The sequence below is a fragment of the Paraburkholderia sp. TE9906 genome (genome assembly GCF_056279605.1).
In genome coordinates this window covers 345,158-402,550 of sequence record NZ_JBWCCT010000007.1, presented here as the reverse complement: position 1 = coordinate 402,550, position 57,393 = coordinate 345,158, and the positions used below count along the sequence as shown (strand labels likewise).

Annotated in this window: 48 protein-coding genes and 1 pseudogene (1 of these 49 running past the window's edge); 33 read left to right on the top strand and 16 right to left on the bottom strand. The window is 64.3% G+C overall.

Annotated features, from left to right (window positions below; genetic code table 11):
- The first annotated feature begins 161 nt into the window (after window positions 1–161).
- Window positions 162–1,277 carry an acyltransferase family protein gene (locus tag ACZ9H4_RS21400; RefSeq protein ID WP_476120708.1) on the top strand — a complete coding sequence of 372 codons (1,116 nt, stop codon included), beginning with the start codon at window positions 162–164 and terminating at the stop codon, window positions 1,275–1,277.
- 145 nt (window positions 1,278–1,422) lie between these two features.
- On the opposite strand, the gene folD is transcribed toward ACZ9H4_RS21400, so the two are convergent.
- From folD to fixL, 5 genes are all read right to left on the bottom strand, one after another.
- A complete protein-coding gene (gene folD / locus ACZ9H4_RS21395) occupies window positions 1,423–2,283 on the bottom strand; it encodes a bifunctional methylenetetrahydrofolate dehydrogenase/methenyltetrahydrofolate cyclohydrolase FolD (RefSeq protein ID WP_408324195.1) in 861 nt (286 codons plus the stop codon).
- 241 nt (window positions 2,284–2,524) lie between these two features.
- Window positions 2,525–3,454, bottom strand: a complete 930-nt coding sequence (locus tag ACZ9H4_RS21390; protein WP_408156325.1) for a DUF2950 domain-containing protein — start codon at window positions 3,452–3,454, stop codon at window positions 2,525–2,527.
- A 19-nt stretch (window positions 3,455–3,473) separates the two neighbouring features.
- The gene (locus tag ACZ9H4_RS21385; protein WP_408143984.1) at window positions 3,474–4,790 is read right to left on the bottom strand and encodes a DUF3300 domain-containing protein; all 1,317 of its coding nucleotides are present in this window, start codon (window positions 4,788–4,790) and stop codon (window positions 3,474–3,476) included.
- A gap of 573 nt (window positions 4,791–5,363) precedes the next feature.
- Window positions 5,364–6,008, bottom strand: coding sequence for an oxygen response regulator transcription factor FixJ (gene fixJ, locus ACZ9H4_RS21380; protein ID WP_408143986.1), 645 nt, complete (start codon window positions 6,006–6,008; stop codon window positions 5,364–5,366).
- Complete coding sequence (fixL, locus tag ACZ9H4_RS21375; RefSeq protein WP_476120705.1) at window positions 6,005–8,521, bottom strand: oxygen sensor histidine kinase FixL; 2,517 nt, start codon at window positions 8,519–8,521, stop codon at window positions 6,005–6,007. The genes fixJ and fixL overlap by 4 nt, the downstream gene beginning before the upstream one ends.
- 275 nt (window positions 8,522–8,796) lie before the next feature.
- On the opposite strand from fixL, the gene aceE reads away from it, so the two are divergent.
- The 3 genes from aceE (at window position 8,797) to lpdA (ending at window position 15,280) form a co-directional block, all read left to right on the top strand.
- Window positions 8,797–11,493 carry a pyruvate dehydrogenase (acetyl-transferring), homodimeric type gene (gene aceE, locus ACZ9H4_RS21370; RefSeq protein ID WP_476120704.1) on the top strand — a complete coding sequence of 899 codons (2,697 nt, stop codon included), beginning with the start codon at window positions 8,797–8,799 and terminating at the stop codon, window positions 11,491–11,493.
- Between the two features lie 86 nt (window positions 11,494–11,579).
- Complete coding sequence (gene aceF, locus ACZ9H4_RS21365) at window positions 11,580–13,226, top strand: dihydrolipoyllysine-residue acetyltransferase (RefSeq protein ID WP_476120702.1); 1,647 nt, start codon at window positions 11,580–11,582, stop codon at window positions 13,224–13,226.
- Window positions 13,227–13,510: 284 nt separating this feature from the next.
- On the top strand, window positions 13,511–15,280 hold the full coding sequence (lpdA, locus tag ACZ9H4_RS21360; RefSeq protein ID WP_408143994.1) for a dihydrolipoyl dehydrogenase: 1,770 nt from the start codon (window positions 13,511–13,513) through the stop codon (window positions 15,278–15,280).
- Window positions 15,281–15,626: 346 nt separating this feature from the next.
- On the opposite strand, the gene ACZ9H4_RS21355 is transcribed toward lpdA, so the two are convergent.
- Window positions 15,627–16,199 (bottom strand): phasin family protein, encoded by a 573-nt coding sequence (locus tag ACZ9H4_RS21355; protein ID WP_095418901.1) that lies wholly within the window; start codon window positions 16,197–16,199, stop codon window positions 15,627–15,629.
- A 772-nt stretch (window positions 16,200–16,971) separates the two neighbouring features.
- Here ACZ9H4_RS21355 and pbpG point away from each other — a divergent pair.
- Complete coding sequence (gene pbpG / locus ACZ9H4_RS21350) at window positions 16,972–18,159, top strand: D-alanyl-D-alanine endopeptidase (protein ID WP_408143996.1); 1,188 nt, start codon at window positions 16,972–16,974, stop codon at window positions 18,157–18,159.
- Window positions 18,160–18,268: 109 nt separating this feature from the next.
- Here pbpG and ACZ9H4_RS21345 read toward each other — a convergent pair whose 3' ends face one another.
- Window positions 18,269–19,075 (bottom strand): IclR family transcriptional regulator, encoded by an 807-nt coding sequence (locus ACZ9H4_RS21345; RefSeq protein WP_408143998.1) that lies wholly within the window; start codon window positions 19,073–19,075, stop codon window positions 18,269–18,271.
- Between the two features lie 178 nt (window positions 19,076–19,253).
- On the opposite strand from ACZ9H4_RS21345, the gene ACZ9H4_RS21340 reads away from it, so the two are divergent.
- Together ACZ9H4_RS21340 and ACZ9H4_RS21335 are read left to right on the top strand one after the other, a co-directional pair.
- On the top strand, window positions 19,254–19,976 hold the full coding sequence (locus tag ACZ9H4_RS21340; RefSeq protein ID WP_408156313.1) for a (Fe-S)-binding protein: 723 nt from the start codon (window positions 19,254–19,256) through the stop codon (window positions 19,974–19,976).
- A 120-nt stretch (window positions 19,977–20,096) separates the two neighbouring features.
- Window positions 20,097–21,512 (top strand): lactate utilization protein B, encoded by a 1,416-nt coding sequence (locus ACZ9H4_RS21335; protein ID WP_476120699.1) that lies wholly within the window; start codon window positions 20,097–20,099, stop codon window positions 21,510–21,512.
- A 222-nt stretch (window positions 21,513–21,734) separates the two neighbouring features.
- On the opposite strand, the gene ACZ9H4_RS21330 is transcribed toward ACZ9H4_RS21335, so the two are convergent.
- On the bottom strand, window positions 21,735–22,298 hold the full coding sequence (locus ACZ9H4_RS21330; protein ID WP_476120697.1) for a hypothetical protein: 564 nt from the start codon (window positions 22,296–22,298) through the stop codon (window positions 21,735–21,737).
- Window positions 22,299–22,561: 263 nt separating this feature from the next.
- Here ACZ9H4_RS21330 and ACZ9H4_RS21325 point away from each other — a divergent pair, with 263 nt between their 5' ends.
- From ACZ9H4_RS21325 to iscX, 10 genes are all read left to right on the top strand, one after another.
- Entirely contained in the window at window positions 22,562–22,801 is a 240-nt protein-coding gene (locus ACZ9H4_RS21325; protein ID WP_408156307.1) for a hypothetical protein, read from the top strand.
- Window positions 22,802–22,961: 160 nt separating this feature from the next.
- On the top strand, window positions 22,962–23,459 hold the full coding sequence (locus tag ACZ9H4_RS21320; RefSeq protein WP_408144008.1) for a low molecular weight protein-tyrosine-phosphatase: 498 nt from the start codon (window positions 22,962–22,964) through the stop codon (window positions 23,457–23,459).
- 131 nt (window positions 23,460–23,590) lie between these two features.
- Window positions 23,591–24,121, top strand: coding sequence for a Fe-S cluster assembly transcriptional regulator IscR (iscR, locus tag ACZ9H4_RS21315; protein ID WP_042322770.1), 531 nt, complete (start codon window positions 23,591–23,593; stop codon window positions 24,119–24,121).
- A gap of 76 nt (window positions 24,122–24,197) precedes the next feature.
- Window positions 24,198–25,421, top strand: coding sequence for an IscS subfamily cysteine desulfurase (locus tag ACZ9H4_RS21310; protein WP_408144011.1), 1,224 nt, complete (start codon window positions 24,198–24,200; stop codon window positions 25,419–25,421).
- Window positions 25,422–25,491: 70 nt separating this feature from the next.
- Entirely contained in the window at window positions 25,492–25,905 is a 414-nt protein-coding gene (iscU, locus tag ACZ9H4_RS21305) for a Fe-S cluster assembly scaffold IscU (RefSeq protein ID WP_327628466.1), read from the top strand.
- 172 nt (window positions 25,906–26,077) lie between these two features.
- Window positions 26,078–26,401: an iron-sulfur cluster assembly protein IscA gene (gene iscA, locus ACZ9H4_RS21300; protein ID WP_408144014.1), complete on the top strand. Its 324-nt coding sequence runs from the start codon at window positions 26,078–26,080 to the stop codon at window positions 26,399–26,401.
- A gap of 178 nt (window positions 26,402–26,579) precedes the next feature.
- Window positions 26,580–27,107 carry a Fe-S protein assembly co-chaperone HscB gene (gene hscB / locus ACZ9H4_RS21295; RefSeq protein WP_408144016.1) on the top strand — a complete coding sequence of 176 codons (528 nt, stop codon included), beginning with the start codon at window positions 26,580–26,582 and terminating at the stop codon, window positions 27,105–27,107.
- 159 nt (window positions 27,108–27,266) lie between these two features.
- The gene (gene hscA, locus ACZ9H4_RS21290; RefSeq protein WP_476120692.1) at window positions 27,267–29,138 is read left to right on the top strand and encodes a Fe-S protein assembly chaperone HscA; all 1,872 of its coding nucleotides are present in this window, start codon (window positions 27,267–27,269) and stop codon (window positions 29,136–29,138) included.
- Window positions 29,139–29,280: 142 nt separating this feature from the next.
- Window positions 29,281–29,622, top strand: coding sequence for an ISC system 2Fe-2S type ferredoxin (gene fdx / locus ACZ9H4_RS21285; RefSeq protein WP_175160925.1), 342 nt, complete (start codon window positions 29,281–29,283; stop codon window positions 29,620–29,622).
- 15 nt (window positions 29,623–29,637) lie between these two features.
- Window positions 29,638–29,835: a Fe-S cluster assembly protein IscX gene (gene iscX / locus ACZ9H4_RS21280; protein WP_408144020.1), complete on the top strand. Its 198-nt coding sequence runs from the start codon at window positions 29,638–29,640 to the stop codon at window positions 29,833–29,835.
- A 149-nt stretch (window positions 29,836–29,984) separates the two neighbouring features.
- On the opposite strand, the gene ACZ9H4_RS21275 is transcribed toward iscX, so the two are convergent.
- The 5 genes from ACZ9H4_RS21275 to ACZ9H4_RS21255 form a co-directional block, all read right to left on the bottom strand.
- A complete protein-coding gene (locus tag ACZ9H4_RS21275; protein ID WP_408144022.1) occupies window positions 29,985–30,698 on the bottom strand; it encodes a glycine zipper 2TM domain-containing protein in 714 nt (237 codons plus the stop codon).
- 313 nt (window positions 30,699–31,011) lie between these two features.
- On the bottom strand, window positions 31,012–32,553 hold the full coding sequence (gene lysS, locus ACZ9H4_RS21270) for a lysine--tRNA ligase (RefSeq protein ID WP_476120688.1): 1,542 nt from the start codon (window positions 32,551–32,553) through the stop codon (window positions 31,012–31,014).
- 133 nt (window positions 32,554–32,686) lie between these two features.
- Window positions 32,687–33,791 (bottom strand): peptide chain release factor 2 gene (gene prfB, locus ACZ9H4_RS21265; RefSeq protein ID WP_408156300.1). Its coding sequence is split into 2 segments (ribosomal slippage): window positions 32,687–33,709 and window positions 33,711–33,791, totalling 1,104 coding nucleotides; the frame shifts between segments, so codons are not numbered across the junction.
- Window positions 33,792–34,116: 325 nt separating this feature from the next.
- On the bottom strand, window positions 34,117–35,823 hold the full coding sequence (recJ, locus tag ACZ9H4_RS21260) for a single-stranded-DNA-specific exonuclease RecJ (protein WP_476120686.1): 1,707 nt from the start codon (window positions 35,821–35,823) through the stop codon (window positions 34,117–34,119).
- A 28-nt stretch (window positions 35,824–35,851) separates the two neighbouring features.
- Entirely contained in the window at window positions 35,852–37,066 is a 1,215-nt protein-coding gene (locus ACZ9H4_RS21255) for a regulator (RefSeq protein WP_408156298.1), read from the bottom strand.
- Window positions 37,067–37,155: 89 nt separating this feature from the next.
- On the opposite strand from ACZ9H4_RS21255, the gene ACZ9H4_RS21250 reads away from it, so the two are divergent.
- From ACZ9H4_RS21250 to ftsB, 10 genes are all read left to right on the top strand, one after another.
- Window positions 37,156–37,461, top strand: coding sequence for a hypothetical protein (locus ACZ9H4_RS21250; RefSeq protein ID WP_408156296.1), 306 nt, complete (start codon window positions 37,156–37,158; stop codon window positions 37,459–37,461).
- A 486-nt stretch (window positions 37,462–37,947) separates the two neighbouring features.
- Window positions 37,948–39,201 (top strand): lipoprotein-releasing ABC transporter permease subunit, encoded by a 1,254-nt coding sequence (locus ACZ9H4_RS21245; protein WP_408144034.1) that lies wholly within the window; start codon window positions 37,948–37,950, stop codon window positions 39,199–39,201.
- Complete coding sequence (lolD, locus tag ACZ9H4_RS21240) at window positions 39,194–39,937, top strand: lipoprotein-releasing ABC transporter ATP-binding protein LolD (protein ID WP_408144035.1); 744 nt, start codon at window positions 39,194–39,196, stop codon at window positions 39,935–39,937. The genes ACZ9H4_RS21245 and lolD overlap by 8 nt, the downstream gene beginning before the upstream one ends.
- A gap of 57 nt (window positions 39,938–39,994) precedes the next feature.
- Window positions 39,995–40,783 (top strand): TatD family hydrolase, encoded by a 789-nt coding sequence (locus tag ACZ9H4_RS21235; protein WP_408144037.1) that lies wholly within the window; start codon window positions 39,995–39,997, stop codon window positions 40,781–40,783.
- 111 nt (window positions 40,784–40,894) lie between these two features.
- Window positions 40,895–43,549 (top strand): DNA internalization-related competence protein ComEC/Rec2, encoded by a 2,655-nt coding sequence (locus tag ACZ9H4_RS21230; RefSeq protein ID WP_476120682.1) that lies wholly within the window; start codon window positions 40,895–40,897, stop codon window positions 43,547–43,549.
- A 180-nt stretch (window positions 43,550–43,729) separates the two neighbouring features.
- Entirely contained in the window at window positions 43,730–44,533 is an 804-nt protein-coding gene (locus ACZ9H4_RS21225; RefSeq protein WP_476120680.1) for an alpha/beta fold hydrolase, read from the top strand.
- Between the two features lie 441 nt (window positions 44,534–44,974).
- Complete coding sequence (locus ACZ9H4_RS21220; protein ID WP_408144041.1) at window positions 44,975–46,648, top strand: CTP synthase; 1,674 nt, start codon at window positions 44,975–44,977, stop codon at window positions 46,646–46,648.
- Window positions 46,645–47,499 (top strand): 3-deoxy-8-phosphooctulonate synthase, encoded by an 855-nt coding sequence (kdsA, locus tag ACZ9H4_RS21215; protein WP_020065520.1) that lies wholly within the window; start codon window positions 46,645–46,647, stop codon window positions 47,497–47,499. The genes ACZ9H4_RS21220 and kdsA overlap by 4 nt, the downstream gene beginning before the upstream one ends.
- A 177-nt stretch (window positions 47,500–47,676) precedes the next feature.
- The gene (eno, locus tag ACZ9H4_RS21210; protein WP_121317352.1) at window positions 47,677–48,960 is read left to right on the top strand and encodes a phosphopyruvate hydratase; all 1,284 of its coding nucleotides are present in this window, start codon (window positions 47,677–47,679) and stop codon (window positions 48,958–48,960) included.
- Between the two features lie 108 nt (window positions 48,961–49,068).
- Complete coding sequence (gene ftsB / locus ACZ9H4_RS21205; protein ID WP_121317354.1) at window positions 49,069–49,497, top strand: cell division protein FtsB; 429 nt, start codon at window positions 49,069–49,071, stop codon at window positions 49,495–49,497.
- A gap of 123 nt (window positions 49,498–49,620) precedes the next feature.
- On the opposite strand, the gene ACZ9H4_RS21200 is transcribed toward ftsB, so the two are convergent.
- From ACZ9H4_RS21200 to ACZ9H4_RS21190, 3 genes are all read right to left on the bottom strand, one after another.
- On the bottom strand, window positions 49,621–50,001 hold the full coding sequence (locus ACZ9H4_RS21200; protein WP_476120677.1) for a hypothetical protein: 381 nt from the start codon (window positions 49,999–50,001) through the stop codon (window positions 49,621–49,623).
- Between the two features lie 203 nt (window positions 50,002–50,204).
- Window positions 50,205–51,155, bottom strand: coding sequence for an Hsp33 family molecular chaperone HslO (gene hslO / locus ACZ9H4_RS21195; protein WP_408144049.1), 951 nt, complete (start codon window positions 51,153–51,155; stop codon window positions 50,205–50,207).
- Window positions 51,156–51,198: 43 nt separating this feature from the next.
- Window positions 51,199–51,723 carry a gamma carbonic anhydrase family protein gene (locus ACZ9H4_RS21190; RefSeq protein ID WP_408144203.1) on the bottom strand — a complete coding sequence of 175 codons (525 nt, stop codon included), beginning with the start codon at window positions 51,721–51,723 and terminating at the stop codon, window positions 51,199–51,201.
- Window positions 51,724–52,003: 280 nt separating this feature from the next.
- Between ACZ9H4_RS21190 and ACZ9H4_RS21185 the strand changes: the two are divergent.
- From ACZ9H4_RS21185 to ACZ9H4_RS21160, 6 genes and pseudogenes are all read left to right on the top strand, one after another.
- A pseudogene (locus tag ACZ9H4_RS21185) lies at window positions 52,004–52,898 on the top strand (ferritin-like domain-containing protein).
- Between the two features lie 83 nt (window positions 52,899–52,981).
- A complete protein-coding gene (locus tag ACZ9H4_RS21180; RefSeq protein WP_408144053.1) occupies window positions 52,982–53,866 on the top strand; it encodes an alpha/beta fold hydrolase in 885 nt (294 codons plus the stop codon).
- Between the two features lie 102 nt (window positions 53,867–53,968).
- A complete protein-coding gene (locus tag ACZ9H4_RS21175) occupies window positions 53,969–54,799 on the top strand; it encodes a 3',5'-nucleoside bisphosphate phosphatase (protein ID WP_408144055.1) in 831 nt (276 codons plus the stop codon).
- 185 nt (window positions 54,800–54,984) lie between these two features.
- On the top strand, window positions 54,985–55,620 hold the full coding sequence (locus ACZ9H4_RS21170) for an L-threonylcarbamoyladenylate synthase (RefSeq protein WP_408144057.1): 636 nt from the start codon (window positions 54,985–54,987) through the stop codon (window positions 55,618–55,620).
- A gap of 58 nt (window positions 55,621–55,678) precedes the next feature.
- Complete coding sequence (locus ACZ9H4_RS21165) at window positions 55,679–56,341, top strand: site-2 protease family protein (RefSeq protein WP_408144059.1); 663 nt, start codon at window positions 55,679–55,681, stop codon at window positions 56,339–56,341.
- Window positions 56,342–56,347: 6 nt separating this feature from the next.
- Window positions 56,348–57,393, top strand: the 5' portion of a protein-coding gene (locus ACZ9H4_RS21160; protein ID WP_476120674.1) for a tryptophan--tRNA ligase. Its footprint extends 157 nt past the window's final position; the window shows 1,046 of its 1,203 coding nt (coding positions 1–1,046); it begins with the start codon at window positions 56,348–56,350; its stop codon lies beyond the right edge, outside the window.

The window sequence follows — 57,393 nt, the reverse complement described above, 5'->3', positions numbered from 1 at the left end:
ATGCGGCGTGCGACATGCCGGCGGCCCCACGCGCGGTCGAGCACCTTGGGGGGCTACTGCAGCCGCTGCGTTTCTGTGCGAAAGCGAACGGTGCGCTTTGCTGCCCTGCCGCAATCTGACGTGTCGCTAGCAGTGAGCGATGTTTCCTGTCAGAGGTGTCGATGAACCCGCTTTCGCACGCTTTAAAGCGCAACGGCAACAACTTCGACCTCGTGCGGCTGCTGGCCGCCGTTGCCGTCGTCTATGGCCATTCGTATCTGCTCCAGGCGCCGGATGGCACGACTGACTGGGTGGAAAATGCGCTCGGCTTCGATGGTTTCGGCGCGTTCGGCGTCTACGCGTTTTTTCTGCTGAGCGGCTTGCTGGTGACCGCCAGCTTCGACCGGCAACGCTCGGGGCCGCGTTTCGTCGCGTTGCGGATTGCGCGGCTGTGGCCGGCGGTGGCGGTCGGCTCGGTCGTGACGGTGTTCATCATCGGGCCGCTTTTTACGACGCTGCCGCTGCGCGAATACTTCGCCTCCGGGATGACGTGGGCGAACCTCGACAACTTCTCCACCATCGTGCTGAAGACCCGTTGGACGCTGCCTGGCGTGTTCGAGCACAACCGCATGCCGCACGAGATCTGCGCGACGCTGTGGACGCTGCCGATCGAAGTGCGCTGCTATCTGATCGTGCTCGTGACCGGCATGCTGGGGCTGCTGTCCAGCCCGCGCGGCGTGCTGCTGGCGGCGGCGCTCGGCGGCGCCGCGATCGTGTTGCGCGTGCATCTGCCGCATCTGCAACTGGGCACGCGGGATTTCAGCCATCCCGCCAACGGCTATTCGTTCTGGCCGGAGCCGTTCTTCATACTGGGGATGCTGCTGTACGGCTGGCGCGAGCGGGTCGACATCAACGGCCTGACGGCGCTGGGGTTCGCGATGGTGTTTCTGGTCTTTCGCGATACGACCGGCGCGCAGCCGCTCTTCTATCTGGCCTTCGTGTACGGCGTGCTATGGGTGGGAACGACGCCAGTACTGCGGCGCTTCGTGCCGCGTCACGACTACTCGTACGGCATTTATCTGTACGGATTCATGGTGCAGCAGTGCATCGCGAATAGAACGCCGCAGTTGAGCCACGGGATGTCGCTGGTGGTCGCCGCGCCGTTGATCCTCGTGAGTGCGGCACTGTCGTGGCACTTCGTGGAGCGGCCGGTGCTGACGTGGTGTCGCACGCGCCTCGCGCCGCAGCACAGGCCGCCGGCGACAGGCATCGCTGCGGGGGATCAGGCGATCCGTTGAGGCGGTGCGCGCGCTGCGCACCGCTGCCCGTGAGTGCCGCTGTTTCCTGCACCGGGCTTCTGTGCGCGAAGCTCGGCGCCAAGGGGCGCGGAAAGTCTCTTCGCCGGCGAACATGCTTCGCCGGCCGTTTTTTTGCGGGCCGCCGTTACGCCTTCGCGTCCGCTTCGCGCTCGGCGGCTTCGATCGTGTTGACGAGCAGCATCGTGATGGTCATCGGGCCGACGCCGCCCGGCACCGGCGTGATGTAGCCGGCCACTTCCTTGACGCCCGCGAAATCGACGTCGCCGCACAGCTTGCCGGCGTCGTCGCGATTCATGCCGACGTCGATCACGGTCGCGCCCGGCTTCACCATGTCCGCCGTCAGGATGTTGCGCAGGCCAGTGGCCGCGACCACCACGTCGGCGTTGCGCGTGTGCGCGGCCAGTTCGCGCGTCTTGCTATGGCAGATCGTCACGGTCGCGCCGGCTTCGAGCAGCAGCAGCGCCATCGGCTTGCCGACGATGTTCGAGCGGCCGATCACCACGGCGTTGGCGCCTTTCAGGTCGATCCCGTACGCGTCGAACATTTTCATCACGCCGTAGGGCGTGCACGGACGAAACAGCGGCTGGCCGGTCATCAGCGCGCCGGCATTGGCGACGTGAAAGCCGTCGACGTCTTTTTCCGGCGCGATCGCCTCGATGACCTTGTGGCTGTCGATGTGTTTGGGCAGCGGCAGTTGCACCAGAATTCCGTGGATGCGCGGATCGCGGTTCAGTTCGTCGATGCGCGCGAGCAGGTCGGCTTCCGGCAGGTCGGCCGGATAGCGGTCGAACGACGAGCCGAGGCCGTTGTCCTGGCACGCCTTGACCTTGTTGCGCACATACACTTCGCTGGCCGGATTGTCGCCGACCAGCACGACGGCGAGGCCCGGCTGATGGCCGCGGGCGGTGAGGGCGGCGGCGCGCGCGGCGACGTCGGCGCGCAGAGTCTTGGAAAGGGCGAGGCCGTCGATCAGTTTGGCAGTCATGGTCGGGTCGAGATAGGCAGTTTGGAAAGCGGAACAGGGCGCGGACGCCTGAAGGCGCCCCGCGCGATGGCGCTTTTCAGCGGGAACGGGTCGGCACGTGAAAAGCGCGCGGCGCGAATCGGAGATAGGCGCGGCTGCGAAGTCCGACATTATACCGGGCCTGTTTGACGCGCCATGCGTGGATTCGCGTCGCGCACAGCGCGACCGCCAGGCCATTGCCCCCTTGCCGCCAAGGTCACGCTTACGGCTGCACCGCCTGCCAGCTCTCGTCCGGATCGAACGCTTTGACCGCCGCCGCTGCACGCGCCGTCTGAGGCCCGAGGTCCTTCTGATACACCTGCCCGTCCTGATTGACGATGAAACTCATCACCCCGGTCCGGCCATACTCGGCGGGCGACGCGATCAGCCCGAACCCTCCGCTCATCACGCCGTTCTCGACATGGTTTCGCGCCCCGCCTTTTGCATGCGGCCCTTGCGCGGTGAGGATCCGGTAGTGATAGCCGTGATACGCCTGCGTCGGCAGCGTGCCGTTGGGCATCGTGGCGGCGAGCGGCCCGAGCGGGCTTTCGGCTTCGCCGGGCGCCGTCGGCCAGTACAGACCGTCGTGCTGTCCGCGCGTACTGACGAAGCGCTGCGCGTAATGCTGCGTCAGGTTGTGATAATCGTTCTGTGCGTCGACATAGGCGAGCGAGGTCATGATCGCCGCGCGTTCATTGCGGCCGATGCGGCGCGTCAGCATTTCATCATGCGCGGCACGCGGATCGAAGCGCCAGCCCTGCGCCGTTTGCACGAGCGGAATCGGCAAGGTCCAGCCGCTGTCGCCGACCGCCACGTGCGCGGTGGCGTGTCCTTTGCCGGTGGCCGGATCTTCGACGATCTGATGCCCCTTCGACCACGCGCCGAGGAACTGGTAGATATCGTCCTCGCCGATGTCCGCGGTGGGGATGAAGCGACGAAAGTCGCCGCCGAGCACATGCTTGAGCGCGGGGTCGTCATTGCTCGCGACAGCGTCGACGAAAGCGTTGGCGGCAGCGTCGGCGCTCGGGTAGACGGCTTGCGCATGGGCGGTGCCCGTGACAGCCAGCAGCGCGCCGATGCAGCCAACGGCGGCGGCCAGTGTCCGAACCTGAACGCGGGCGCGCAACGTGCCCCGGGGTAATAAGCGCATCATCGAGTCTCCTCTTGAACGTTCAACGGCGGTGGCCCATGTGACCCCCGCCCCCGCCGCCGAACCTGCCACCCCCGCCGCCCATTGCGCCGCCCCCGCCACCTCTCTGGACGCCGCCTCCATGTGCGCCAAGGCCGCCACCACCCTGGTAAGACTGGCCGCCGCCGTGCGCGCCGAAGCCGCCGCCCGCATGCTGTCCACCACCTGCACGCTGTCCTTCGCCCGCCATTCCGGCGCGGCTCGCCTGGCCGCGCTGCGCGTCCAGCCGCGCGGCGTTGCCGTCGCCAGCGCCGCGCAGCGCGTTGTCGCGATTCATATTCTGCGCGTGGTTCTGCAGGTTCTGATTCGTGACGCCGCCCTGGTGAATCCCTTGCACGCGCTGGCTCGCGCTGCCGCCCATCTGCTGGCCGGTGCGCTGCTGCAACGTCTGCTGCGCCTCGGCGCGCGCGTTGTCGCGGCCGCGATACGCATCGCGCTGCGCGGCGCCGAGATTGTTGTTGACGTTGTTGCGGTTCACGTTGGCATTGCGATTCCAGTTCGTCGTGTTGCTGTTCGCGTCGATCCGGTGGTTCACATTGATGTTGTTGTAGCGGTTCACATTGACGTTGACGTCGTGCGTATTCCAGTTGAAGCCGCCCCACAGCGAGTTCGCCACGGCCACGCCGGTGCCGAACGCGAGACCTGCGGCGAGCCCGCTCGCCACCGCATAGCCGGGCGGCGGAGGCACATAGACCGGCGGATAGGCCGGATACGGCCACGTGCCGTAGACCACCGTCGGGTTATAGGTCGGCACGTACACGACCTGCGGATTGGCCGGCACGATCTGGATTGTGCTCTGTTCGACGACGACCTTCTGCTGTTCGCTCGTCTTCAGATTGCCGGCTGCCTGGGCCTGCTTGCGCAGGCGCTGCACGGAGTCCATCACGTCATTCGGCTGGGCGAGGAAGGCGCTGCCGAGTTGCGAGACCCAGTCGGGTTTCGCGGACATCGTCGCGAGCACCTGGGGGAAGGCGACCAGCGATTGCACGCTCGGGTCCCACGATTCGCCGGCGACCGCCTTGACGGCGTCGTCGCCCTGCAGCTTCGGGTTCGCTTTGGACCAGGCGGCCGCGGCCTGTACGTCCTGCGGGAACGTGGAAGCCATCAGCACCTGCGCGAGCAAGGCGTCGGGATACAGCGCGATGGGGGCCGTCAACGAATCGAGTTGCTGGGTCGAGACCTTGGCAGCGCTTTGCGCAAGCACTGCGTCCGGCATGACGAGCCCGGCGACGAGCGGCGCCCCGACAAGGGCGGCGCAGGCGAGCAAAACGCGCGAGCGATGCGCTGCAGATCGTTTCACGATGACATCCTCACGGTCGGGTTACAGGCGAAACGTCGATGCGCGGCACGCGCCACGGCGATGCGTCACGCTGGAATCGGAGAGAGCACAGGCAGGCGAGGCGAGGTGTAGCGGATGAATGGGCAGCCGCGTGCGAGTGATGCGGATGCGGTGGACGACGCGACAATGAAGCGGCAACGATGCAGGAGGTGCGGCACGCGGGCCGCGTGGTCCGCTAGCGGCGTTTCGCGAAACGCTGTGCGCCGTGTACCGCGTGTCGTACCCGCATTGATTGCGCATCAGCACCTCCTAAGGAGTTCTGTATAAATTAGGGGGCGTAGCGGGGCTTGTCAATCATGTCGGACGAAAGTGGTGTATTAGAAACGGACCAGCCGGGGTGAGCAATTACCGGGCCGCGCATCGTGACCGGCACTGCAATACGGAAGACGGCGCGGGGGATGGCGCGCAAATGCAAACGCGGGAAGGGTGCCGTGCGCGAGTAGCGCAGGCATGGAACCGGTGCGGGCCGGACGCTTCTGCAGTCCGGCCGTGGGCAATGCGATGGGCTCTTGCGGGGAATGCCGCCCGTCGGATTTATTGCGCGGGTTGCGGCTTGTTCGACAGCGCGAGTCGCAGCAGATCGGCGACCGTGTTGACGTTGAGCTTTTCCATGATGTTCGCGCGATGCGCTTCGACCGTCTTGATGCTGATGCCGAGGTCGTCGGCGATCTGCTTGTTCAGGCGGCCCGCGATGATGCGCTCGAGCACCTGATGCTCACGTGCGGTCAGCTTGCCAAGACGCTCGGCGGCGGCGCGTTGCTGCTGCACGCTGGTGCTCTCGGTGCGCGCCTTGTCGAGCATGCGCTCGACCAGCTTGCGCAACTCGGCTTCGTCGAACGGTTTCTCGATGAAGTCCATCGCGCCTTTTTTCATCGTCGACACGGCCATCGGCACATCGCCGTGACCCGTCACGAAGATGATCGGCAGCGACGCGTTGTCGGCGATCAGGCGTTCCTGCAACTCGAGCCCGCTCATGCCGGACATCCGCACATCGAGGATCAGGCAGGCGATCTGGCCCGGATGCTGATGCGGCTGCCATGCGTCGATGAACTGCTCGGCGCTGGAGAAGCATTGCACGCGGTAGCCGTTCGCCTCCAGCAGCCAGCGCAGCGAATCTCGCACGGCCTCGTCGTCGTCGACGACAAAGACAGTTTCCTGTGTGGTGACTGGGCTGTTCATAGCTCTCCCGTAACGGTTTGTGGTGTCGGCGCCTCTGACCCGCCGTTGCTCGGGCCGTCAGGCTCTCCAATAGGCAGACTGCAATGGAACGTGGCGCCTGTGATGTGGCCGTCGGACTCGACGTTGTTCACCACCCACAGACGGCCGCGGTGCGATTCGATAATCGAACGGCAAATGTTCAGCCCCATGCCCATACCATCGGACTTGGTGCTGTAAAACGGTTCGAACAGCCGCTCGGCTGTCGCTTCGTCGACGCCCGGACCCTGGTCGACGACGCTGATGCAGACAAAGCCGCTCTCCAGCCGCACGACCACCCGGATCACCGGATCGACCGCATTCGGGCGGGCTTCGGCCATCGCCTCGGCGCCGTTCTTCAGCAGGTTGACCAGCACCTGCTCGATCAGCACCGGGTCGACGTAGATCACCGGCAGGCGCGAGCGCAGATCGGTGACGATGCGAATGCGACGCTTGCGCGTTTCGATCTCGGCGAGCCCCACCGCGTCCGCGACGATGTCGGCGACGCGCGTGGCTTGCCGCTTCGGCTCGCTGCGCTTCACGAACTCGCGGATGCGTTTGATGATCATGCCGGCGCGCACCGCCTGCTGGGCGGTCTTTTCGAGCACCGGCAGCAGATTGTCGGGCGTCGTGCGACCGGATTTAACCAGCGCGACGGTGCCGGAGCAATAGTTGTTGATCGCGGCGAGCGGCTGATTGAGTTCGTGCGCGAGCGACGAGGCCATCTCGCCCATCGTCATCAGGCGGCTCGTGAACTGCAGCTTTTCGTCCTGCTGGCGCGCCAGTTCCTGCGCCCGCTTGCGGGTGGTGATGTCGGTCGCGATCTGCATCTGCGCGAGGTGGCCGTCCACCCACTGGATGTACTGACGGCGCACTTCGAACCACTTCTGGATGCTTTGCACGTAGATTTCCTGCGCATCGGCGGTGCTTTCGGTCAACGCGGCCGCGGGCAGGCCCGCGTAGGTATCCACCATATCGATCGAATCGGACGACGCCTGTGCGCTATCGAACCCGCCGCCCGCCAATTCCAGATGGCCGTCGGGGCGAATACCGAACAGGTGCCGGTAGTAGCGATTGGCGAACAGCAGCTCGGCTTCGTCGGCGGCCAGCACCGACACCGCGGCGTCGAGGCTTTCGAGCACGGTGGTGAAGCGTTCGTGGGCGGCGGCGAGTTCCTCGCGCGCGCGTTTCGGTTCGGTGATGTCGGTCATCGACGACATCCAGCCGGTCTGGCGGCCCGAACTGTCGATCAGCGGCGATACATAGAGACGCGCATGGAACAGCGAGCCGTCTTTCCTGCGCACCCGCAACTCGAACCCCGAGGACGGCGCCTTGCCGCGCAGTGTCATGTCGAGCTGGCGTTGCATCTCGGGATAGGCGTCGCGCGGCCAGTAGGCGAACGGCGCGTTCTTGCCGACCAGATCGCTCTCGTCCCAGCCGGTCATCCGGCAGAACGCGGGATTCACGTGGGTGATGCGCCCGTGCATGTCGAGCACGCGCATGCCGATCAGCACCGAGTTTTCCATCGCGCGGCGGAAGAACGCTTCCGCGTACAGCGCCTGCTGCGCTTCGAAGCGCTGGCGCGTGTGCTTCCACAGACTCCAGAGGCTCCACAGCACGAAGCACGAGAGGCCCGCCACCAGCCACACCAGCGTGTTGTTGGTGAAGTTGGTCATCTGCGGGAACGCGTAGACGCGCACCGAGATGCCCTGGCCCGGCGGATCGAGCGGCAGGTCGTAGAACATGTCGCGCGGCAGGCGCGGGCGGGTTGACGTGGTGGTCAACTCGCGGTTGTTCACGTCGATGATCGAGATCTTGTATTTGGCCGACAGCTCGGGCGGGATGTCGCGCTTGAGAATGCCTTCGACCGAGAACACCGCCGCAATCGAGCCGAGGAACTCGCGGTCGCGGAACACCGGCGTTTGCAGCGTGATATAGCCGTCGCCGAGGTCGTCGTAGATCAGTGGCGAATAGACCTGGCGGCGCGTGTCGCGCGCTTCGGTGAAGGCGGCTTTGACCGCTTCGTCCATCTGCGCGTCGTTGGGCCTCGCGAGCCGCTGGCCGAATACGGGCAGGGCGGTATTGGGCCAGCGCGGCTGCTGCGCGCTGGTGTACCAGTTCATGTAGAGGATCTCGGGATGCCCCTGCATGATGTCCGTGGTGGACGCCTGGAACGAATGCGGATCGGCGTGGCCGGTGGCCAGATCGCGTGCGAGCGCCTGAATCTGTTCCTGCGCGCCGGTCATGGACAGGCGGATCTGCTGCTGCGCCCACGCGACGTTACGGTAGAGGGTGTCTTCCTGCTGCTGCTGTTCGCGCCGGTTGAGGCTCCACAGGATCAGGCTCATGACGACCAGGAAAACCAGGATCGACAGGAGCGGCGTCAGCAAATAGGAATTCGACCACCATGGTCCATGGTGCCAGCGGGAGGACGGCGTCGAATCGCCCGGCGAACCGGCGGTGCGCGCCGAGCGAGCGAAAAGCCGTTCGGTCAACATGCGTGGCATTGTAGCGCAGCGCGTGACTGACAAATGGCGCAAAAAAGCACGGAAAGTACCGTTAATCGGCGCAAACTACCCGACGTATCCGCCGATCGGCAGTCAAACCAGGTTGCGTCGCAGCAATTTTCCGCATTATGAGAAGTGATCTCGTCATTTGAAAATTTTGTTGCGTGGACGTCGGGACCCTTATTACAATCGGCCGGAGCTGCCGCGGTCGTGCTTCGTCCGCGTCGTCTGTCCAAAGAGCGTTCCTCTATATCCAGGAGACGAGCATGTCCGCTGTACCCGACGAAGTCATGAAATATGTCGCCGCTGAAAAAGACGACGATCCCCAGGAAACCGGCGAATGGCTTGAAGCGCTGGATGGCGTGATTTCTGCTGTGGGCCCCGACCGTGCCCACTACCTGATCGAGAAACAGATCGAGTTCGCCCGCGTGCACGGCGAACATCTGCCGTTCTCGGCCAACACCCCCTACATCAACACGATTCCGGTCGCGCGCCAGGCGAAGATCCCCGGCGACCAGGACCTCGAACACCGTATCCGCTCGTACACGCGCTGGAACGCCATCGCGATGGTGCTGCGTGCGGGCAAGGAAACCAACGTCGGCGGCCACATCGCGTCGTTCGCTTCGGCGGCCACCCTGTATGACGTCGGCTATAACCACTTCTGGCACGCACCGTCCGCCGCGCATGGCGGCGATCTCGTGTTCGTGCAGGGCCACTCGTCGCCGGGCGTCTACTCGCGCGCGTTCCTGCTCGGCCGCCTGACCGAAAACCAGCTCGACAACTTCCGTCAGGAAGTGGGCGGCGAGGGCATCTCGTCGTATCCGCACCCGTGGCTGATGCCGGACTTCTGGCAGTTCCCGACCGTGTCGATGGGCCTCGGCCCGATCATGGCGATCTACCAGGCGCGCTTCATGAAGTACATGCAGGCGCGCGGCATCACGAAGACCGAAGGCCGCAAGGTCTGGGCCTTCCTCGGCGACGGCGAGACGGACGAGCCGGAATCGCTCGGCGCGATCGGCATGGCCGGCCGCGAACGCCTCGACAACCTGGTGTTCGTGATCAACTGCAACCTGCAGCGCCTCGATGGCCCGGTGCGCGGTAACGGCAAGATCATCCAGGAACTCGAAAGCGAATTCCGCGGCGCGGGCTGGAACGTCATCAAGGTGATCTGGGGCAGCCGCTGGGATGCGCTGTTCCAACGCGACAAGTCGGGCGCGCTGATGCGCCGGATGATGGACGTCGTCGACGGCGAATACCAGACGTACAAGTCGGAGTCGGGCGCGTATGTGCGCGAGCACTTCTTCAACACGCCGGAACTGAAGGCGCTGGTCGCCGAATGGTCCGACGAAGACATCTGGAATCTGAATCGCGGCGGCCACGATCCGCACAAGATCTACGCAGCGTTCCAGGAAGCATCGAATTCGAAGGGCCAGCCGACCGTCATCCTCGCGAAGACGATCAAGGGCTACGGCATGGGCGAAGCCGGCCAGGCGATGAACATCACCCACCAGCAGAAGAAGATGCAGGTGGAGCAGCTGAAGAAATTCCGCGATCAGTTCCGTCTGCCGATCGCCGACGAAGACCTCGTCAACGTGCCGTACCTCAAGTTCGAAGAAGGTTCGAAGGAACTCGAGTACATGCGTGCTCGCCGCCAGGACCTCGGCGGCTATCTGCCGGCGCGTCGTCAGAAGGCGGACTCGCTGCCGGTGCCGGAACTGTCGGCGTTCGAGCCGCTGTTGAAGGGCACGGGCGAAGGCCGCGAGATCTCCACGACGATGGCGTTCGTGCGGATCCTGAACATCCTCCTGAAGGACAAGGCACTCGGCAAGCGCATCGTGCCGATCGTGCCGGACGAGTCGCGTACTTTCGGTATGGAGGGCCTCTTCCGTCAGATCGGTATCTGGAATCAGGACGGCCAGAAGTACGTGCCGGAAGACTCCGACCAGCTGATGTTCTACCGCGAGTCGGAAAGCGGTCAGATTCTGCAGGAAGGCATCAACGAAGCCGGCGGCATGGCCGACTGGATCGCAGCCGCGACGTCGTACTCGACGCACGGCGAAATCATGATCCCGTTCTACATCTTCTACTCGATGTTCGGCTTCCAGCGTATCGGCGACCTCGCATGGGCGGCGGGCGACATGCGCTCGCGCGGCTTCCTGCTGGGCGGCACCGCGGGCCGCACGACGCTGAACGGCGAAGGTCTGCAACACGAAGACGGCCACTCGCTGCTGTGGGCCGCTTCGGTGCCGAACTGCATCAGCTACGACCCGACGTTCGGTTACGAACTCGCGGTCATCATGCAGGACGGTCTGCGCCGCATGGTGGCTGACCAGGAAGACGTGTATTACTACATCACGGTGATGAACGAAAACTACGAGCACCCGGCGATTCCGCAGGGCGACGCTGTAGCGGCCGACATCATCAAGGGCATGTACGCGTTCCGCAAGGCCGTAGCCGACAAGAAGGCGCCGCGCGTGCAGCTGATGGGCGCGGGCACGATCTTCAACGAAGTGATCGCCGCCGCCGACCTGCTGAAGAACGACTGGGGCGTCGCCGCCGACCTGTGGAGTGTGCCGAGCTTCACCGAACTGGCGCGCGAAGGCCACGAAGTCCAGCGCTGGAACCTGCTGCACCCGACCGAAGAGAAGAAGCTCTCGCACGTCGAGAAGCTGTTGAAGGACGCGCAAGGTCCGGTCATCGCATCGACCGACTACGTGCGTGCGCTGACCGAGCAGATCCGTGCGTTCGTGCCGCAGAAGTTCGTCGTGCTGGGCACGGATGGCTATGGCCGTTCGGACACCCGCGAAAAACTGCGCCACTTCTTCGAAGTCGACCGCTACTGGGTCACGGCTGCCGCGCTCAATGCGCTGGCAGACGAAGGCACGATCGAACGCAAGGTGGTCGCCGAGGCGCTCAAGAAGTACAACCTTGATCCCGCCAAACCCAACCCGATGACCGTCTAAGGCATCATTCCCCGTGTGCCACGGCGTGCGCGCCTGCTTCTGATCGACGGAGGCAGGCTGCGTGCGCGGCCCAGGAGACACTAACAATGAGTCAAGCGATCGAAGTCAAGGTGCCGGACATCGGCGATTACAAGGACATCCCTGTGATCGAGGTGCTGGTGAAGGCGGGTGACACCGTCGAGAAAGAGCAATCGCTCGTTACGCTGGAATCCGACAAGGCGACCATGGACGTGCCGAGTTCGGCGGCCGGCGTCGTCAAGGAAGTGAAGGTCAAGGTCGGCGACAACGTGTCGGAAGGTTCGCTGATCGTCGTGCTGGAAGCCGCTGAAGGCGGCGCGGCTGCTGCGGCTCCGGCCGCGGCGCCTGCTGCCGCGCCGGCGCCCGCGCCGGCTGCTGCGCCCGCACCCGCTTCGAGCGGCGGCGGCCTGCAGGAAGTCAAAGTGCCGGATATCGGCGACTACAAAGACATCCCCGTGATCGAAGTCGCGGTGAAGGTCGGCGACCGCGTCGAGAAAGAGCAGTCGCTGGTGACGCTCGAATCCGACAAGGCGACCATGGATGTGCCGAGCTCGGCCGCCGGTGTCGTCAAGGAAGTGAAGGTCAAGGTCGGCGATACGGTCTCGGAAGGCTCGGTGATCGTCGTGGTGGAAGCCGAAGGTGGCGCTGCCGCGCCGGCTGCCGCACCGGCTGCGAAACCGGCACCCGCCGAAAAGCCGTCCGATGCGCCGGCGACGCCGTCGCCCGCACCGGCTGCACCGTCAGCGCTTGCGCAAGCACCGTCGATTCCGGCAGGCGAGGGAGGCACGCGCCACGCGAGCCACGCGTCGCCGTCGGTGCGCAAGTTCGCACGCGAACTCGGTGTCGATGTGACGCAGGTGCAAGGCACGGGTCCGAAGGGCCGCATTACGCAGGCCGACGTGACCGCTTTCATCAAGGGCGTGATGACCGGTCAGCGTGCAGCGCCGGCAGGCGCGGCGCCGGCGGCGGCAGGTGGCGGCGAGTTGAATCTGCTGCCGTGGCCGAAGATCGACTTCACGAAGTTCGGTCCGATCGATCCGAAGCCGCTGTCGCGTATCAAGAAGATTTCGGGCGCGAATCTGCATCGCAACTGGGTCATGATTCCGCACGTCACAAACAACGACGAGGCGGACATCACCGAACTCGAAGCGCTGCGCGTGCAGTTGAACAAGGAAAACGAAAAGGCCGGCGTAAAGATCACGATGCTGGCGTTCGTGATCAAGGCCGTGGTGTCGGCCCTGAAGAAATTCCCGACGTTCAACGCGAGCCTCGATGGCGATAACCTCGTGTTCAAGCAGTACTACCACGTAGGTTTTGCCGCCGATACGCCGAATGGTCTGGTGGTGCCGGTGATTCGCGACGCGGACAAGAAGGGTCTCGTCGAGATCGCCAAGGAAATGACCGACCTGTCGAAGGCCGCGCGCGACGGCAAGCTCAAGCCGGATCAGATGCAAGGCGGCTGCTTCTCGATTTCATCGCTCGGCGGGATCGGCGGCACGCATTTCACGCCGATCATCAACGCGCCTGAAGTCGCCATTCTCGGTCTCTCGCGCGGTGCGATGAAGCCGGTGTGGGATGGCAAGCAGTTCGTGCCGAAGCTGATGTTGCCGCTGTCGCTGTCGTATGACCATCGGGTTATCGACGGGGCTGAAGCTGCGCGCTTCAATGCGTATCTTGGGGCGCTTCTTGCCGATTTCCGGCGTGTGATTCTTTGATGGTGATGTTGCGCGGGGCGCTGACTGTTTGTCTGTGATCCGCGCACTTTTGTAGAACCTGCATGCTTGTCGGTCTATTAGCGTCGCCCCTGTGCGGGGCGGCACTTACTTTTCTTTATACCCCAAGGGCACTTCCTTCGGGGTGTCTTCCAAAGAAAAGTAAGCAAAAGAAAGGCGCGTCCTTCGGCGGACAGCAAAGGATGATTCTGTCCGTCGCGCTGCCAGCTTTTGGGCCATAGCGGTAGGTTCTTCGCTCATCACGATCAATAAGAGAAGGGGACAACATGAGTCTCGTCGAAGTAAAAGTACCGGATATCGGTGACTTCAAGGACGTCGATGTCATCGAAGTCAATATCAAAGCGGGCGACGTCATCGAGAACGAACAGGCGCTGATGACGCTCGAGTCCGATAAGGCCTCCATCGAAGTGCCGAGCGATACCGCAGGCACCGTCAAGGAAGTCCGCGTCAAAGCCGGCGACAAGGTCTCGCAAGGCACGGTGATTGCGCTCGTCGAAACGTCCGCGGACGCGGCGCCTGCTAAAGATGCACCGAAGGCTGCGGCCAGGGAGCCTGAAAAGGCCCCGGCGCAAGCTGCGGCTGTGCCCACGCCCGCTCCGCAAGCCGGCAGTTTCTCGGGCAGCGCGGATATCGAGTGCGACATGCTCGTGCTCGGTTCGGGCCCTGGCGGCTATTCGGCCGCGTTCCGCTCGGCCGACCTCGGTATGAAGACGGTGCTGGTCGAGCGTTATTCGACGCTCGGCGGCGTGTGTCTGAACGTCGGCTGCATTCCGTCGAAAGCGCTGCTGCATACCGCGCTCGTGATCGACGAAGCCGAAGCGCTCGGCTCGCACGGCATCACGTTCGGCAAGCCGCAGATCGATCTCGACAAGCTGCGCGACTTCAAGTCGGGCGTCGTCAAGAAGCTGACCGGCGGCCTCGCCGGCATGGCCAAGGCGCGCAAGGTCGAAGTGGTGACGGGCACCGGCGCGTTCGTCGACCCGAATCACATGGAAGTGCAGACCGAAGGCGGCAAGAAGGTCGTCAAGTTCAAGCAGGCGATCATTGCCGCCGGCTCGGAAGCGGTGAAGCTGCCGTTCATTCCGGAAGACCCGCGCGTGGTCGATTCGACCGGCGCGCTTGAATTGCGGCAGATTCCGCAGCGCATGCTGGTGATCGGCGGCGGCATCATCGGCCTGGAAATGGCGACGGTGTATGCAACGCTCGGCGCGCAGATCGATGTGGTCGAAATGCTCGACGGCCTGATGGCCGGCGCGGACCGCGACCTGGTCAAGGTGTGGGAGAAGTACAACAGCAAGCGTTTCGCGAACGTCATGCTGAAGACCAAGACCACCGGGGCCGAAGCGAAGGACGACGGCATCTACGTGTCGTTCGAAGGCGAGAAGGCGCCGGCTGAAGCGCAGCGCTACGACCTCGTGCTGGTGGCCGTCGGGCGTACGCCGAACGGTAAGCGGATCGGTGCGGACAAGGCTGGTGTCGCGGTCACCGATCGCGGCTTCATCGACGTCGACAAGCAGATGCGTACCAATGTGGCCCACATCTTCGCGATCGGCGATATCGTCGGTCAGCCGATGCTCGCGCACAAGGCAGTGCACGAAGGCCACGTCGCCGCCGAAGCCGCGCATGGCGAGAAGGCCTACTTCGACGCGCTGCAGATTCCGTCGGTGGCCTACACCGATCCGGAAGTGGCGTGGGCCGGCAAGACCGAAGACCAGTTGAAGGCCGCGGGCATCAAGTACGGCAAGGCGGTGTTCCCATGGGCCGCTTCGGGCCGCGCGATCGCCAACGGCCGCGACGAAGGCTTCACGAAGCTGCTGTTCGACGAGGAAACGCATCGCGTGATCGGCGGCGGGATCGTCGGTCTGAATGCGGGCGACCTGATCAGCGAAGTCTGTCTCGCCGTCGAAATGGGCGCGGATGCGACCGACATCGGCAAGACGATTCACCCGCATCCGACGCTGGGCGAATCGATCGGGATGGCCGCCGAGCTGTATGAAGGTGTCTGCACTGATTTGCCGCCGCAGAAAAAGAAGTAAAGCCGTTGGGCCCGTCCGCTTGCGGGCGGGGTCGAAGGAGCAAAAAGAAACGGCGCGTCCCGTCAGGAACGCGCCGTTTCTTTTTCGTTGGGCAACAGGGCAGGGCGCTTGTGGCGCCGCAACGACACACCCGGCGGCGGCTTACGCGTGCTTGCCGCTTCTGTCGGGCAGCCGGCAAAAAAATCCCGGCCTTTGGCCGGGCAAACGATACGTTGTTCAACGTATCGGAGCGTTCGGCCAATCAAACCGTGTGAGCGGCAACGGCACGACGCTGTTGCTTACGATAACGCCGACACTGCTTGCGCGGTGCCGGCGTGAGGTACTGCCCGAAAGCGATGCCTGAAGCTTAGACTGCCTTCTTGGCCGAGCGCGATGCTTGCGCAGCGGCTTGCGAAGCTGCCTTCGACGCGGCCGTAGCGGCTGCGTTGAAGTTGCTTTCGGCGATTTCGACAGCTTGCTTGGTCGCCTTGTGAACCGTTTCGTACGTGGTGTTGGCGGCGGTGATAGCCGACTTCATCACGGCGACGGCGGTTTCCGAACCGGCCGGTGCGTTCTTCGCGACGTTTTCGACGAGCGATTGCACCTTGCGGTTTTGCTCTTCGAACTGGGCTTCCGCGACGCGGGTGAATTCACCTTGCGTTGCCGAAACGATTTCATACACGTGGCGACCATACGACAGCGCCTTTTCAGCCACCGGCTGTGCGAGGCTAGCCTGAAGCGCCAGCAATTCCTGCGCGTCCTTCACCGACAGCGCGCGTTGGGCATTTTCCTGGCTTTCCGCGAGCGTCGACTTGACGACTTGCAGGTTCAGCTCAACCAGCTTTTCGACGCCTTCGAATGCTTTGGTCGTCAGGCCGAACAGCGTTTCGAAGTTGGCTTTCTGGGCTGCGGCGAATTGCTCAGGGGTCAGCAGAGTCATGGTTTACGCTCCTGGATTGCGGTCTGTCTGTGCGGACCGCATTGGGTGGGTGGCGAGACGGAAGATCGTCTCCCCGGACCGCGATGTATTGTGCATCGCAGCAATGGTTCCCATTTTAGGATGACCACAATGAATGTCAAGCGCTTTTTGTGCGTTGCACAATTTTAATAAAATGCTGATAAAACAAGAGGTTATGCAGTAAGCATGTCATACGTGTGACACTGGTCGATTTGACTTTGGCACCGTGCTGGTGCGGCATAAATGGGTATTGGGAACCAGTTTGGTGAGTTTTTTCTGCTGCTGAAGCAGGATCGCGCGGGGAACGGTAACATCCGCATCTCACGAAAAATCGTGAGATGGACAATTCGATGTAAACCGCAAACTGTCATGGAACGTTAATGCTTCATGCCGGTCGAATGCGCGTTGGCGGTCTCCAGCAGGCATTTACAAGATGAACGCGAGGCCCCAGCGACGTCTTGCCATATCGGCGGCGCTGCATCTGCCGATGCTCCAACCGTATTTCCCCTCATCAAGGTTGTCTCGAAATTGCCGTTAAGCTGCAGGAATCCTCGATTTCGGGCGGATGGCGACAAGGGCGAGACGTAGCACGTTGGCGATCGTTTTTTTCGATCGACGTGCGGCACTTATTTGTGTTTTTGCGATCGGAGCTTACAAGCCGGTTTAAGGAGCGCCTATAAGTGCTTCAAATTGCTAATTTTTCGTTGTTTTACTACACTTGCGGAAACCTCTCGCCGCTCCCTACCGAACACCCATGAAAACCGACATGTTTTCGTCGCTGAAAGTGATCCACGGCGCGGCCCGCAGCACCGCTCTGTCGGTGGCCGTCTCCCTGGTCGTCGCAGCGGCGTTTGCCACGCCCGTCAGCAGCCTTGCCGCCACGGCTGCTGCAACCGCAAAAACCTCCAAACACGCTAAAGCCGCGAAGAAGCCGGCCGCCGCCGACGCCAAGGTGTCGAGCAAGTCGGCGAAGGCCAGTAAAGGCGCGGCGGTGAAAGCCGCGGCCGCCGCGGACGACGATGCGCCGCGCGCCAGCGCCAAGCGCAAGCGCGTGAGCTTCACGTCGAACGGCCGTCACCACTCGGTGGTGCGCCGCGTCGCGTACGAGCCGCGCCAGCCGACCGTCGGCCAGGCTTTCGGCCTGCACGAAACGCCGGACGCGCTGATGTTGCGCTCGAGCGTCGCCTACGTGATCGACCAGAACTCCGGCGAGCCGCTGTTCGACAAGAACTCGCGCGCGGTGGTGCCGATCGCGTCGATCACCAAGCTCATGACGTCGATGGTGGTGCTCGATTCGAAAGAGTCGATGACTGACCAGATCGAAGTCACCGACGAAGACCGCGACTATGAGAAGAACACCGGCTCGCGTCTGTCGGTGGGCTCCGTACTGTCGCGTGAAGACATGCTGCACATCGCGCTGATGGCCTCGGAAAACCGGGCCGCCGCTGCGCTGTCGCGGTATTTCCCGGGCGGCCGTCCGGCGTTCCTCGCCGCGATGAACGCGAAGGCCAAACAACTCGGCATGACCGATACGCACTTCGAAAACCCTACGGGATTGACGAGCCAGAACGTGTCGAGCGCGCGCGACCTCGTGAAGATGGTCAACGCGGCGTATCAGTATCCGCTGATCCGCAAGTTCTCGACCGATCACAGCTACGAGGTGTACACCGGCAAGCGCTCGCTGGCGTACAACAGCACCAATGCGCTGGTGCGTAATCCGACGTGGGACATTGGTCTGCAAAAGACCGGTTTCATTAACGAAGCGGGCGAGTGCCTCGTGATGCAGGCGACCATTCATGGCCGTCCGATGATCATGGTGCTGCTCGATTCGTCGGGTAAGTACTCGCGTTTCGCGGACGCCACGCGTCTGCGCACGTGGCTGGATAACGGCGGCGACCAGCCGCGTATCACCAGCGCGGATGCCGGCGGTCCTGGCACCTGAAGCGCCGTGGTATGGCGGCGGGTTTCTCGACCTTCCGTCCATGAATAAAAAAAGCCTCGCATTTTCGCGAGGCTTTTTTTATTGCAACGGCGCGGAAGTGACTGCCGTTTCAGGCGTGATGACTGCGCGAATGATCGTGCGGCGCTTGCGGCCGATAGCCGAGCGCTTCGGAAATCATCAGCGCGGTCTGGCTGAGCTGCCCGAGCCACGAGTCCTGCAGGCGGTCTGCCGGGGCCGATAGCGACAGGCCGGCGACCAGCTTGCCGGTGTCGTCGTAGATGCCGGCCGCGATGCAACGCACGCCCAGTTCCAGCTCCTCGTTGTCGCGCGCGCAGGCCTGCTGGCGCACGTGCGACAGCTCGCGCTCCAGCTTGCTCAGATCGGTGATGCTGTTCTGCGTGTGGCCCGACAGACCGGTGCGCGTGGCATAGGCTCGCACGCGGGTGGATTCGTCGGCAGCGAGGAACAGCTTGCCCACCGAAGTCAGATGCAGTGGCGCCCGCCCGCCGATGGCCCGCACCACCTGCATGCCGGAACGTTCGGAATAAGCGCGCTCGATATAGACGATTTCGTCGCCCTGGCGTACTGACAGGTTTACCGTTTGGCCGGTCTGCCGGTGCAGTTCGCGCATCGGCGTCAGCGCCGCGTCGCGCACCGACAGACGCGCCTTCACCAGATTGCCCAGTTCGAGCAGGCGCATGCCGAGACGGTAAGTGCCGGGATCCGAGCGGTCGACCAGCCGGCACATCACCATGTCGTTCAGGATGCGGTGCGCGGTGGACGGATGCAACTCCGTGCGGATAGCGAGTTCTTTCAGGCTGACCGGGTCGCTATGCGCCGCGAGTGCATCGAGCAGGCGCATCATGCGTTCGATCACCTGGATCGAAGTTTTGGGATCCGGGTTCGTATCGCTCATGGGAGGAGTCGGTTGACGCGTCAAACAGCGGAAATTGATTGTATCTCGTATAGTGAAAAAAGCGAACGCGGTTCGAATGCCTGCTCCAATTTGCGAGGCGTTCGTCCTATGCCTTCCGGCCGTTGGTATTGTGCGCCAAACAGCGGATAATCAGGGACGTTTTCCCGAAGGAGGGCTCATGCGAGTCGGATTGTTCGTCACCTGCCTGATCGACCTGATGCGTCCCGAGATTGGCTTTTCGGTCATCAAACTGATCGAAGGCGCCGGTTTCGAGGTGGTGGTGCCACCGGCGCAGACCTGTTGCGGGCAGCCCGCGTACAACTCGGGAGAGCGGCGCATTGCGCGCGATCTGGCCGAGAAAACCCTGCGCGAGTTCGAACAGTTCGACTACGTGGTGGTGCCGTCGGGGTCGTGCGGCGGCATGATCCGCGTGCACTACGGCGACCTGTTCGCCGACGACCCCGAACTGATGAACCGCTACGGCCGGGTGCGCGCGAGGGTGTTCGAACTGACCGATTTCCTCGTCAACGTGGCTAAAGTGCAATTACAGCCCGGCGAGTTCACGGGCCAGGTGACGTACCACGACTCCTGTTCGGGGTTGCGCGAACTCGGCGTGAAGAGCCAGCCGCGCGCGTTGCTCGCGCAAGTGGGCGTCGCAGTGACGGAGATGAAGGACTGCGAGCATTGCTGCGGTTTCGGCGGCACCTTCGCGGTCAAGTACGGCGATATCTCGACGGCGATCGTCGACGAGAAGTGCGCGAACATCAGTGCCAGCGGCGCCGGTACGGTGGTGCTCGGCGATCTTGGCTGCATGCTCAACATCGAAGGCCGTCTGCGGCGAACCGGAAACTCGACGACGCGGGTGCTGCACATCGCTCAGGTGCTGGCGGGAGACGTATAAGGCACGGGGGCCGTCGGTCGCCGCTTGCTGCTTGTCGCTCCACTCGCGCCGTTCATTCACGCATACCGACTCGCGCGTTCCGTGCCGCGCGTCGCGTTTTCGATTCCGCACAAGGCCGCCATGCAAATCCAATCGATGCAGTTCAAGGCTCGCGCCGGTCAGAAACTCGCCGACCAGCGTTTGCAGCAGAACCTGACCAAGCTGTCCACCAAGTTCGTGTCGGCCCGCGCCACGGCAATGAGCGCGATCGACTTTCCCGCCACTCGCGCCGCGCTCAAGGAGCGCCGCAATCGCGCGCTGGACAACCTCGACGTGTGGCTGGAAACCTTCGAACGCGAGGCGAGCCGGCGCGGCGTGACGGTACTGTTCGCCGAAACGACCCAGGAGGCGGCGCGGCTCGTCTGCGACATCGCGCGGCGCCACGATGTGAAGAAGGTAATCAAGACCAAATCGATGGTCACCGAGGAAATGCGCCTGAACGAGGTGCTCGGGCAAATGGGCGTGCAGTCGATCGAAACCGATCTCGGCGAATACATCCTGCAGATCAACGACAACGAGCCGCCGAGTCACATCATCGCGCCGGTCGTCCATAAGGATAAGGACGAGATCGCCGACCTGTTCGCGAGGACGCATGGCCGGCCGCGTCTGACCGAGATTCCCGAGATGACCCGCGAAGCGCGCGAGATGCTGCGGCCGCATTTCATGAGCGCGGACATGGGCGTGACGGGCGGTAATTTCGTGGTTGCGGAAACGGGCTCGGTCGTCCTCGTCACGAACGAGGGCAACGAAGGCATGTGCACGGTGATGCCGCGCGTGCATGTCGCGGTCACTGGCATCGAGAAAGTGCTGCCGACGCTCGAAGACCTCTCGACGGCGATGCGCCTGCTGCCGCGCTCGGCGACCGGGCAGAGCACGTCGAACTACTTTTCCGTGCTGACGGGGCCGCGCGGCGAGCGTGACCAGGACGGTCCCGAGCATATGTACGTGGTGCTGGTCGATGGCGGGCGCACGGGGCTGATCGGCGGCGATTTTCAGGAGATGCTCAGGTGCATCCGCTGCGGCGCGTGCATGAATCATTGCCCGGTCTATCAGAAGGTCGGTGGCCACGCGTATGGATGGGTTTATCCTGGGCCGATGGGTTCGGTATTGACGCCCAGCTATGTCGGACTCGACAAGGCGCTGGACTTGCCGCAGGCCGCGACCTTGTGTGGCGAGTGCAATAGCGTGTGCCCAGTCGGGATTCCGCTATCCGATTTGCTGCGCAAGTTGCGGGAGAAGCAGGTGGAGCGGCGTCTGCGTCCGTGGAAGGAGCGCGCCGGGCTGGCCGTGTGGGGTTTTCTGGCGCTGCATCCCGACGCTTATGCGCTCTTCACCAAGCTGGCCGTGCGCGTGCTGGAGCGGATGGGCGGACGCAATCGTTCGATTGCCAAATTGCCGTTGGGCGGCGCGGGCTGGACCAACACGCGGGAAATGCCGGCGCCGGTCGGCCGTACGTTCAGGGAGTTGTATGCGGCGCAGCGTAGCCATATTGGCTGAGCTGAGCTGAGCGGGCGGCATTGCGCGCGGCTGTGCGAAACCGTCGGCGGCTCGGTGAAGCGCGCTGGTAACCCGGTATCGGGGAGTGAGCAGAACAATTGGGATTGACGAGCCGCCGCGGTGTGCGGCAACTCAAAGGCCTTTATCGGACGGGGTGATTCGCCGCTCTGGCGTGAAGCGGGCGAAACCGATGCCCGCATCGCCTCGCTTTGCACGCGGCTCTTAATGCGGCGTTATCGTTCCACCGGATTGGCGACCGGAACTGTCTCTTGCCGGTCTTGCATGGTCACCGCTGATGCGGCCGCCGCCATTGCCCACCTGCTGCTGCGGCGGTGACTGCGGCATTGACTGCTGCGGCGGCCCCCCCGCTCCGGGCCGTGGCGCATTCGATCCGCCAGGTCCACGCGGCCCGCCAACCGCGCCCTGCGGAGGCGGGCCGCCGTTCGGCTGCCCATGCCGGCCGCCGTTGTCGCCGCGGTTGTCGTGGTTCCCGTGGTTGTCGTTATTCGGCCGGCCCCGTTCTGGGTAGCCCCGATAGCCGGGCCCCGGTCCGTAATAGCGCGCCGGTCCGCCGTAGTAGCCGGGGCCCGAGTAGTTGCTATATCCCATATAGACATTGGTTTGCGGCACGGCCGGCCCGCCGGCGGCGTAGCCGTCATAACCGTCATAGGCGCCGTAGCCGCCGCCATAACCATTGCTATACATCGGCGTGCCGTCTGGATAGACCGCGCAGCCGCCAAGCAGGGCGGCGACCACGAGGCCGGCGAGTGGTGCAAGACGTTTCATTTGGTGAGCCAGTGCGAGAGGATTACTTTTGTAAGACCGCCATTATCCCTGTCTGTCCTACGCAGTTTGTATATGTTTGTAAGGATGTCTTTTTCGTGCCAACGCATACTCTCCCACGCGACGTAATCGACAATTGACTGTTCCATTTGGAGCAACGCTGTATCTCGTGACGGTGGGTTTTTCCTGATTGCGAATTCCTATAGCATTTGCACCGGGCATAGTGCGCCACAAGCTCATGCGCCCCTAATTGGAAAAACGACATCATGAAAAAGACAATATCGGTGTACTGGCCCCTTGCCATTGTTGTGCCGCTCGCCGCGGCTGCTTATTTGCATATTTGCGGCAGTGCTGCTTCGCGCGCTCCTCAGGCCATGCTGGATGCTGATCAACTGACTGCGGAACTCGCGCGCGCCGTCTCGTACGGCATGATCGACGCGGCTTCGGCCCTGCCTGCCAAGCCGATGCGCGCCGCGACCGCGATGCCGCTTGCCGAGGCATCCTGAGTTCGGGGCCAGATAGGCCTCGCTGGGCGTGCGGCTTGACAGGCTGGCGTCACGTCTAAGCCTCTGCAACGACCTTCGGCGAGAATTTGCCCGGCTTTGTATAATCGCGGCACTGTTTATTCGCCATCAGACTCGCCTGAAAAAGCGCCTGAAACTTCAGATGAAAACCGTGTCCGTCTGCTTCGTGTGTCTGGGGAACATCTGCCGTTCGCCGACGGCGGAAGGCGTGATGCGCCATCTCGTCGATGAGGCGAAGCTCGCGGAACGCATTCTGATCGATTCCGCCGGTACGGGTGACTGGCACATCGGCGCGCCGCCCGACGAGCGTGCGCGGCATGCGGCTGGGCAGCGGGGTTATGAACTGGCCGCATTGCGCGGTCGCCAGATTGCCGCGATGGACTTCGAACGCTTCGATCTGCTGATCGCGATGGACGACAAAAACGTCGCCGCGCTGAGCCAGATCTGCCCGCCGGGGCAGCGCGACAAGATCCGGCTGTTGATGGAGTTCGTCCCGGAAGCGGACGGCCGTTGGGGCGGCACTCGCGAAGTCGTCGATCCATATTTCGGCGGCGCGGAAGGCTTCGAGCAGGTGCTGGATCAATGCGAAGTTGCCTGCCGCGGGTTGATCGCCGCGTTGCGTCCCCAGTTGCTCGCGTAATTCCCGCAGCGGTGCATTCAGGTGCGCCGGTTATTAAGTAAATGACCCAAATCGCAATAGGGATACTTGACTAAATCGCTCATGTATTTATACTTGACCAAACTTGTCGAGAATTGCGGTTCCCACACCATATGAGACTCACCACGAAAGGCCGTTTCGCCGTCACGGCGATGATTGACCTGGCGCTGCGCCAGGAGCAGGGCCCGGTGACGCTTGCGGGTATCAGCCAGCGCCAGCATATCTCCCTGTCGTACCTCGAGCAGCTGTTTGGCAAGCTGCGTCGTCACGAAATCGTCGAGTCCGTGCGCGGACCAGGCGGCGGCTACAATCTGGCCCGCCGCGCCGAAGACGTGACGGTGGCCGACATCATCATCGCGGTCGACGAGCCGCTCGATGCCACCCAGTGCGGCGGCAAAGGCTCATGCGAGGGCACCAAACAGCACGACGGCCACTGCATGACGCATGAACTGTGGTCGACGCTGAACCAGAAAATGGTCGAATACCTCGATTCGGTCTCCCTCAAGGATCTCGTCGATCAGCAGCGTTCGCGCGAAGGCGCGCCGGCGGTGCTGCGCGACAGGCGCAACGAAGCGCCGGCGGTCGAGCCTGTTCGCACCGTGCCGAAAGGGCCCAATTCCGTTTTCAACATGGCCGGGTCGTGAGGCGCGGTATCTAGCATTCGCCGCAGCCTGATCAAGAACCCAGAAGCCAGAGCACATGACGTCCCCGGAGCAATTGATGAACAACGACTCTCTCCATCTGCCCATCTACATGGACTACAGCGCTACGACGCCGATCGATCCGCGCGTGGTGGACAAGATGATTCCGTATCTGCGCGAGCAGTTCGGCAACCCCGCATCGCGCAGCCACTCGTATGGCTGGGACGCGGAGCGTGCAGTTGAAGAAGCGCGTGAGAACGTCGCCGCGCTGGTCAACGCCGACCCGCGCGAAATCATCTGGACCTCGGGTGCAACGGAGTCGGACAACCTCGCGATCAAAGGCGCGGCGCACTTCTACAAGAGCAAGGGCAAGCACATCATCACGGTGAAGACCGAGCACAAGGCCGTGCTCGACACCTGCCGCGAACTCGAGCGCGAAGGCTTCGAAGTCACGTATCTGGACGTCAAGGACGACGGTCTGATCGACCTGGAAAAATTCAAGGCCGCGCTGCGCCCGGACACGATTCTGGTGTCGGTAATGTCGGTGAACAACGAGATCGGCGTGATCCAGGACATCGAGGCAATCGGCGAGATCACGCGCGAGAAGGGCATCATTTTCCACGTCGATGCGGCCCAGGCTACCGGCAAGATCGCCATCGACCTGCAAAAGCTGAAGGTCGATCTGATGTCGTTCTCGGCACACAAGACCTACGGCCCGAAGGGCATCGGCGCGCTCTACGTGCGTCGCAAACCGCGTATCCGCATCGAAGCGCAGATGCACGGCGGCGGTCACGAGCGCGGCATGCGTTCGGGCACGCTGGCCACGCACCAGATCGTCGGTATGGGCGAAGCGTTCCGTATCGCACGCGAAGAAATGGCGACGGAAAACGAACGCATCCGCATGCTGCGCGACCGTCTGCTCGCCGGCCTGTCGGAAATGGAAGAAACGTATGTGAACGGCGACATGGAAAAGCGTGTGCCGCACAACCTGAACATCAGCTTCAATTTCGTCGAAGGCGAATCGCTGATCATGGCGGTGAAGGACGTGGCGGTGTCGTCGGGCTCGGCTTGCACGTCGGCTTCGCTGGAGCCGTCGTATGTGTTGCGTGCTCTCGGCCGTAACGACGAGCTCGCGCACAGCTCGATCCGCTTCACGGTGGGCCGCTTCACGACCGAGCAGGACGTCGACTACGTGATCAACCTGCTGAAGAGCAAGATTTCGAAGCTGCGCGACTTGTCGCCGCTGTGGGAAATGCACAAGGACGGGATCGATATTTCGACCATCCAGTGGGCAGCGCACTGACGCGCCGTTGGACGATGTCGAATTCATCGAATTGCAAATTGCAGGTTGAAACGGATCAAGGAGTGTAATCATGGCTTATAGCGACAAGGTTCTGGACCACTACGAAAACCCGCGCAACGTCGGTTCCTTCGCAAAGGACGACGATGCGGTCGGCACCGGCATGGTCGGTGCGCCGGCCTGCGGCGACGTGATGAAGCTGCAGATTCGCGTGGGCGCGGACGGCGTCATCGAAGACGCGAAGTTCAAGACGTATGGCTGCGGTTCGGCCATCGCGTCGAGCTCGCTCGTCACCGAATGGGTGAAGGGCAAGACGCTCGATCAGGCGATGTCGATCAAGAACACGCAGATCGCTGAAGAACTGGCGCTGCCGCCGGTGAAGATCCACTGCTCGATCCTCGCGGAAGACGCGATCAAGGCAGCGGTCGCCGACTACAAGCAACGTCACGGTGAAGCGGTCGTCGAAGGCGACAAGCAGCACGCTTGAGCGGTCGTTGCGGCGCGGGGTTGAGCGCGGTTGGGTGACAGGAAGCGGACGGAGCCGATTCAAGGCGCCGTCCAGCATGAGCGATATTTGATGCACAGAGGGCAGCAGGGCGTAACGCGCCGCACGGGGATCGACACCCGCGCGACGCGCGCACTGCGCAATGAGAAACGCTATGGCAATTACGTTGACCGAAAAGGCAGCACAGCACGTCCAGAAGTATCTGACCCGTCGCGGTAAAGGCGTCGGGCTGCGCGTGGGCGTGCGTACGACCGGTTGCTCCGGCCTGGCCTACAAGCTCGAGTACGTGGACGAACTCGCGGCTGAAGATCAGGTGTTCGATTGCAACGGCGTGAAGATCATTGTGGACCCGAAGAGCCTCGCCTATATCGACGGCACGGAACTCGACTTCGCACGCGAAGGGTTGAACGAAGGCTTCAAGTTCAACAACCCGAACGTGAAGGACGAATGCGGTTGCGGCGAGTCGTTCCGCGTGTAAATCCGAAGACTTCCGCGTGCAGCGGACCAAAGGCGGCGCGGGCCGCCTTTTTAATTTGATCCGCGCATCCGCCGCCGCGCCTGGCCGGTTGGCCTTTCACGCTTCGCCGCGTTTGCGCTTTCGAGCCACATTTTTAGACTGCACTCCGGTGCGCTTTCATCAACGGACTTTTAATCCGATGGCCTCGCTGAACGATAGCCACTTCGACCTGTTCGATCTGCCGGCGCAATTCGCGCTCGATGCGGCGACGCTCGATCACGCGTACCGCACGGTGCAGGCGCAAGTGCATCCGGACCGCTTCGCGGCAGCCGGCGACGCGCAAAAGCGTATCGCGATGCAATGGGCAACGCGCGCGAACGAGGCGTATCAGACGCTGCGCGATCCGCTGAAGCGTGCCACGTATCTGCTGTCGCTGCGCGGCATCGATGTCGGCGCGGAGAACAACACGGCGATGGAGCCGGCGTTCCTGATGCAGCAGATGGAGTGGCGCGAAAGCATCGAAGACGCGGCCGCGGCGAAGAACGTCGACGCGCTCGACGCCTTGCTCACCGAGCTGCGCGACGAAGAGCGCATGCGGTTCGGCAAGCTCGGCGCATCGCTCGACAGCGGCGCGAACCAGGCAGCCGGCGAAGCGGTGCGGCAATTGATGTTCATCGAGCGGGTGGCGTCGGAAATCGGCGTGCAGATCGAGCGGCTCGAGTCCTAGCGTGCGGCGGTGCCGTGGGTGGGTTTCCCCAGACACGGATGCAGACGCAACTTGACACGGAGCACGAAGCACGAAGCAAAGCACCGGCCAGCAGCCGTAGCATTACATCCAGCAACGCGAAAATTCAGGACGGGGCAAAGCGGCCCCGAGAAGATCCAGATGGCCTTACTGCAAATCTCCGAACCCGGCATGGCGCCGGCGCCTCATCAGCGGCGTCTGGCGGTCGGTATCGATCTCGGCACCACCAACTCCCTCGTCGCTGCGGTGCGTAGCGGCGTGCCCGATGTGCTGCCCGACGAGCACGGCCACGCGCTGCTGCCGTCGGTGGTGCGTTACCTGGAAAAGGGCGGCCGCCGGATCGGCCGCACGGCCAGGGCCGAAGCGGCGAGCGATCCGCGCAACACGATCGTCTCGGTCAAGCGCTTCATGGGCCGAGGCAAGGCGGAAGTGGAAGGCGCTGAAAACGCGCCATACGATTTCATCGACGCGCCCGGCATGGTGCAGATTCGCACCGTCGATGGCGTGAAGAGTCCGGTCGAAGTATCGGCCGAAATTCTCGCGACGCTGCGTCAGCGCGCCGAAGACACGCTCGGCGACGAGCTGGTCGGTGCGGTCATTACGGTGCCGGCGTACTTCGACGAAGCCCAGCGCCAGGCCACCAAGGACGCCGCGCGTCTGGCCGGCCTGAACGTGCTTCGCCTGCTGAACGAGCCGACTGCGGCCGCGATCGCCTACGGCCTCGACAACGGCTCCGAGGGTCTGTACGCGGTGTACGACCTCGGCGGCGGCACCTTCGATCTGTCGATCCTGAAGCTCACCAAGGGCGTATTCGAAGTGCTCGCGGCGGGCGGCGACTCCGCGCTCGGCGGCGACGATTTCGACCACGCGCTGTATCGCCACGTGCTGGAGCAGGCGGGAATCGCGCCGCAGACGCTCGCAGCGGAAGACGTGCGCCTGCTGCTCGACAGCGTACGCACGGCCAAGGAGGCGTTGTCGGATGCGCCCGAGGCTACCCTTGCGGCAACGCTCTCGAACGGCACCAGGCTCGATCTGACGATCACTGAAGCTACTTTTGAAGCGATCACTCAGGCGCTGGTGCAGCGCACGCTCGGGCCCACGAAAAAAGCCCTGCGCGACGCCAAGGTCACGACCAAAGAGATCAAGGGCGTAGTGCTGGTCGGCGGCGCGACGCGCATGCCGGTGATTCGCCGTTCGGTCGAAACGTTCTTCGGCCAGCCGCCGCTCGTCAACCTCGACCCGGACCAGGTCGTCGCGCTCGGCGCGGCGATCCAGGCCGATCTGCTCGCGGGCAACCGCGGCGCGGACGGCGACGAGTGGCTGCTGCTCGACGTGATTCCGCTGTCGCTCGGCGTCGAGACCATGGGCGGGCTCACCGAGAAGATCATCCCGCGCAACTCGACGATTCCGGTCGCTCGCGCGCAGGATTTCACGACCTTCAAGGACGGCCAGACCGCGATGGCGATTCACGTCGTGCAAGGCGAGCGCGAGCTCGTCAGCGACTGCCGTTCGCTCGCGCGTTTCGAACTGCGCGGCATTCCGCCGATGGCGGCCGGCGCAGCGCGCATTCGCGTGACCTACCAGGTCGACGCGGACGGTCTGCTGTCGGTGTTTGCGCGTGAGCAGGGCTCGGGCGTGGAAGCATCGGTGGTGGTCAAGCCGTCGTACGGTCTCGCCGACGACGACATCGCCCGCATGCTCGAAGACAGCTTCTCGACCGCGGAAGTCGACATGCGCGCGCGTGCTTTGCGCGAGGCGCAGGTCGAAGCCCGGCGTCTGGTGGAAGCGACCGACGCCGCGCTCGCCGCCGACGCCGAATTGCTCGACGACGAGGAGCGCACCGCGCTCGACGCGCTGCTCGATGTATTGCGCAAAGTCGCGCAGAGCGACGACGCCGGCGCGATCGAAGCCGCGACCAAAACGCTCGCCGAGGGCACCGACGAATTCGCCGCCCGCCGCATGAATAAGGGCATTCGCCGCGCGCTCGCTGGCCGCAAGCTCGACGAGATCTGAGCGTCGCGCCGGCAGGCGGGCGCGCCGCGCCGGCCACGGACGCTCAAGCGCGCCGTGCGGACTTAAAAAGTCCCCACGGCGCCAGTAAAATGGTGCGGAGCCCGTTGATGGCCGCCGCGCCTCAGACCCAAACGGAAAATGTATGCCTCAAATCGTTGTGCTGCCCCACGTCGAACTGTGCCCGGAAGGCGCGGTGATCGACGCCGTGCCCGGCAAGAGCATTTGCGACAATCTGCTCGAGAACGGCATTGAAATCGAGCACGCGTGCGAGAAGTCCTGCGCGTGCACGACCTGTCACGTGATCGTGCGTGAGGGTTTCGCCGCCTTGACGCCGTCCGAGGAAGACGAGGACGATCTGTTGGACAAGGCGTGGGGGCTCGAACCGGCTTCGCGTTTGTCGTGCCAGGCGATGGTGCCGGCGGAGCAGGACCTGGTCGTCGAAATTCCGCGTTATTCGATCAATCACGCGAAGGAAAACCACTAACAGGAGGATGCAGCCATGAAGTGGACCGATACGCAAGACATCGCGATGGCCCTGACTGACAAGCACCAGGACATCGATCCGCAACAGGTGCGCTTCACCGACTTGCACCGCTGGGTCACAGAGCTGGAAGGATTTGACGACGATCCTGACCGTTCGAACGAAAAGATCCTCGAGGCGATTCAGGCTGCATGGATTGAAGACGCGGATTATTGAACGCGACGTGACTGATGAGTGCGTGGCCGAATGCGTGAGCTGTTCCGCTTCCGCTGGCTCGCGGCAAACAAAAAAGGCGATTCCATTGGAATCGCCTTTTTTAACGTCCGCGGAAATGCCGGACTGCCTCCCTTGGCCTCTCCGTTGGCCTAGCCTGCTGCCAGCGTGCCGTTTTCGACCCGTACGCGCTGGCCTTGCTGGAACGGCGGCGCTTCGTGATACGTGAAATAGCGCGTCTTGCCGTCTTCCATCCGCACCCGCACCGAATACGACGTCGAGCTGCGGATGTGCTTTTCGACCGAGTTGCCGGCGAGGCCGCCGCCGAGCGCGCCGAGCAGGGTCATTGCGGTGCGGCCGCCGCCGGCGCCGAACTGATTGCCGACTACACCACCGGCCACCGCGCCGCCGACTGCGCCGATTCCCGTGCCATGCCCTTCCTGACGGACCGCCGAAATGGCGACGACCGTGCCGCACGTCGAGCAATAGGCGGGGGATGAGGGAGGTTGTTGCGCGTATTGCGGCGCAGGTTGTGCCTGTTGCTGCTGGGCATACCGTGGTTGCTGCGGCGGCGTGGGTTCAGGTGCGGGCTGTTGAGCCTGCTGCGGCGCTTGCTGTTGCGCGAGCTGCTGCTGCGCCGGCCGGTCAACCGGCGCCGCCGAATCGACTACGCCCGGTTGTGTCGTCACTTGCGCGGCCTGAGTCTGATCGGTCTGCGCGCCGCTGCTCGACGCCTTCGGAAACAGGCCCGTGACGGCTGCAGTCGCGGCGAGGCTCGCGATGATGACCGCAGCCGCCGCGCCAGCGACCAGCGGGTGAATGCGACGTTGCTGCGCGGGTTGGGAATCGTTGGTGGGCTTGTCCATGTTGGCCTCCGTCTCTGGCAGAGTCGACTTTTATTGAGACTGAGTGTCCGGCAATTCGATCCCGTTGGCGTATCAATTTGTAACTGGCTACCGTGCGCCTTCGCGGCCATGTCCTGGCAAGGCGGGCGGGGCGCCTTGGCCTTTGCAACGTTCAACACAGATGCCCGTTGCAGGGACCTGACCGCGCTTCTTCAGGTTTTACCTATGGTTACAAACCATCGAACACGCGTATCGCCCGCAGCCTTGTGCGCGTCGCAAGAAAAAACGCCCGGCTTCGCGCCGGGCGTTTGCTTTGATGCGAACCGCGTAAAGATCAGTCTTCGCGGCGCAGATGCGGGAACAGAATCACGTCGCGGATGCTCGGGCTATCCGTGAGCATCATCACCAGACGATCGATGCCGATACCGCACCCGCCCGCCGGCGGCATGCCGTATTCGAGCGCGCGAATATAGTCCGCGTCGTAGAACATTGCTTCCTCGTCGCCGGCGTCCTTCTGATCGACCTGTTTCCTGAAGCGGGCCGCCTGGTCTTCCGGATCGTTCAGTTCCGAGAAGCCGTTGGCGATCTCGCGGCCCGTGATGAACAGCTCGAAACGCTCGGTGATGCCGTCGACCTTGTCCGACGCGCGCGCGAGCGGCGAGACTTCGATCGGGTAGTCGATGATGTAGGTCGGCTCCCACAATTGCGACTCGGCGGTCTCTTCGAACAGCGCCAGTTGCAGCGAGCCCACGCCCGCGTTCAGGAACTGCGGCTGTGACGCGTCGACGCCGAACTTCTTCAGCTCGGTGCGCAGGAACGCGCTGTCGGCGAGTTGCTCATTCGTGTATTGCGGCGCGTATTTCTGGATCGCCTGGGTGATCGTCAGCCGATGGAACGGCTTGGCCAGATCGAGCTCGCGGCCCTGATAGGTGATGGTCGCCGTGCCCAATGCGTCGATCGCGGCCTGGCGGATCAGCTGCTCGGTGAAATCCATCAGCCACTTGTAATCGGTGTACGCGGCGTAGAACTCGATCATCGTGAATTCCGGATTGTGGCGCACCGACACGCCCTCATTGCGGAAGTTACGGTTGATCTCGAACACGCGCTCGAAGCCGCCGACCACCAGGCGCTTCAGATACAGCTCCGGCGCGATGCGCAGGAACATCTGCATGTCGAGCGCGTTGTGATGCGTGGTGAACGGCTTGGCCGCCGCGCCGCCCGGAATCGGATGCAGCATCGGCGTTTCGACTTCCATGAAATCGGCGTCGGCCATGAACTTGCGGATCGACGAGATCGCCTTGGTGCGCGCGACGAAGGTTTTGCGCGTTTCCGGCGTGACGATCAGATCGACGTAGCGCTGGCGATACTTCATTTCCTGGTCCGACAGACCGTGGAACTTGTCCGGCAGCGGACGCAGCGACTTCGACAGCAGACGCAGTTCGGTGCAGCGCACCGACAGCTCGCCCTTGTTGGTACGGAACAGCACGCCGCGCGCCGCGACGATGTCGCCCATGTCCCACTTCTTGAACGCGTCGTACGTTTCCTGACCGATGTCGGCCGGCGTGATGAAGAACTGGATCTGACCCGAACCGTCGCGCACGGTCGCGAAGCTCGCCTTGCCCATCACGCGCTTGAGCATCATGCGGCCGGCGATCGCGACTTCGAGCGGATTCGCTTCGAGTGCTTCCTTGTCGGCGTGCTCGTACTGTTCCTGCAGATCTTCGGCGTGGTGCGTGGGACGGAAATCGTTCGGATAGGCGACGCCTTGCTCACGCAGCTCGCGCAGCTTTTCGCGGCGCTCGGCGATGATCTTGTTGTCGTCCACCTCGGGCGCGACTGTCGGCTGGGCCGCATTAGGCTGGGTCGATTCGGTCATGATGATGTGTGTTCGGTGGCCCGCATCGGCATGCACCGGAGTGCGCCGGATGCGGGGGGCCAGTCAGTGTAAAAACCTCAGGCGGTAAAAAGGTGCGGCGCGGCTCTTTGCAAAGCCGCGCCGGTTGCGCGGGTTACACGCCCTGTTTCAGGCTTGCGCTGATGAACGGGTCGAGGTCGCCGTCGAGCACGCTCTTGGTATTACTGATTTCGACGTTGGTGCGCAGATCCTTGATACGGCTGTTGTCCAGCACGTACGAGCGGATCTGATGACCCCAGCCCACATCGGTCTTGCCGGCTTCGAGCTTGTCCTGCTCTTCCTGACGCTTGCGGATTTCCGCTTCGTACAGGCGCGACTTCAGCATGGCCATCGCTTCGGCGCGGTTGCGGTGCTGCGAACGGTCGTTCTGGCATTGCACGACGATGCCCGAGGGCATGTGCGTGATACGCACCGCGGAGTCGGTCTTGTTGATGTGCTGACCGCCCGCGCCGGACGCGCGGTACGTGTCGATGCGCAGATCAGCGGGGTTGATGTCCACTTCGATCGAGTCGTCGATCTCCGGGTACACGAACACCGACGAGAACGACGTATGACGCCCGCCCGACGAATCGAACGGCGACTTGCGCACGAGGCGGTGCACGCCGGTTTCGGTGCGCAGGAAGCCGTAGGCGTATTCGCCTTCGATCTTGATCGTCGCGTTCTTGATGCCGGCGACGTCGCCGTCGGTCTGCTCCAGCACTTCGGTCTTGAAGCCCTTGCGTTCGCAGTAGCGCAGGTACTGGCGCAGCAGCATCGACGCCCAGTCGCACGCTTCGGTGCCGCCGGCGCCGGCCTGGATGTCGAGAAACGCGTTATTCGGGTCGGCCGGATTCGCGAACATCCGGCGGAACTCCATGTCGGCGACGCGCGACTCGAGCCCTTGCGCATCGGCTTCGCAGGCGAGCAGCGTTTCGTCGTCGTTTTCTTCACGCGCCATCTCGAACAGATCCTGCGCGTCGCGCAGGTCGTTGTGCAGCGAGGTGAGTTTGCCGACCGTGTCGTCGAGCAGTTTCTTTTCCCGGCCGAGGGCCTGGGCATGCTTCGAGTCGTTCCAGACGTCCGGGTCTTCGAGTTCCCGGTTGACTTCGATTAGACGCAGTGCTTTGTCGTCGTAGTCAAAGATACCCCCGTAGGTCGGCCGCGCGTGCGCGCAGGTCCGCCAGAGAGGCTTCGATCGCGTTGAGACGTTCCGCTTCCATGTCGATCTTTTATAGCTTCGTAAAAAGGGGAAATTATAGCCGATCGACGCGCCGCGCCGGCGGCTCTCGAGCGATCCGGCGCGGGTTCGGGGTTGATTTTGCGGAGATTTTCGACGGTTTTGCGGCGCCGTCGACGCGATGGCGGGGGGCGCCAGGCGTCGGCGGTTCAGTCTGCTGCTTCGGTCTGGTCGCGTCGGTTGGTCCAGTTGGTCCAGTTGGTCCGGTTGGTCACTGCGGTCGGCCACGTCACCTGGCCCGCTTTCGCGGCGTACCGCAGTGGCTTGCGCCAGTTGCCCCCGTCAGCCCGCCGCCTCAGCCCGCCGCCTCAGCTCGCCGCGTGCTCGACGATCAGTTGCACGCGCGACACGCCGTTCCACGTGTCGCTCGCCAGCCGGTAGGCGACGGTGGTCCGCGCCGGCAGCGTGTCGGTGTGGTTGAACCAGATCGCGTTGAAGCGCTGGCGGCCGCGCACGAGCTGCAGCTTCAGATGCTTGTCCTTCACCAGCGCCTGCGACGCGATGTCGAATTCGCCCGAAAACACCGGCGCCGGGAAGCCCTGACCCCACACGGCCGCGTCGAGCATCTCGACGAATTGCGGCGTGAAGTAGGCGTCTTCGAGTTCCCCGTCGGTTTCCACCGTGCGCGACAGTGCGTCCTCGGACAGCCACTCGCGGCCGACCGCCTCGAACGCGGCGGTGAAGCGCGGCACGTCGGCGGCGGCGAGCGTCAGGCCCGCAGCCATCGCGTGGCCGCCGAATTTGACGATCAGGTTCGGCTCGCGCTTCGAGATCAGGTCGAGCGCATCGCGCAGATGGAAGCCGGGGATCGAGCGGCCCGATCCTTTGACGGTTTGGCCGCTGTCGTCGGCGAGCGCGAAGGTGAACGAGGGCCGGTGGAATTTCTCCTTCAGCCGTCCGGCCACGATGCCGATCACGCCCTGATGCCAGCCCGGATTGAACAGCGTGATGGTGGTCGCCCCTTCCGGGTCGATGGCCGAGAGATCGTCGAGCGCCTGCTGCTGCATGCCCGCTTCGATCTCGCGGCGCTCGCGGTTCATCGTGTCGAGTTGCTGCGCGAGGTCCCATGCGCGGCCGATGTCGTCGGTGGTCAGGCATTCGATCCCGAGCGACATGTCCGACAGGCGTCCGGCCGCGTTCAGCCGCGGCCCGAGCGCGAAGCCGAGATCGAAGCCCGACGCGCTGCGGGCGTCGCGCGCGGCCGCGCGAAAGAGGGCGGCGATGCCCGCTTGCATCTTGCCTTTGCGGATGCGCTGCAAGCCTTGCGCGACCAGCACGCGGTTATTGCCGTCGAGCTTGACCACGTCGGCGACCGTGCCGAGCGCGACCAGATCGAGCAGGCCGTCGAGGCGCGGTTCGGGAAACGCGTCGCCGAACACGCCACGGCGGCGCAATTCCGCGCGCAACGCGAGCAGCACGTAGAACATCACGCCGACGCCCGCGATGCACTTGCTCGGGAACGTACAGCCAGGCTGGTTCGGATTGACGATCGCGCGGGCGGCGGGCAGTTCGTCGCCGGGCAGGTGGTGATCGGTGACCAGCACGTCGATGCCGAGCGCGTTGGCCGCCTTGACGCCGTCGACGCTGGCGATGCCGTTATCGACCGTGATCAGCAGATCCGGTTTGCCCGACGCGCCGCGCGCGGCCAGTGCGACGATCTCGGGCGTGAGGCCATAGCCGTACTCGAAGCGGTTCGGCACCAGATACTCGATCTGGCCGCCGAACATGCGCAGGCCGCGCACCGCGACCGCGCAGGCGGTGGCGCCGTCGCAGTCGTAGTCGGCGACCACCAGCATGCGGCGCTGGTGCTGGATCGCGTCGGCGAGCAGCACGGCGGCGTCTTCGCACCCCTTCAGCGCGACGGGCGGCACGAGCCGCGCGAGACCGGTTTCGATTTCATCGGGCAGGCATACGCCGCGTGCCGCGTACAGACGCGCGAGCACCGGATGCAGACCGTGGCGGGTGAGAATTTCGGCGTCGACGGGAGACGAGGCGCGTGTGACGATTCGAGTCATTCGGAAAGGCCGTGGAGCATGCGGTAAATCATTCGATGAAGAGCGAGGCCAGCACGCGCCGCCGCCAGAATTTGCGCAAATCGCCGCGCGTGACCGTGAGCGTCACCGAGCCGGTGTCGCCGCACAAGGTCATGCCGAGTTCGGCGAGTTGGCCGGATTGCAGTGCCGCGAGCGCGGGTTCGAACCAGTCGGTTTGCACGGCGGCGAAGGCGTCGTTCCAGCGCGCCCAGTCCTGCTCGATGTAGGGCGCGGAGAACGGGTCGAGTTCGACCAGGGTGGCGCCGGTTGGACTATTGGCGCTCCTGGTCCCGCCGTTGGTTGCGCCGTTGCTGTTGCCGCCCGCTTCACGGTGCGTGGACCCGCTGGTCGCCGCGCCTGTCCCATTGGCCGTCGCGCCGGTCGATACGCCCGTCACGCCACCGGAGAGCGCCGCAAACGACGCTGGCGGCGCACCTGTCTCGACACGGGCGCTCATCGCGAGACCGCGTGTCGCCGCGGCGTCGGAAAACACCCGCGCGAACGGGCTGCGCACCGGCTGCGCCGCGCCCTGCGCGTGAAACCAGATGGAGTTGACGGCCGGCAGGCCGCGCGCCTCGCGCGCTTCGTTGACCGGGTGCTCGAACCACGCCATCTGCACTTCGTTCTGCAGCTTCATCCACGCGCGCGAGCGCTCGCCGGAATGCGCTTCGTGCGGCAGCCAGATTTCGATGTTGCGGCCGCTCGCGCGCAACGGCGAGGCGCCCGCCAGCGTGCCGAAGCCGTCGCCCGACAGATACCAGCGTGTGGGTTTCGGCGCCTCGATGCGCACGCCGAGCTCCTCGATCAGCGGCCGCGCGACGGCGAGCAGCGCGCCGGCTTCGTCGTCGGACAGGTCGAGCGAGGCGGGATCGATCAGCACCAGGTGATCGTGCGCGATGCGCACATGCACCGGCTGGACGCAGGCCCAGGTCGCATCGCCGGGATCGCCGCCGTCGGCGCGCAGCATGTACGGGGCGAGCGGCGCTTCGTCGGCGGCCGCCGCGCCCGCTGGCAGTGCGCCGAACTGGCGGGCCACCCAGCGCTCGTGCGGCAGCGTGCGCTGAAAATCCTCGCCGACCACCCGTTCGACCAGCGTTGCGCGCGCGATCAGCCGGTCGAGGGCCGGGCTCTGAATGTCGTGAAGGGCGGTGGAGGCGTCCGCTGCGGCGGGCAGCGCGAAGGGCAGCAGAAGATGGAGACGGTTGGCGAGCATGATGCTGCGCATTGTAGGGCAAAGAGTGCGAGTATTCCGACCATCAGCTTCCCGTTCGACGCATCCGCGGCGGCGCCCGGCCCGGCGGTGGGGTACGCGCCATGTGGACGTCGCAGAGAGCCGCGCGCGGCGGCACCGCGCACATGACGATGGAGACCGGCATGACGCGTGAACTCAAAACCGAGCAGGAACTGTTAGAACTGGTCGTGAAGGCGCTCGATGCCGACCCGGTCACGGCGGGCTGGATTCCGACCGGCTTCCACGAGACCGTCGAGGACGAGGACGGTTGCAATTGGGACATCAGTCATCTGCATCGCGACCGTAAGGATGCGGATGTGCGCGAGGTGGCGAGCACAGCCGCGGCGGGGATCATCAATGAGCTGCGCGGGCGCTATAACTTGCGGTAGCGGAGGTGGATGGCAGACGCCGGGCGCCGGTGAGGGACGAACGGCCAAGGGGGCGCGCGAAGGGCAAAGGACACGCCACGGAAACTCGCCCCATGAACACCCTCACGCCAAACCTGGCGTCCCCCGCCAAACGCGGCTTCTTCCGTCACCAGACCAGGCCTCGCCGGACCCCGCCGCCTTCACAGCGCGAGCCCGTTCTCTATGGCCTTTGCGCGAGCGGGCGGCATTGTATGGCAAACTTCGCGCTTGATCGGCGGTGGCATCGGCAGATGCGGCGGTGACGGCAGCGGCGGCGCAGCGTATCCACCGCGCAGCGGAACGCCGCGGCGCACGTTTTGCTACTTAGCGACACGGCGACGCCGGAACCATCCGCGCTGCCGCGACACCAACGATCCACACGCTCGGGCTGCGCGGCGGGCGCTCCACGCCTTTCGCGCGCAGCGCAAAGCAGAACAACGCAGCCGAAGAACGCAGACAAGGATTCGCTTGAAATTTCCCTACGAATGGCAGATTGGCTGGCGCTACACGCGCGCCGGCAAACGCACGACCGGCAACGGCTTCATTTCGTTCATCGCGCTGGTGTCGATGTCGGGCATCGCGCTCGGTGTCGCGGCGCTGATCGTCGTGCTGTCGGTGATGAACGGTTTCCAGAAAGAGGTGCGCGACCGGATGCTGTCGGTGCTCGCGCACGTCGAAATCTTTTCGCCGACCGGGTCGATGCCCAACTGGCAACTGACCGCCCAGGAAGCGCGCCAGAACAAGGAAGTGATCGGCGCGGCACCGTATGTCGAAGCGCAGGCGCTGCTCACGCGCCAGGACGCCGTGAGCGGCGTCGCGCTGCGCGGCGTCGAGCCGACGCTCGAGCCGGAAGTGTCCGACATCGGTAAGGAAATGAAAGGCGGCAAGCTGACCGATCTCGTGCCGGGCGACTTCGGCATCGTGCTCGGCGCGGACCTCGCCACCAATCTCGGCGTGCAGCTGAACGACAAGATCACGCTGGTCGCGCCCGAAGGCACCATCACGCCGGCCGGCATGCTGCCGCGCCTGAAGCAGTTCACCGTGGTGGGCATCTTCGAGTCGGGGCACTACGAGTACGACAGCACGCTCGCGCTGATCAACATCAAGGACGCGCAGGCGCTGTTCCGCCTGCCCGCGCCGACCGGCGTGCGGCTGCGGCTGACCGACATGCAGCGCGCACCGGAAGTCGCGCATCAGCTTGCGCGCACCTTGTCGGGTGATCTGTACATCCGCGACTGGACGCAGCAGAACAAGACCTGGTTCTCGGCGGTGCAGATCGAAAAACGCATGATGTTCATCATCCTCACGCTGATCATCGCGGTGGCGGCGTTCAATCTCGTTTCGTCGCTGGTGATGACCGTGACCAACAAGCAGGCCGACATCGCGATCCTGCGCACGCTCGGCGCGCAGCCCGGCTCGATCATGAAGATTTTCGTCGTGCAGGGCGTGACGATCGGCTTCATCGGCACGGCAACCGGCGTCGCGCTCGGCTGTCTGATCGCGTGGAGTATTCCATGGCTCGTGCCGATGATCGAGCACATGCTCGGCGTGCAGTTCCTGCCGCCGTCGGTGTACTTCATCAGCGAATTGCCGTCCGAGCTGATTCCGGCCGACGTCGCGCGCATCGGCATCATCGCGTTCCTGATGTCGGCGGTGGCGACGCTTTACCCGAGCTGGCGCGGTGCGAAAGTCCGTCCCGCGGAGGCGCTGCGCTATGAATGACCGTTCCGCTAATCTTTCCATGGCCACTCAGGACACCGCGCCGTATCCGTACGTGCTCGAAGCAACCGGCATTTCCAAATCGTTCGTGCAGGGCGGCCTGAATGTGCAAGTGCTCAACAACGCGCAACTGAGCGTGCGACGCGGCGAGAAGCTGGCGATCGTCGGCGCGTCGGGCTCCGGCAAGAGCACGCTGCTGCACGTGCTCGGCGGTCTCGACGACCCGAGCGCGGGCCACGTTTCCGTGATGGGCAAGCCGTTTACGCAGCTCTCCGAGCGCGAGCGCAACGACTTGCGCAATCGCGCGCTCGGGTTCGTCTATCAGTTCCACCATCTGCTGCCTGAGTTTTCCGCGCTCGACAACGTCGCGATGCCGCTGCGAATTCGCCGCATGACGACCGAAGCCGCGCGCCGCGAAGCGCTCGAGGTGCTGGAGCGGGTCGGCATGGGGCATCGCGCGAAACATCGGCCGGGCGAACTGTCGGGTGGCGAGCGCCAGCGCGTGGCGATCGCGCGGGCGCTGGTGACCAAACCGGCCTGTGTGCTGGCCGACGAGCCGACCGGCAACCTCGACGGCGGCACTGCCGACACGGTGTTCAACCTGATGCTCGAACTGTCGCAAACGCTCGAGACGAGTTTCGTGATCGTCACGCACGATCCGGAACTGGCCGGCCGCTGCGACCGCATCATGAGGCTGCGCGACGGCGTGTTGCACGAAGAGCCGCCGGTGCCGGTCTGAGGCCCGAGCGCTTGCCGCTTGCCGCGAGCGGGCGCCGCCAGTTTCACGAGGTAGGTCATGTGGATCGATACGCACTGTCATCTCGACGCTTCTGAATTCGACGCCGACCGCGACGCGGTCGCGGCGGCGGCGCGCAGTGCGGGCGTGGCGCGCATCGTGATTCCGGCAATCGGCCGGCAGAATTTCGCGGCGGTGCGCGAGCTCGCGCACCGGATCGACGGCGGCGCGTATGCGCTCGGCATTCATCCGCTGTTCACGCCGGGCGCCGACGAGCACGATCTCGATCTGCTGCGCATGGAGATCGAGACGAGTCTCGATGATCCTCTGTTCGTCGGCATTGGCGAGATCGGGCTCGACTATTTCGTCGACGGTCTCGACGATGCGCGCCAGCAATTCTTCTACAACGGTCAACTGCAACTCGCGCGCGAATTCGACCTGCCGGTGATCTGCCACGTGCGCAAATCGCAGGATCAGGTGATCAAGGGGCTGCGGCGGCATCAGATCCATCGCGGCATCGCGCACGCCTTCAATGGCAGTTTCCAGCAGGCTCAGGCCTATATCGACCAGGGCATGCACCTCGGCTTCGGCGGCAATCTGACGTTCGAACGCGCGCGGCAAATCCGCCGGCTCGCCGAGCAATTGCCGTTCGAGGCGCTGGTCGTCGAAACCGACGCGCCGGACATCGCGCCTGCGTGGATGTACAAGCAGCGCAACTCGCCGGAACAGATTCCGGGCATCGGTGCGGGCCTCGCCGAACTGCGCGGCATGGGCGCCGACGCGACCGCCCTAGGCACAACGGCTAACGCGCTCGCCGCGCTGCCGCGACTCGCACTTTCCTCTGCATAATCGATCTCGTTGGTCTGAGTGGTTCGCGCCGGGCGAAACCCACGCCCGGCGGGCTTGCTGACGTCTGCTCGCCGCGCGTGATGTCGTCCGGCGTCGCTGGACGGAGGGCGAATGCGGGCAGGATGGTGCGGTTTTGCGTTGGGCGTGATCTGGCTGCAGCGGCAGGCGGCGTTGCCGGATTGGCGGGGATGGTGCGGGCTGGTTGTGCTTGGGATGACGGCGTTTGTCGTGGCGGCTTGGGGGGTGCGCGAGGCGCGCCTGGGTTCCGTTTTGGCGTTGGGTCAGCCGCAGGCTTCATGCTCAACTTCACACTTGCGTCGGTTGCAATTCAACCGCCGTGTGCGATCGTTCGCCGGCTGGGGCGCCGTATGGTGCGCGGCCATCTGCATGGGCTTCGGCTACGCCGCCGTGCGCGCCGAAATACGGCTGGCGACGAGCCTGCCGGCCGCGTGGGAAGGCAGGGATGTCGACGTCGTCGGCAGTATCAGGGGGCTGCCGTCACGCGACGGAAAAGGCGCGCGTTTTCTCTTCGAAGTCGAAGCCGCCGACGCGCCGATCGACGCCTTCCCGCGCGTGATTCAACTTTCCTGGATCGCCGACGATGCCCCGGCGCCGTCCCTTGCGCCGGGCGAGCGCTGGCGTCTGACCGTGCGGCTCAAACGGCCCCATGGCAACGCGAACTTCGGTGTGCGCGATGCCGAAGCGAACCTGCTCGCGCGCAACGTGCGCGCGACCGGCTATGTCAGCGCGCCGGCTCACGCTATCCGTTTGCCGGGCGAGGCGCGCGGCCCGCGCGTACTCGTGGACCGCTGGCGCGCGGCGTTGCGCTCGCGGATCGATGCGGTGCTCGGGGACGCGCCGCATCGCGGGATTGTCGTGGCGCTGGCGGTCGGCGCGCAGGACGAAGTCAGCGCCGCCGACTGGCTATTGATGCGCGGCACCGGCACGAGTCATCTGGTGGCGATTTCGGGCCTGCATATTGGCTTCGTCGCGGGGCTGGCCGGCTGGCTCGCGGGCGCGGTGTGGCGGCGCTCCGGATGGATCGGGCGGGACTGGCCGTTGCGGCTGCCGGCGCAAGTCGTTGCAGTCATCACCGGCGCGGGCTTTGCCGCGCTGCATGCGGCGCTCGCCGGCTTCAATGTGCCGGCGCAGCGCGCGCTGTGGATGGCAGGTGTCGTCGCACTGGCCTTCGTCAGTGGGCGCAATCTCGCGCGCTCGGTGGTGTTGGCGTGGGCGCTGGGGCTCGTGCTGCTGATCGATCCGTGGGCGGTGGTGTCGGCGGGATTCTGGCTGTCGTTCTGCGCGGTGGCCGCCATTCTGTTCGCGATGTCGGGACGGCCGCGCGTGAGGGTTCGACAGCGAGTTCATGAGGACAGCGAGGGCGGTGGGCCTGGCGATGGTGATGACGCTGCCGGGGCTGTAGCGGCCCACGAGAAACCCGGCAAATTGGCGTCGCTGCGCGCCGCGCTGAAGCGCCGCCTGCCTGCATGCGCCGAACGCCTCCTCGGCGCCGCGCACGTACAGCTCGCGGTGACGCTCGCGCTCGCGCCGCTCACGGTCTACTGGTTCGCGCAGATTCCGCTGATCGGTCCGCTCGCCAATGCGTTTGCGATTCCATGGGTGAGTCTGCTGGTCACGCCGACGGTGCTGGCCGGCATCGTATTGCCCGCGCCGCTGGATGCCTGGGCATTCAACGCCGCGCATGCGCTGCTCGAGCTGCTGGCCGCAGGGTTGCACATGCTGTCCGGGCCGGCCTGGACGCTCTGGTGGCTGCCGCAACCGGACGCCTGGGCGTTGGCCGCGGCGGCGCTCGGTGTGTTCTGGCTTCTGGCGCCGCGCGGCTGGCCGCTGCGCTGGGCCGCGCCCCTCACGTGGTTGCCGCTGCTGCTGCCGGCGCCGCCTGGGCCACCGCCCGGCAGTTTCCGGCTGACGGCGCTCGACGTCGGGCAGGGCACATCGGTGCTGATCGAAACGGCGCACCACGCGTTGCTGTTCGATACCGGACCCGGCCCGGAATCGACCCACGCCGGCGAGCGGGTGGTCGTGCCGTTCCTGCAGGCGCACGGCGTGACGGCGCTCGACACGCTGATCATCAGTCACGCCGACTCCGATCACGCGGGCGGCGCACCGGCCGTGCTCGATGCGATCGAGGTTCGTCAGATGGTGGCCGCATTGGCGCCAGACCACGCGCTGTGGGCGGGCGCGAAGCAGCACGGCGCGGCCACGCTGCCTTGCGCGGCGGGGCAGCGCTGGCAGTGGGACGGCGTCGAGTTCGCCATGCTGTGGCCGGATGCCGGGCCGCTGCAGGGCAAGCCCAATGCGCATTGCTGCGTGCTGCGGGTCGCCACGTTGCCGGGCGCGGCGAGCCAATCCGTCACGCATGACCGGACCGCGCAGCCGCCCATCGCGGCCTTGTTGAGCGCGGACATCGAGGCGCCTGCCGAACGCGTGCTGCTCACGCGCGATCGCGGTGCATTGCGCGCTCAGGTGCTGGTCGTGCCGCATCATGGCAGCAAGACCTCGTCGACCGAGCCGTTCCTCGACTCTGTCGAGCCGTCCATCGCGTTATTTCAGGTAGGCTATCGCAACCGCTTTCATCATCCGAACGTGGGCGTGTTCGAGCGCTACAAGGCGCGCCATATCGAGCTCGCGCGCAGCGATTCGGACGGCGCGGTGCGCGTCGACGCGAGCCCGGCGGCGCGCGGCGCGGCACTGACGCTCGAGCGCTATCGCGATACGCAGCGCCGCTACTGGATGGATCGCTGATGGCGCGGGCCGGCGCGTTGGTCGACGTGTTGACCGATGAGTCGCCGGCGGCATACGCAGAAAGAACGCCGCGACGCCAAGGCCGGTGCACGGGAGCAACGCGCACGCATTCGCGAAACGCGCCCCGCGAAAACGTACGCGCAGGCCCACAAGCAAAAAACAGAACGGAGATAGCCGCAGTTGAAAAACATCATTCATTTCTCGCACGCGAACGGCTTCCCGGCGTCGACCTACCGGACCATCTTCGCCGAACTCGCCGACGACTATGAACTGCGCTCCATCGAGCGTATCGGCCACGACGCGCGCTTTCCTGTCACGCAGGACTGGCCGCATCTGGTCGAACAGCTGCTCGACGACATCGCCCGCTCGTACGAGCAGCCGGTGTGGCTGGTGGGCCATTCGCTCGGCGGTTATCTGTCGCTGATGGTCGCGCTGAAAAAGCCGCAGTGGGTGAGGGGCGTGGTGATGCTCGATTCGCCGGTGATCGCCGGCTGGCGCAGCAGCATGCTGCGCGTATCGCAGTGGACCGGGCTCGACGAGCGGCTCTCGCCCGCGGCCGCCACGCGCACGCGCCGCACGCACTGGGCGAGCCGCGACGAAGCGTGGCGGCACTTTCATGCGAAGGCGGCGTTCGCGCGCTGGGACGAACGCATGCTGTCCGACTACATCGACTTCGGCATTCCGCAGACTTCGCCCGACGGCGGGCGCACGCTGGCCTTCGACCGGCGTACCGAATATCAGATCTACAGGACTTTGCCGCACACGCTCGGCGCGCGGCTCGCCCGGGGTGCACCGGTGCCGGTCGGATTCATCGCGGGCACGCGCTCGAAGGAAATTCGCCAGGCCGGTCTCGATGCCACGCGCCGCGCCACTCATGGTCACCTCGAGTGGATCGAGGGCAGCCATCTTTATCCGATGGAAAAGCCGCTCGAAACCGCGCGCGCGGTGCAGCGGATGTTGCACGAGCTGGAGCGGGGCGGCTGAGGGCTGCTCTCAAGCCGCGCATGAGTCACGAACGGGAGAGCTATCCGAACGGCTTCAGGATCGATTTTTGGGGGGGCAACTGCATGCGCGAGCGTGCGCAGGAAGCCGGAACCAAACGCCGACAGGCGGCCGCCGATGCGGCGACGCACGCGTCGGGCGTCGTCGTCTTTGACAGATCGCTTCACAGCGCCTGCCGAAACAAGCCGCCGCCACCTTGACCGGATGCCCCGGCGCGCATCGCCCCGTCGACAGTCGCACGTGCGGCTCGCCTAACCGCCAGCCGCCAGCCGCCAGCCGCCAGCCGCCGGTCAAAAGCGGTGCATGATCGGCGCGCGGCGCTTGCCGCCGCCGCGGCATCCGCACGCGCAGATGTCGCTCGGATTTTGCTGGGTCGGGCCCTTGCTTTACGGTATAATCCGTTTTTCCCGCGAGCATCCAGCGATGACCAAATATGTTTTCGTCACCGGCGGCGTAGTATCTTCCCTCGGCAAGGGTATTGCCGCCGCTTCCCTCGCCGCGATCCTCGAATCGCGCGGTCTTAAAGTCACCCTCCTCAAGCTCGATCCGTACATCAACGTCGACCCCGGCACGATGAGTCCGTTCCAACACGGCGAAGTGTTCGTGACGGAAGATGGAGCAGAGACTGACCTCGACCTTGGCCACTATGAGCGCTTCATCAGCACGAAGATGCGCAAGGCCAACAACTTCACCACGGGCCAGATTTACGAATCGGTGATCCGCAAGGAACGCCGTGGCGATTATCTCGGCAAGACCGTGCAGGTCATCCCGCACATCACGAACGAAATCCAGGCATTCATCGAGCGCGGCGCAGCTTCTGCGACGTGCGGCGAGCCGGATGTCGCGATCGTCGAAGTGGGCGGCACCGTCGGCGACATCGAATCGCTGCCGTTCCTCGAGGCCGCGCGTCAGATGAGCCTGCGCATGGGCCGCAACAGCGCGTGCTTCGTGCACCTGACGCTGGTGCCCTGGGTCGCCACCGCCGGCGAACTCAAAACCAAGCCGACGCAACACAGCGTGCAGAAGCTGCGTGAAATCGGCATCTCGCCGCACGTGCTGCTGTGCCGCGCCGACCGCCGCATTCCCGACGACGAGCGCGCGAAGATCTCGATGTTCTCGAACGTGCCGGAAGACGCGGTCATCTCCGTGTGGGACGCGGACAGCATCTACAAGATTCCGCAGATGCTGCACGACCAGGGTCTGGACGCGATCATCTGCGAAGAGCTGAAGCTCACGCCGAAGCCTGCGGATCTGTCCATGTGGTCCGACCTCGTCGAGAAGCTCCAGCATCCGAAGCACGAAGTGACGATCGGCATGGTCGGCAAGTATGTCGATCTGACCGAGTCGTACAAGTCGCTGATCGAAGCGCTGCGCCATGCGTCGATGCATACGGCCACGCGCGTGAACATCGAATACATCGATTCTGAAGAAGTCGAGACGCAAGGCGTCGAGAGCCTCAAGCATCTCGACGCGGTGCTCGTGCCGGGCGGCTTCGGCCGTCGCGGCACCGAAGGCAAGATTGCCGCGATCCGCTATGCCCGCGAAGCGAAGGTGCCGTATCTCGGCATCTGCCTCGGCATGCAACTGGCTGTGATCGAATTCGCCCGCGACGTGGTCGGCCTGAAGAACGCGAACAGCACCGAGTTCGATCAGGAAACCGAGAACCGCGTGGTCGCGCTGATCACCGAGTGGTACGACCGCGAAGGCCGGGTCGAGAAGCGCACCGAAGAATCGGATCTGGGCGGCACGATGCGCCTCGGTTCGCAACGTTGCCCGATCAAGCCCGGCACGATGGCCGAAGAGATCTACGGCAAGGACGTGAACGAGCGTCACCGTCACCGTTATGAAGTCAATAACCGCTTCGTGCCCCAACTCGAAGCGGGTGGTCTTATCATCAGCGCGCGTACCCCGAGTGAAGATCTGCCGGAAATGATGGAATTGCCGCGCAGCATGCACCCGTGGTTCGTCGGCGTGCAGTTCCACCCGGAATTCACGTCCACGCCGCGTGACGGTCATCCGCTGTTCAAGTCGTTTGTCGAAGCAGCGCTTGCGCGTCAGCAGTCGCGTGCGGCGAGCGAAGTCGGGGAGAAAGCATGAAACTGGGCGATTTCGAAATCGGACTCGACAAGCCGTTTTTCCTGATCGCAGGCACCTGTGTCGTCGAATCCGAACAGATGACGATCGACACGGCCGGCCGCCTGAAGGAAATCTGCGCGAAGCTGAACATTCCGTTCATCTACAAATCGTCGTACGACAAGGCCAATCGCAGCAGCGGCAAGTCGTTCCGCGGTTTGGGCATGGACGAAGGTTTGCGCATCCTGTCGGAAGTGAAGCGTCAGCTCGGTTTGCCGGTGCTGACCGACGTTCACGCCGAGCACGAGATCGAACAGGTGGCATCGGTGGTCGACGTGCTTCAAACGCCGGCTTTCCTGTGCCGTCAAACCGACTTCATCCACGCTTGCGCGCGTTCGGGCAAACCGGTCAACATCAAGAAGGGCCAGTTTCTCGCACCGCATGACATGAAGAATGTGATCGACAAGGCGCGTGACGCGGCGCGTGAAGCGGGTCTGTCGGAAGACCGCTTCATGGCGTGCGAACGCGGCGTGTCGTTCGGCTATAACAACCTCGTGTCGGACATGCGTTCGCTTGCGATCATGCGCGAAACCAACGCGCCGGTCGTGTTCGACGCGACCCACTCGGTGCAGTTGCCGGGCGGGCAGGGCACGAGCTCGGGCGGTCAGCGCGAATTCGTGCCGGTGCTGGCGCGTGCCGCGGTGGCGGTCGGCGTCGCCGGTCTCTTCATGGAAACGCATCCGAATCCGGCGCAGGCCAAATCGGACGGCCCCAACGCCGTGCCGCTCAACCGCATGGCCGATCTGCTCGAGACGCTGGTAACGCTCGACCAGGCCGTCAAGCGCGCGCCGTTCCTCGAAAGCGATTTCAACTGATTCAGCTGTTCGCCGCGTGTCACGATTGGCTTGCATAATGGGCGCCATCGTCGGCGCGCGGCGAATGTGCGCAATGGTCGTCGAACGTATCGGCGCGCGAGTTGTCTGTCGGGGAGACCGGCAGGTGCCAGATACAGTGTCACAGTAAAGAATTCAACGTCATTTCTTGAGGAAACCATGAGTGCTATCGTAGATATCATCGGTCGAGAGATTCTCGATTCGCGAGGCAACCCCACGGTCGAATGCGACGTGCTGCTCGAGTCGGGCACGATGGGCCGCGCCGCGGTGCCGTCGGGCGCGTCCACGGGTTCGCGTGAAGCGATCGAACTGCGCGACGGCGAAGCCGGCCGTTACGGCGGCAAGGGCGTGTTGAAAGCCGTCGAGCACATCAACACTGAAATCTCCGAAGCGATCATGGGCCTCGACGCTTCCGAGCAGGCCTTCCTCGACAAGACCCTGCTGGAACTCGACGGCACCGACAACAAGTCGCGCCTCGGCGCGAACGCGATGCTGGCCGTGTCGATGGCCGTCGCGAAGGCTGCCGCTGAAGAAGCCGGCCTGCCGCTGTACCGCTACTTCGGCGGCTCGGGCGCCATGCAACTGCCGGTGCCGATGATGAACATCGTCAACGGCGGCGCGCACGCGAACAACAGCCTGGACATCCAGGAATTCATGATCGTGCCGGTCAGCCAGCCGACCTTCCGCGAAGCACTGCGCTGCGGCGCCGAAGTGTTCCACGCGCTGAAGAAGATCCTGTCGGATCGCGGCATGAGCACGGCGGTGGGCGACGAAGGCGGCTTCGCGCCGAACTTCGGCAGCAACGACGAATGCCTGTCGACCATCCTGCAAGCCATCGAGAAAGCAGGCTACCGCGCCGGTGAAGACGTGCTGCTCGCGCTCGACTGCGCAGCCAGCGAGTTCTACCACGACGGCAAGTACCAGCTGGCCGGCGAAGGCCTGCAACTGTCGTCGACGGAATTCGCGGACTACCTGGCGAACCTCGCCGACAAGTTCCCGATCGTGTCGATCGAAGACGGCATGCACGAAAGCGACTGGGCAGGCTGGAAGACGCTGACCGAGAAGCTCGGCAAGAAGGTGCAACTGGTGGGCGACGACCTGTTCGTCACCAACACGCGCATCCTGAAGGAAGGCATCGAGAAGGGCATCGCCAACTCGATCCTGATCAAGATCAACCAGATCGGTACGCTGACCGAAACCTTCGCGGCCATCGAAATGGCCAAGCGCGCCGGCTACACGGCCGTGATCTCGCACCGTTCGGGCGAAACCGAAGATTCGACGATCGCGGACATCGCGGTCGGCCTGAACGCCGGTCAGATCAAGACGGGTTCGCTGTCGCGTTCGGACCGCATCTCGAAGTACAACCAGCTGCTGCGTATCGAGGAAGATCTCGGCGATATCGCGAGCTACCCGGGCAAGTCGGCGTTCTACAACCTGCGCTAAGCAGCCAGTTTGCCAGCGCTGACCGATGAGCCGGTTTTCCTTCGTTTCTGATTGACCTCGCCGCCCTGCGTATAGCGCAGGGCGGCGCGTATTTATTGTGCTTACTTCATGCGGCTTGTCACTGCTGTCCTGATCGTTTTGCTGGCGCTGATCCAGTACCCGCTCTGGTGGGGCCATGGCGGCTGGTTGCGCGTGCACGAGTTGCAACAGCAACTGGCGCAGCAAGTGCAGAAGAACGCCGATTCGAAACTGCGCAACGAACGTATTCAGGGCGAAGTGCAGGATTTGCAGAACGGCACCGCCGCGGTCGAAGAGCGGGCACGCTACGAAATGGGCATGGTCAAGGACGGCGAAGTGTTCGTGCAGTTCGTGTCGCCGAATGCGCCATTGCCGACGGCCAATACACCTTCGGTGACCACCTCCACGCGTGGGGAAGTCTCGGCCGCGCCGCTGCATGTGGTGCCCAATCCGGAGTCGCGTGCGAAGCCGGATCGCAAGCGTGGCGCCAAGGCGGCCAAGGACAAGACGACGCATTGAGCCTGGCTGTTTAAGGCTGATTCAGAACGGAGGATGCAAAAAAGCGCGGTTCAGAAATGAACCGCGCTTTTTTTTGGGGATTGGTGTTCAGACAGCTGACCGGCGATGAATCGCAGCTCCAGCCTACCAGCCCCAGGTCGGCCCAAAGCCGACGCCGATGCCGGTGCCCCAGCCCCGTCCCCAGCCGCCGCTCGAATAGCCGCCGAACACGCGGACGGGCGGCGAGTAGTAACGTGACCAGGCCTGCGCGGCGTTTTCGGCGGCAATCGCCTGGTCCTGCTCGAACAGCACCTGACGGTCGATCGCGTCGTAGCGTGCGAGTTCTTCGGGCGTGAGCTGCGCGGGGGCGTAGGCCGCGTCGGATTGTTCGGGGGGCAGGCGGCTCAAAATCTGCGACGGCCCCGGCGGGTTCATCGCGCAGCCGCTCAACGCCGCACTACCCGCGACGATGACCATGGCAACCAGCTTGCACGCATCACGTTTCAACGAAGCAGCGTAGTTCATGTTCGATCTCCATCGGTCGGACGCCTAAGTAAACCATGCGCAGCGTGCATCGCCAATGATTCAACGTAACGATGATCAAAGGCAACGCGCCGCCCAAGCCGTGAAAAGGACATGGGCGGCGCGTAGTCAACCGCCGTCAAACTATACGGCAGGGCAGGCGCCGCTGATGCCGCATCGCCCCTGCATCCACCGCAGCAAGCCGGTCAGTGCCGCTGGTCGGCAGCCGGCGTGACGCCTTGTGAGAGTGCGTTGGCGACGAAAAGTTGCGCCACGTCCACCGGATCGAATTCGTAGCGCTGGTTGCAGAATTCGCAGTGAATCTCGACGTGGCCACGCTCTTCGATCACGCCGTCCACTTCTTCGCGACCCAGCATCTTCAGCATGCCGCCGACTTTTTCGCGCGAGCACGTGCACTCGAAACGCGCCGTGGCGGGTTCGAAATGCTGGACGTTCTCTTGCCAGAACAGGCGGCGGAACACCGTTTCCGGTTCTTCCTTCAGCAACTCGTCTTGCGACAGCGTGCTGCCCAGCGTGCAGACACGCTCCCAGGTGTCCGCGTCCAGTTCGCCCGGATGCGGGACGATGCCGCCGTCGCCCGGCAGCTTCTGCAGCAGCATGCCGACCGCGCGTTCGGTGTTCGCCGCGAGCCAGAGGCGCGTGTCGAGCTGCTCCGAGTGATGCATGTAATGTTCGAGCACCTCAGCCATCGATTTGAGCGGGCCATCCACACCCGACAGCGGCACGATACTTTGATACGGCTGCTGGCCGGGGTGTTTGTCGGCCGGGTCGAGCGTGATCACGCAGCGGCCATGGCCGCTCGCGTTCAGCAGATCGACCATCGAGGTCGCGTCGTCGATCATGTCGTTCGCGTCGACGGACAGCTTGGCGGTGGCGCGCATCGACAGATCGGAGCCGCACTGGACCACCAGCATCTTGATCGGGCCGTCGCCGAAAATCTGCATGACGAGCGTGCCGTCGAACTTGAGGTTCGCCGACAGCAGCGCGCACGCGGCCATCATCTCGCCCAGAATCGTCCGCACGGGCGCCGGATAATCGCGGCGCGTCAGCACTTCCTGCCACGTATTGCGCAGCGAAACGATCTCACCGCGCACCGGCGCCGCGCTGAACATGAATTTTTGCAACTGGTCGCTCACAACTTTTCCTCGGTGGAATGGCGCAGCGCGCACGCGCCGGCCGTTAGCCGATGCGTACGAGCTGCGCCTTGAAATATTCGCGGCGCTCGGCATAGCTTGCCGTGCCGCGCCGCATATTGGCGATATCCGTCTCGGTCAGTTCGCGCACCACCTTGGCGGGCGCGCCGAGAATCAGCGAATTGTCGGGAAACACCTTGCCTTCGGTGACGATGGCGCCCGCTCCGACCAGACAGTTGCGGCCGATCACGGCGCCATTCAAGACCACGGCCTGAATTCCGATCAGCGAGCCTTCCTTGATCGTGCAGCCGTGCAGCATGACCTGATGGCCGACCGTCACGTTCGGCTCGATCGTCAGCGGAAAGCCGGGGTCGGTGTGCAGCACCGCGTTTTCCTGCACATTGCTGCCCGCGCCGATGGTGATCGCCTCGTTGTCGCCGCGAATCGTCGCGCCGAACCAGACGCTCGCGTTTTCCTCGACCTTCACATTGCCGATGATGGTCGCCGAATCCGCAACGAACACGCTTTCATGGATGGTCGGGGCGGCTTCGCCAAGCTTGTAAATCGTCACAATGTCTCCTCTTGATCGGTCGCGGCGCACGCGTGGGGGTGTCCCTTCCCGCTGGCGCAATGAGCGCGCTGGCGAGTCGAATCGAGTATTGTAAACGTTTGTGTGGTTGGGCCGCCTGGCGCGCGCGCCAGGCGAACTCGTCGACTGTGGTTTGCATTCGCGGCCATGTTGCGCGCCGCGGGGTTCCACGAAGGGGTCGGTCCTTACCGGGCGGCATCCCGCATCTTCGCGCCTCTTCGTTTCTTCTTCATTAGCCGTTTCCTTCACCTATCCGCTTGCCATGATGTCCGCAGCTCCGAGCGTTGCACCTGTTTCGTCCGTACCGAATGCCCAAGGTCAGCGCTGATTGCGCGCGCACCGCCGCGCTGGCCGCCTTGCGCGAGAGCGATCCGGTCACCAAGGCGGCTGCGGCGCGCGCCCTGTACGCCGCCGTGCTCGCGGGCAGCGCAGCGTGTTCCGCGCGCCTCGAGCTCGACGAACCTGCCGGCCTGCCGGGGCGTCCCGCACGGCCCGAGCTGGTCGATGCGCGCCAGCTGAAACGACGCAGCATGCAGTCGCCGCAAGGCCGGGCGGTGTTGCTGCATGCGCTCGCGCACATCGAATTCAACGCGATCAACCTCGCGCTCGACGCCGTCTGGCGCTTCGCCGGCATGCCCGACGCGTTCTACACCGACTGGCTCAAGGTCGCGGCCGAAGAGGCGTATCACTTCTCGCTGCTGGCCGGGCGCCTCGCGGAATACGGCCACGCGTACGGCGATTTCCCCGCCCACGACGGCCTGTGGGACATGTGCGAGCGCACCCGCGCCGACGTGCTGGCGCGCATGGCGCTGGTGCCGCGCACGCTCGAAGCCCGCGGCCTCGACGCTTCGCCGCCGATCCGCGCGCGCCTGCTGCAGGCGGGCGATCAGGCGTCCGCGGCGATTCTCGACGTGATCCTGCGCGACGAGATCGGCCACGTGCTGATCGGCAACCGCTGGTTCCGTCATTTGTGCGACGCGAGCGGGCTCGACGCGCACGAGACCTACACACGCCTCGCCGATCAGTATCACGCACCGAAATTACGTGGGCCGTTCAATTTCGAGGCGCGCCGCGACGCGGGTTTCGACGAAGCGGAACTCGCCGCGCTCGCCAATCTCGACGCCCAGCAGCCGGTCCCGCCGGCAGAGAGCGCCTGAACGCTTCTTCGACAATCGGACCCCCCGTATCGTCCGGCTATCTCTATAATCGAACGATCATTCTTTTTTTGAGCGCGCCGTTCATGAATACTTCCCGGTCTGAGTTCGTCGCCGTGCGCGGCATCCGTCTGCATGTGCGCCGTTGGGGCAATCCCGATGCGCCCATGCTGTTCATGCTGCACGGCTGGATGGACGTGGCGGCCTCGTTCCAGTTCGTCGTCGATGCATTGGGCGGCGACTGGCAGGTGCTCGCGCCGGACATGCGTGGCTTCGGCCTCTCGGACTGGCCGGTGGCCGAACGCGGCGGCGGCAGCTACTGGTTTCAGGACTATGTCGCCGATCTCGACGCGTTGCTCGACCACTATGCGCCGGACGGTGAGGTGAATCTGGTCGGTCACAGCATGGGCGCGAACATCGTCTGCCTGTATGCGGGCGTGCGGCCCGAGCGGGTGCGGCGGGTGGTCGATCTGGAGGGCTTCGGGCTCGCGCCGTCGCACTCGGCGCAAGCACCCAAACGGCTGCGCAACTGGCTCGACGAGTTGCGCGATCCGCCGCAACTGAAGCGTTATGCATCGCTCGACGACGTCGCCGCCCGCCTGATCAAGACCAATCCGCGCCTCGATCCGCAGCGCGCGGGGTTTCTCGCGCAACACTGGTCGAAGCCCGATGGCGAAGGGCGTCACATGCTGCTCGCCGATCCGGCGCACAAGCTGCGCGGCCCGACGCTGTACCGTCTCGACGAGGTGATGGCCGTGTGGCGCAAGGTCAGTGCGAAAGTGTTGCACGTGGAGGTCGCCAACTCGCCGACGCTCGCGCAGATCGCCGGCGAGATTCCGCTCGACGAGTTCAAGGCGCGTTTCCAGGCGTTTCCGAACTGGCGCGAGAAGATCATCGACGAAGCGGGGCACATGGTGCATCACGACCAGCCGGAGCAAGTGGCGGCCTTGATCGAGGGGTTCTGTTCCTGAAATCGTCACATAGTGGGAAGGATCGCGCCGGCGGCGCGAGATAGCTCTGCGTCCACTTACTGCGTTGCAGTAAAATGGCTGGAGAACCTTTCGAAGACCACGATGAACGCTGATCTGCACTGTCACTCCACCGTTTCCGACGGCCAGTTCGCGCCGGCCGACGTTGCGCGCCGCGCGCACGCGGGCGGCGTGACGCTGTGGGCGCTCACCGATCACGACGAACTCGGCGGCCAGCATGAAGCGCGCGCCACTGCCGAGGCGCTCGGCATGGGCTACGTGAGTGGCGTCGAAATTTCGGTGACGTGGGCGTCGCGCACCGTGCACATCGTCGGGCTGGGCGTCGATCCGACCAGTTCGATCCTGATCGATGGCCTCGCGCGCACCCGCGACGGCCGCGCCGCGCGCGCCGAAGCGATCGGCGAGCAACTGGCCACGCTCGGCATCCCGGACGCGTATCGCGGCGCGCTCCAGTACGTGTCGAACCCGGACATGATTTCGCGCACGCATTTCGCGCGTTTCATGGTCGAACACGGCTATTGCACCTCCACGCAGGACGTGTTCAACCGCTATCTCGGCGACGGCAAACCGGGCTATGTGGCGCACCGCTGGTCGAAACTGGCCGACGCGGTTAGCTGGATCCGGGCGGCCGGCGGCGAGGCGATCATTGCGCATCCGGGCCGCTACGCGTACACACCGGTCGAATTCGACGCGTTTTTCGCCGAGTTCATCGATCTCGGCGGCAAGGCGATCGAAGTGGTGACCGGCAGCCACACGCCCGATCAATACCGCGAATACGCGGACGTCGCGCGCCGTTTCGGCTTCGAGGCGTCGCGCGGGTCCGACTTCCACGCACCCGGCGAAGGCCGCATCGACCTCGGCACGCTGCCGCAATTGCCCTCCGATCTCAAGCCCGTCTGGGAACGCTGGCTGTGATCGTGCGCCGTGCCTTGGGGCACGTCACGCGCGGGAGCCGGCCGGGCGTCGCCCATACCCGCATCCGAACCGCCGGGCGCCAGTCATCCGCATGCCAGCCGTCCGTGATTCAATCGCTGTTCACGATCCGGCCGCGGCTCGTTTGAAGTTCACTTGACGTTCATCGATAGCCACCGTTAGTCACCATGTCCCAATACTTTCGGCTTCATCCTGACAACCCGCAGCCGCGCCTCGTCAAGCAGGCCGTGCAGATCATCAGGGACGGCGGCGTGGTCGCATTGCCGACGGACTCGAGCTATGCGCTCGCGTGCCAGCTCGACGACAAGGACGCGGCGGAGCGCCTGAGGCGCATTCGCGGCCTCGACGAGAAGCAGCTGCTGTCACTGCTGGTGCGCGACCTGTCGGAACTGGCGAACTTCGCGATGGTGGACAACCGGCAGTACCGCCTGATCAAGTCGGTGACGCCCGGTCCCTATGTGTTTGTGTTGCAGGCGACCAAAGAAGTGCCGCGGCGCCTGTCGCACCCGTCGCGCAAGACCATCGGTCTGCGCGTGCCGGACCACGCGATCACGCTCGCGATTCTCGAGGAACTCGGCCAGCCGCTGCTCGGCTCGACGCTGATCATGCCGGGCGAAACCGAGCCGTTGAACGACCCCGAAGAAATCCGCGAGCGGCTGGAAAAGCAGGTGGATCTGGTGATCGACGGCGGCGCCTGTGTGTGCGAGCCGTCCACTGTCATCGATCTGACCGGCACGCAGCCGCTGCTGGTGCGGGCAGGGCGCGGCTCTCTCGCACCTTTCGGCCTCGAAGAGACAGCTTGAAAGCGGCATGAATGAAAGCGGACAGACGCACGCAATCGCGTTGTTACAATAGCGAGTTATGGATTCTTCCCTGATACAGACCATTGCGGTGTACGCGCTGCCGGTTGTTTTCGCGATTACGTTGCACGAAGCCGCACACGGCTACGTCGCGCGCTGGCTCGGCGACAATACCGCCTACGTGCTCGGCCGCGTGTCGATCAATCCGATGCGGCACATCGATCCGCTCGGCACGATCGCGATTCCCTTATTGCTGTATTTCGCCACCAGCGGCGCCTTCGTGTTCGGTTACGCGAAGCCGGTGCCGGTCGCTTTCGGCAACCTGCGCAATCCCCGCTGGGGCAGCCTGTGGGTCGCGGCGGCGGGCCCGGGTTCCAATTTCATCCAGGCGCTGATCTGGGGCCTGTTCGGCGTCGCGCTGGCGGTGTTCAATGTCGATGAACCGTTCTTCACGCGCATGGCGGGCGCGGGCGTCGGCGTGAACCTCGTGCTCGGCGTGCTGAACCTGTTTCCGTTGCCGCCGCTCGACGGCGGCCGCGTGCTGATGGCGCTGTTGCCGCCACGGCAATCGATCGCGCTGTCGCGGCTCGAGCCCTATGGCTTTTTCATCGTGATGGCGCTGGTCATGACCGGCACGTTGACGCGTTATTGGCTGAATCCGCTTGTCACGTTCGGCTACAGTGCGATTACCGCAATCCTGACTCCCCTTGTTTCGCTTTTCTAAATAACCATGTTCCCAGACCGTATCTTCTCCGGCATGCGGCCCACCGGGTCGCTGCACCTCGGCCACTATCACGGCGTGCTGAAAAACTGGGTGCGGCTGCAGTCCGAATACCCGTGCTTCTTCTGCGTGGTCGACTGGCATGCGCTGACAACGCACTACGAAACGCCCGAAGTGATCGAAAAGAACGTCTGGGACGTGCTGATCGACTGGCTCGCGTCCGGCATCGATCCGGCGCAGGCGACGCTGTTCATCCAGAGCAAGGTGCCCGAGCACGCGGAGCTGGCGCTGCTGCTCGGCATGAGCACGCCGCTCGGCTGGCTCGAACGCGTGCCGACCTACAAGGAGCAGCAGGAGAAGCTGAAGGACAAGGATCTGTCCACCTACGGCTTCCTCGGCTATCCGGTGCTGATGGCGGCGGACATTCTGCTGTACCGCGGCTCGCTCGTGCCGGTCGGTGAAGACCAGGTGCCGCACGTCGAAATGACGCGTGAAATCGCGCGCCGTTTCAACTACCTGTACGGCCGCGAGCCGGGCTTCGAACAGAAGGCCAACGAAGCCGCGAAGAAGCTCGGCGGCAAGCGCTCCAAGCTCTATCACGAGCTGCGCAACGCATACCAGCAGGAAGGCGACGACGAGGCGCTCGAACAGGCGCGCGCGATGTTGCAGGAATCGCAGAGCCTGTCGATGAATGACCGCGAGCGTTTGTTCGGCTACCTTGAAGGGTCGCGCAAGATCATCCTGGTCGAGCCCCAGGCGATGCTGACCGAAGCATCGCGCATGCCGGGTCTGGACGGCCAGAAGATGTCGAAGTCGTACGGCAACACGATCGGCCTGCGTGAAGACGCGGAAACGATCACGAAGAAAGTCCGCACCATGCCGACCGATCCGGCTCGCGTGCGCCGCACCGATCCGGGCGATCCGGACAAGTGCCCGGTCTGGCAACTGCACCAGGTTTACACGGACGAAGCCACCCACGAGTGGGTGCAGAAGGGTTGCCGCACGGCGGGCATCGGCTGTCTCGATTGCAAGCAGCCGGTGATCGAAGGCATTCT

What these genes read in the sequence shown, in the direction of transcription:
- lysS (WP_476120688.1), bottom strand. Translation starts at nt 32,553, where the DNA reads ATGACCGAATCGACCCAGCCTAATGCGGCCCAGCCGACAGTCGCGCCC.
- ACZ9H4_RS21310 (WP_408144011.1), top strand. Translation starts at nt 24,198, where the DNA reads ATGAACAACGACTCTCTCCATCTGCCCATCTACATGGACTACAGCGCT.
- fixL (WP_476120705.1), bottom strand. Translation starts at nt 8,521, where the DNA reads ATGTTGACCGAACGGCTTTTCGCTCGCTCGGCGCGCACCGCCGGTTCG.
- ACZ9H4_RS21325 (WP_408156307.1), top strand. Translation starts at nt 22,562, where the DNA reads ATGAAAAAGACAATATCGGTGTACTGGCCCCTTGCCATTGTTGTGCCG.
- iscU (WP_327628466.1), top strand. Translation starts at nt 25,492, where the DNA reads ATGGCTTATAGCGACAAGGTTCTGGACCACTACGAAAACCCGCGCAAC.
- iscR (WP_042322770.1), top strand. Translation starts at nt 23,591, where the DNA reads ATGAGACTCACCACGAAAGGCCGTTTCGCCGTCACGGCGATGATTGAC.
- ftsB (WP_121317354.1), top strand. Translation starts at nt 49,069, where the DNA reads ATGCGGCTTGTCACTGCTGTCCTGATCGTTTTGCTGGCGCTGATCCAG.
- ACZ9H4_RS21235 (WP_408144037.1), top strand. Translation starts at nt 39,995, where the DNA reads ATGTGGATCGATACGCACTGTCATCTCGACGCTTCTGAATTCGACGCC.
- fixJ (WP_408143986.1), bottom strand. Translation starts at nt 6,008, where the DNA reads ATGAACAGCCCAGTCACCACACAGGAAACTGTCTTTGTCGTCGACGAC.
- ACZ9H4_RS21330 (WP_476120697.1), bottom strand. Translation starts at nt 22,298, where the DNA reads ATGAAACGTCTTGCACCACTCGCCGGCCTCGTGGTCGCCGCCCTGCTT.
- lolD (WP_408144035.1), top strand. Translation starts at nt 39,194, where the DNA reads ATGAATGACCGTTCCGCTAATCTTTCCATGGCCACTCAGGACACCGCG.
- eno (WP_121317352.1), top strand. Translation starts at nt 47,677, where the DNA reads ATGAGTGCTATCGTAGATATCATCGGTCGAGAGATTCTCGATTCGCGA.
- recJ (WP_476120686.1), bottom strand. Translation starts at nt 35,823, where the DNA reads ATGACTCGAATCGTCACACGCGCCTCGTCTCCCGTCGACGCCGAAATT.
- ACZ9H4_RS21275 (WP_408144022.1), bottom strand. Translation starts at nt 30,698, where the DNA reads ATGGACAAGCCCACCAACGATTCCCAACCCGCGCAGCAACGTCGCATT.
- ACZ9H4_RS21340 (WP_408156313.1), top strand. Translation starts at nt 19,254, where the DNA reads ATGCGAGTCGGATTGTTCGTCACCTGCCTGATCGACCTGATGCGTCCC.
- ACZ9H4_RS21355 (WP_095418901.1), bottom strand. Translation starts at nt 16,199, where the DNA reads ATGACTCTGCTGACCCCTGAGCAATTCGCCGCAGCCCAGAAAGCCAAC.
- ACZ9H4_RS21335 (WP_476120699.1), top strand. Translation starts at nt 20,097, where the DNA reads ATGCAAATCCAATCGATGCAGTTCAAGGCTCGCGCCGGTCAGAAACTC.
- hscA (WP_476120692.1), top strand. Translation starts at nt 27,267, where the DNA reads ATGGCCTTACTGCAAATCTCCGAACCCGGCATGGCGCCGGCGCCTCAT.
- ACZ9H4_RS21400 (WP_476120708.1), top strand. Translation starts at nt 162, where the DNA reads ATGAACCCGCTTTCGCACGCTTTAAAGCGCAACGGCAACAACTTCGAC.
- folD (WP_408324195.1), bottom strand. Translation starts at nt 2,283, where the DNA reads ATGACTGCCAAACTGATCGACGGCCTCGCCCTTTCCAAGACTCTGCGC.
- iscA (WP_408144014.1), top strand. Translation starts at nt 26,078, where the DNA reads ATGGCAATTACGTTGACCGAAAAGGCAGCACAGCACGTCCAGAAGTAT.
- aceE (WP_476120704.1), top strand. Translation starts at nt 8,797, where the DNA reads ATGTCCGCTGTACCCGACGAAGTCATGAAATATGTCGCCGCTGAAAAA.
- ACZ9H4_RS21180 (WP_408144053.1), top strand. Translation starts at nt 52,982, where the DNA reads ATGAATACTTCCCGGTCTGAGTTCGTCGCCGTGCGCGGCATCCGTCTG.
- ACZ9H4_RS21255 (WP_408156298.1), bottom strand. Translation starts at nt 37,066, where the DNA reads ATGCGCAGCATCATGCTCGCCAACCGTCTCCATCTTCTGCTGCCCTTC.
- pbpG (WP_408143996.1), top strand. Translation starts at nt 16,972, where the DNA reads ATGAAAACCGACATGTTTTCGTCGCTGAAAGTGATCCACGGCGCGGCC.
- lpdA (WP_408143994.1), top strand. Translation starts at nt 13,511, where the DNA reads ATGAGTCTCGTCGAAGTAAAAGTACCGGATATCGGTGACTTCAAGGAC.
- hscB (WP_408144016.1), top strand. Translation starts at nt 26,580, where the DNA reads ATGGCCTCGCTGAACGATAGCCACTTCGACCTGTTCGATCTGCCGGCG.
- ACZ9H4_RS21345 (WP_408143998.1), bottom strand. Translation starts at nt 19,075, where the DNA reads ATGAGCGATACGAACCCGGATCCCAAAACTTCGATCCAGGTGATCGAA.
- ACZ9H4_RS21165 (WP_408144059.1), top strand. Translation starts at nt 55,679, where the DNA reads ATGGATTCTTCCCTGATACAGACCATTGCGGTGTACGCGCTGCCGGTT.
- ACZ9H4_RS21250 (WP_408156296.1), top strand. Translation starts at nt 37,156, where the DNA reads ATGTGGACGTCGCAGAGAGCCGCGCGCGGCGGCACCGCGCACATGACG.
- ACZ9H4_RS21170 (WP_408144057.1), top strand. Translation starts at nt 54,985, where the DNA reads ATGTCCCAATACTTTCGGCTTCATCCTGACAACCCGCAGCCGCGCCTC.
- ACZ9H4_RS21200 (WP_476120677.1), bottom strand. Translation starts at nt 50,001, where the DNA reads ATGAACTACGCTGCTTCGTTGAAACGTGATGCGTGCAAGCTGGTTGCC.
- aceF (WP_476120702.1), top strand. Translation starts at nt 11,580, where the DNA reads ATGAGTCAAGCGATCGAAGTCAAGGTGCCGGACATCGGCGATTACAAG.
- ACZ9H4_RS21230 (WP_476120682.1), top strand. Translation starts at nt 40,895, where the DNA reads ATGCGGGCAGGATGGTGCGGTTTTGCGTTGGGCGTGATCTGGCTGCAG.
- ACZ9H4_RS21175 (WP_408144055.1), top strand. Translation starts at nt 53,969, where the DNA reads ATGAACGCTGATCTGCACTGTCACTCCACCGTTTCCGACGGCCAGTTC.
- ACZ9H4_RS21220 (WP_408144041.1), top strand. Translation starts at nt 44,975, where the DNA reads ATGACCAAATATGTTTTCGTCACCGGCGGCGTAGTATCTTCCCTCGGC.
- kdsA (WP_020065520.1), top strand. Translation starts at nt 46,645, where the DNA reads ATGAAACTGGGCGATTTCGAAATCGGACTCGACAAGCCGTTTTTCCTG.
- fdx (WP_175160925.1), top strand. Translation starts at nt 29,281, where the DNA reads ATGCCTCAAATCGTTGTGCTGCCCCACGTCGAACTGTGCCCGGAAGGC.
- ACZ9H4_RS21390 (WP_408156325.1), bottom strand. Translation starts at nt 3,454, where the DNA reads ATGATGCGCTTATTACCCCGGGGCACGTTGCGCGCCCGCGTTCAGGTT.
- ACZ9H4_RS21320 (WP_408144008.1), top strand. Translation starts at nt 22,962, where the DNA reads ATGAAAACCGTGTCCGTCTGCTTCGTGTGTCTGGGGAACATCTGCCGT.
- iscX (WP_408144020.1), top strand. Translation starts at nt 29,638, where the DNA reads ATGAAGTGGACCGATACGCAAGACATCGCGATGGCCCTGACTGACAAG.